49 protein-coding genes, 3 tRNA genes, 2 pseudogenes and 1 riboswitch (1 of these 55 only partly in view) are annotated in these 51,252 nt (G+C 38.9%); of the genes and pseudogenes, 26 read left to right on the forward strand and 28 right to left on the reverse strand.

What is annotated here, in order from left to right:
• The 16 genes and pseudogenes from D8793_RS02175 to D8793_RS02245 form a co-directional block, all read right to left on the reverse strand.
• Positions 1-134: the start of a thiamine-binding protein gene (locus D8793_RS02175; protein ID WP_045499954.1), read on the reverse strand. The gene continues 157 nt to the left of window position 1, outside the view; 134 of the gene's 291 nt are visible here — the first part of the coding sequence; the start codon lies at positions 132-134; its stop codon lies off the left edge, out of view.
• 220 nt (positions 135-354) lie between these two features.
• A riboswitch (TPP riboswitch) is annotated at positions 355-457 on the reverse strand.
• A gap of 84 nt (positions 458-541) precedes the next feature.
• Entirely contained in the window at positions 542-1,165 is a 624-nt protein-coding gene (locus tag D8793_RS02180; RefSeq protein WP_185761004.1) for an HAD family hydrolase, read from the reverse strand.
• 204 nt (positions 1,166-1,369) lie between these two features.
• Positions 1,370-1,642 carry a Veg family protein gene (locus tag D8793_RS02185; protein WP_005592064.1) on the reverse strand — a complete coding sequence of 91 codons (273 nt, stop codon included), beginning with the start codon at positions 1,640-1,642 and terminating at the stop codon, positions 1,370-1,372.
• 1 nt (position 1,643) lies between these two features.
• Positions 1,644-2,999, reverse strand: a complete 1,356-nt coding sequence (dnaB, locus tag D8793_RS02190) for a replicative DNA helicase (RefSeq protein ID WP_125370729.1) — start codon at positions 2,997-2,999, stop codon at positions 1,644-1,646.
• A 25-nt stretch (positions 3,000-3,024) separates the two neighbouring features.
• Complete coding sequence (rplI, locus tag D8793_RS02195; protein WP_005591407.1) at positions 3,025-3,477, reverse strand: 50S ribosomal protein L9; 453 nt, start codon at positions 3,475-3,477, stop codon at positions 3,025-3,027.
• A gap of 1 nt (position 3,478) precedes the next feature.
• A complete protein-coding gene (locus tag D8793_RS02200; protein WP_185761003.1) occupies positions 3,479-5,464 on the reverse strand; it encodes a DHH family phosphoesterase in 1,986 nt (661 codons plus the stop codon).
• Positions 5,465-5,751: 287 nt separating this feature from the next.
• A complete protein-coding gene (gene mnmG / locus D8793_RS02205) occupies positions 5,752-7,662 on the reverse strand; it encodes a tRNA uridine-5-carboxymethylaminomethyl(34) synthesis enzyme MnmG (RefSeq protein WP_125370728.1) in 1,911 nt (636 codons plus the stop codon).
• A 391-nt stretch (positions 7,663-8,053) separates the two neighbouring features.
• Positions 8,054-8,200, reverse strand: a complete 147-nt coding sequence (locus tag D8793_RS11845) for a hypothetical protein (protein ID WP_185761002.1) — start codon at positions 8,198-8,200, stop codon at positions 8,054-8,056.
• 15 nt (positions 8,201-8,215) lie between these two features.
• On the reverse strand, positions 8,216-9,109 hold the full coding sequence (locus D8793_RS02210) for an SDH family Clp fold serine proteinase (protein WP_125370727.1): 894 nt from the start codon (positions 9,107-9,109) through the stop codon (positions 8,216-8,218).
• Positions 9,110-9,168: 59 nt separating this feature from the next.
• Positions 9,169-9,357, reverse strand: coding sequence for a hypothetical protein (locus tag D8793_RS02215; protein WP_125370726.1), 189 nt, complete (start codon positions 9,355-9,357; stop codon positions 9,169-9,171).
• Between the two features lie 8 nt (positions 9,358-9,365).
• Positions 9,366-9,586, reverse strand: a pseudogene (locus D8793_RS02220) (NUDIX hydrolase); the annotation flags it as partial.
• 119 nt (positions 9,587-9,705) lie between these two features.
• Entirely contained in the window at positions 9,706-10,146 is a 441-nt protein-coding gene (locus D8793_RS02225; RefSeq protein WP_125370725.1) for an SseB family protein, read from the reverse strand.
• Between the two features lie 21 nt (positions 10,147-10,167).
• Complete coding sequence (gene mnmA, locus D8793_RS02230) at positions 10,168-11,289, reverse strand: tRNA 2-thiouridine(34) synthase MnmA (RefSeq protein ID WP_125370724.1); 1,122 nt, start codon at positions 11,287-11,289, stop codon at positions 10,168-10,170.
• A gap of 282 nt (positions 11,290-11,571) precedes the next feature.
• Positions 11,572-12,108 carry an aggregation-promoting factor gene (gene apf / locus D8793_RS02235; protein WP_125370723.1) on the reverse strand — a complete coding sequence of 179 codons (537 nt, stop codon included), beginning with the start codon at positions 12,106-12,108 and terminating at the stop codon, positions 11,572-11,574.
• A 144-nt stretch (positions 12,109-12,252) separates the two neighbouring features.
• A complete protein-coding gene (locus tag D8793_RS02240) occupies positions 12,253-14,847 on the reverse strand; it encodes a YfhO family protein (protein WP_125370722.1) in 2,595 nt (864 codons plus the stop codon).
• 75 nt (positions 14,848-14,922) lie between these two features.
• Positions 14,923-16,545 (reverse strand): ATP-binding cassette domain-containing protein, encoded by a 1,623-nt coding sequence (locus D8793_RS02245; protein WP_061909918.1) that lies wholly within the window; start codon positions 16,543-16,545, stop codon positions 14,923-14,925.
• Positions 16,546-16,784: 239 nt separating this feature from the next.
• On the opposite strand from D8793_RS02245, the gene trpS reads away from it, so the two are divergent.
• Both trpS and guaB read left to right on the forward strand, forming a co-directional pair.
• Positions 16,785-17,810, forward strand: a complete 1,026-nt coding sequence (trpS, locus tag D8793_RS02250; protein ID WP_062004568.1) for a tryptophan--tRNA ligase — start codon at positions 16,785-16,787, stop codon at positions 17,808-17,810.
• 165 nt (positions 17,811-17,975) lie between these two features.
• Positions 17,976-19,457 (forward strand): IMP dehydrogenase, encoded by a 1,482-nt coding sequence (gene guaB, locus D8793_RS02255; protein WP_005591397.1) that lies wholly within the window; start codon positions 17,976-17,978, stop codon positions 19,455-19,457.
• Positions 19,458-19,545: 88 nt separating this feature from the next.
• Here the strand turns inward: guaB and recF are convergent, their stop codons facing one another.
• Positions 19,546-20,658 (reverse strand): DNA replication/repair protein RecF, encoded by a 1,113-nt coding sequence (gene recF / locus D8793_RS02260; RefSeq protein ID WP_125370721.1) that lies wholly within the window; start codon positions 20,656-20,658, stop codon positions 19,546-19,548.
• Positions 20,659-20,661: 3 nt separating this feature from the next.
• On the reverse strand, positions 20,662-21,051 hold the full coding sequence (gene yaaA / locus D8793_RS02265; protein ID WP_061909924.1) for a S4 domain-containing protein YaaA: 390 nt from the start codon (positions 21,049-21,051) through the stop codon (positions 20,662-20,664).
• A 189-nt stretch (positions 21,052-21,240) separates the two neighbouring features.
• Between yaaA and yfmF the strand changes: the two genes are divergently transcribed.
• From yfmF to D8793_RS12080, 8 genes are all read left to right on the forward strand, one after another.
• Complete coding sequence (gene yfmF / locus D8793_RS02270; protein WP_312023592.1) at positions 21,241-22,488, forward strand: EF-P 5-aminopentanol modification-associated protein YfmF; 1,248 nt, start codon at positions 21,241-21,243, stop codon at positions 22,486-22,488.
• On the forward strand, positions 22,488-23,783 hold the full coding sequence (gene yfmH / locus D8793_RS02275) for an EF-P 5-aminopentanol modification-associated protein YfmH (protein WP_125370719.1): 1,296 nt from the start codon (positions 22,488-22,490) through the stop codon (positions 23,781-23,783). Before yfmF ends, yfmH begins: the two co-directional genes overlap by 1 nt.
• A gap of 58 nt (positions 23,784-23,841) precedes the next feature.
• Positions 23,842-24,657 (forward strand): cytoskeleton protein RodZ, encoded by an 816-nt coding sequence (gene rodZ, locus D8793_RS02280; RefSeq protein ID WP_125370718.1) that lies wholly within the window; start codon positions 23,842-23,844, stop codon positions 24,655-24,657.
• Between the two features lie 10 nt (positions 24,658-24,667).
• Entirely contained in the window at positions 24,668-25,207 is a 540-nt protein-coding gene (gene pgsA, locus D8793_RS02285; protein ID WP_125370924.1) for a CDP-diacylglycerol--glycerol-3-phosphate 3-phosphatidyltransferase, read from the forward strand.
• A 1-nt stretch (position 25,208) separates the two neighbouring features.
• Entirely contained in the window at positions 25,209-26,036 is an 828-nt protein-coding gene (locus tag D8793_RS02290; protein ID WP_185761001.1) for an energy-coupling factor ABC transporter ATP-binding protein, read from the forward strand.
• Positions 26,021-26,860, forward strand: a complete 840-nt coding sequence (locus D8793_RS02295) for an energy-coupling factor ABC transporter ATP-binding protein (RefSeq protein ID WP_062122859.1) — start codon at positions 26,021-26,023, stop codon at positions 26,858-26,860. Before D8793_RS02290 ends, D8793_RS02295 begins: the two co-directional genes overlap by 16 nt.
• A complete protein-coding gene (locus D8793_RS02300; RefSeq protein ID WP_125370716.1) occupies positions 26,853-27,647 on the forward strand; it encodes an energy-coupling factor transporter transmembrane component T family protein in 795 nt (264 codons plus the stop codon). The genes D8793_RS02295 and D8793_RS02300 overlap by 8 nt, the downstream gene beginning before the upstream one ends.
• A 186-nt stretch (positions 27,648-27,833) precedes the next feature.
• Positions 27,834-28,493: a LysM peptidoglycan-binding domain-containing protein gene (locus tag D8793_RS12080; RefSeq protein WP_125370715.1), complete on the forward strand. Its 660-nt coding sequence runs from the start codon at positions 27,834-27,836 to the stop codon at positions 28,491-28,493.
• Between the two features lie 55 nt (positions 28,494-28,548).
• On the opposite strand, the gene sdaAA is transcribed toward D8793_RS12080, so the two are convergent.
• From sdaAA to rlmH, 9 genes are all read right to left on the reverse strand, one after another.
• Positions 28,549-29,421 carry an L-serine ammonia-lyase, iron-sulfur-dependent, subunit alpha gene (sdaAA, locus tag D8793_RS02310; RefSeq protein WP_125370714.1) on the reverse strand — a complete coding sequence of 291 codons (873 nt, stop codon included), beginning with the start codon at positions 29,419-29,421 and terminating at the stop codon, positions 28,549-28,551.
• Between the two features lie 8 nt (positions 29,422-29,429).
• Entirely contained in the window at positions 29,430-30,101 is a 672-nt protein-coding gene (gene sdaAB, locus D8793_RS02315; RefSeq protein ID WP_045499905.1) for an L-serine ammonia-lyase, iron-sulfur-dependent subunit beta, read from the reverse strand.
• 132 nt (positions 30,102-30,233) lie between these two features.
• Positions 30,234-30,307: transfer RNA gene (locus D8793_RS02320), tRNA-Asn, on the reverse strand.
• A 5-nt stretch (positions 30,308-30,312) separates the two neighbouring features.
• Positions 30,313-30,384 (reverse strand) — tRNA-Glu (locus D8793_RS02325).
• Between the two features lie 62 nt (positions 30,385-30,446).
• Positions 30,447-31,190, reverse strand: coding sequence for a competence system response regulator transcription factor ComE (gene comE, locus D8793_RS02330; RefSeq protein WP_045499902.1), 744 nt, complete (start codon positions 31,188-31,190; stop codon positions 30,447-30,449).
• Complete coding sequence (locus D8793_RS02335) at positions 31,187-32,512, reverse strand: sensor histidine kinase (protein WP_045499899.1); 1,326 nt, start codon at positions 32,510-32,512, stop codon at positions 31,187-31,189. Before D8793_RS02335 ends, comE begins: the two co-directional genes overlap by 4 nt.
• 22 nt (positions 32,513-32,534) lie before the next feature.
• A complete protein-coding gene (locus D8793_RS02340) occupies positions 32,535-32,660 on the reverse strand; it encodes a ComC/BlpC family leader-containing pheromone/bacteriocin (RefSeq protein ID WP_045499896.1) in 126 nt (41 codons plus the stop codon).
• 176 nt (positions 32,661-32,836) lie between these two features.
• Positions 32,837-32,910 (reverse strand) — tRNA-Arg (locus D8793_RS02345).
• Between the two features lie 43 nt (positions 32,911-32,953).
• On the reverse strand, positions 32,954-33,433 hold the full coding sequence (gene rlmH, locus D8793_RS02350) for a 23S rRNA (pseudouridine(1915)-N(3))-methyltransferase RlmH (RefSeq protein WP_045499893.1): 480 nt from the start codon (positions 33,431-33,433) through the stop codon (positions 32,954-32,956).
• 202 nt (positions 33,434-33,635) lie between these two features.
• Between rlmH and htrA the strand changes: the two genes are divergently transcribed.
• From htrA to D8793_RS02375, 5 genes are all read left to right on the forward strand, one after another.
• Positions 33,636-34,814, forward strand: a complete 1,179-nt coding sequence (htrA, locus tag D8793_RS02355; RefSeq protein ID WP_125372363.1) for a serine protease HtrA — start codon at positions 33,636-33,638, stop codon at positions 34,812-34,814.
• Between the two features lie 62 nt (positions 34,815-34,876).
• The gene (locus tag D8793_RS02360) at positions 34,877-35,638 is read left to right on the forward strand and encodes a ParB/RepB/Spo0J family partition protein (RefSeq protein WP_125372364.1); all 762 of its coding nucleotides are present in this window, start codon (positions 34,877-34,879) and stop codon (positions 35,636-35,638) included.
• A gap of 212 nt (positions 35,639-35,850) precedes the next feature.
• Complete coding sequence (gene dnaA, locus D8793_RS02365) at positions 35,851-37,206, forward strand: chromosomal replication initiator protein DnaA (protein WP_125372365.1); 1,356 nt, start codon at positions 35,851-35,853, stop codon at positions 37,204-37,206.
• 157 nt (positions 37,207-37,363) lie between these two features.
• On the forward strand, positions 37,364-38,500 hold the full coding sequence (gene dnaN, locus D8793_RS02370) for a DNA polymerase III subunit beta (RefSeq protein ID WP_125372366.1): 1,137 nt from the start codon (positions 37,364-37,366) through the stop codon (positions 38,498-38,500).
• 161 nt (positions 38,501-38,661) lie between these two features.
• On the forward strand, positions 38,662-38,856 hold the full coding sequence (locus tag D8793_RS02375) for a DUF951 domain-containing protein (protein WP_125372367.1): 195 nt from the start codon (positions 38,662-38,664) through the stop codon (positions 38,854-38,856).
• A gap of 241 nt (positions 38,857-39,097) precedes the next feature.
• Here D8793_RS02375 and D8793_RS02385 read toward each other — a convergent pair whose 3' ends face one another.
• Positions 39,098-39,592 (reverse strand): DUF1307 domain-containing protein, encoded by a 495-nt coding sequence (locus D8793_RS02385; RefSeq protein WP_125372368.1) that lies wholly within the window; start codon positions 39,590-39,592, stop codon positions 39,098-39,100.
• A gap of 166 nt (positions 39,593-39,758) precedes the next feature.
• On the opposite strand from D8793_RS02385, the gene ychF reads away from it, so the two are divergent.
• The 11 genes and pseudogenes from ychF to D8793_RS12090 form a co-directional block, all read left to right on the forward strand.
• Positions 39,759-40,874, forward strand: coding sequence for a redox-regulated ATPase YchF (gene ychF, locus D8793_RS02390; RefSeq protein ID WP_125372369.1), 1,116 nt, complete (start codon positions 39,759-39,761; stop codon positions 40,872-40,874).
• Between the two features lie 72 nt (positions 40,875-40,946).
• Positions 40,947-41,516, forward strand: a complete 570-nt coding sequence (pth, locus tag D8793_RS02395; protein ID WP_125372370.1) for an aminoacyl-tRNA hydrolase — start codon at positions 40,947-40,949, stop codon at positions 41,514-41,516.
• Positions 41,509-45,003 carry a transcription-repair coupling factor gene (gene mfd, locus D8793_RS02400; RefSeq protein WP_125372371.1) on the forward strand — a complete coding sequence of 1,165 codons (3,495 nt, stop codon included), beginning with the start codon at positions 41,509-41,511 and terminating at the stop codon, positions 45,001-45,003. Before pth ends, mfd begins: the two co-directional genes overlap by 8 nt.
• Positions 45,004-45,091: 88 nt before the next feature.
• Entirely contained in the window at positions 45,092-45,358 is a 267-nt protein-coding gene (locus tag D8793_RS02405; protein ID WP_125372372.1) for an RNA-binding S4 domain-containing protein, read from the forward strand.
• Positions 45,351-45,719, forward strand: a complete 369-nt coding sequence (locus D8793_RS02410) for an FtsB family cell division protein (RefSeq protein ID WP_045499867.1) — start codon at positions 45,351-45,353, stop codon at positions 45,717-45,719. The genes D8793_RS02405 and D8793_RS02410 overlap by 8 nt, the downstream gene beginning before the upstream one ends.
• 2 nt (positions 45,720-45,721) lie before the next feature.
• On the forward strand, positions 45,722-45,850 hold the full coding sequence (locus tag D8793_RS12085) for an SP_0009 family protein (RefSeq protein WP_125372373.1): 129 nt from the start codon (positions 45,722-45,724) through the stop codon (positions 45,848-45,850).
• A complete protein-coding gene (locus D8793_RS02420; RefSeq protein ID WP_125372374.1) occupies positions 45,843-47,126 on the forward strand; it encodes a serine hydrolase in 1,284 nt (427 codons plus the stop codon). The genes D8793_RS12085 and D8793_RS02420 overlap by 8 nt, the downstream gene beginning before the upstream one ends.
• Positions 47,123-48,397: a tRNA lysidine(34) synthetase TilS gene (gene tilS / locus D8793_RS02425; RefSeq protein ID WP_125372375.1), complete on the forward strand. Its 1,275-nt coding sequence runs from the start codon at positions 47,123-47,125 to the stop codon at positions 48,395-48,397. The genes D8793_RS02420 and tilS overlap by 4 nt, the downstream gene beginning before the upstream one ends.
• A gap of 8 nt (positions 48,398-48,405) precedes the next feature.
• On the forward strand, positions 48,406-48,948 hold the full coding sequence (gene hpt, locus D8793_RS02430; protein WP_045499858.1) for a hypoxanthine phosphoribosyltransferase: 543 nt from the start codon (positions 48,406-48,408) through the stop codon (positions 48,946-48,948).
• A gap of 17 nt (positions 48,949-48,965) precedes the next feature.
• A complete protein-coding gene (ftsH, locus tag D8793_RS02435) occupies positions 48,966-50,933 on the forward strand; it encodes an ATP-dependent zinc metalloprotease FtsH (RefSeq protein ID WP_048765822.1) in 1,968 nt (655 codons plus the stop codon).
• Positions 50,934-51,148: 215 nt separating this feature from the next.
• A pseudogene (locus D8793_RS12090) lies at positions 51,149-51,252 on the forward strand (sigma-70 family RNA polymerase sigma factor); the annotation flags it as partial.

Raw genomic sequence — 51,252 nt, forward strand, 5'->3', positions numbered from 1 at the left:
AGAACGGTCTCAAAAGGCGTCACGACCATCTTCACTGGCTGTTTTTGCAAAAACTCAATTACTTCCTCTATGACTGCCAAACGATTCACATCATGTGACAAAGGAAGAATTTGTAAAGCGATACTGGCTTTCATCTCTTCACCTCCTTACTTTCATGCTTCATCTGAGAATAATGTATGCAGATAGGATTAAAATTCACAAGAAAATAACTTGGTTTTTAAACAAAAAGACAGCGAGCTCCCTTTATAAACACCTTGCTTTCCATACAAAAACACCTTCTCCAATATGGAAAAGGTGTTGCATGCATCAGTAAACTAACTTGGCGAATAACTCGCCGTTTTAGCAAAACCACAAGGTCTTTACAAATACATTTCCCTACGCTGGCATTACCCAGATCAGGTGCGGTCGAAGCTTACACTTCCTCTCAGACTGTACACAGACTCCCATATATAGGATTATGATAACGCAATCATCAGCAAATGTCAAGATTGGAGCTTGGACTCACTACTTTTCAACTACAAGTGAATCAAACGATCATCAATCAGGCAAACTCTCCTTTCGCAGCCAACAAAGACTCCATAGCCCTGATATTCTCTGACTCACTTGTGGATAAGATGGTTTCAAAACCCAGTTCAGCTGCCGTATCCAAGTTAGCTTGAATGTCATCACTAAAGACTGACTCTGTCGGATCAAGACTATACTTTTTTAGTAGCTTTTGATAAATCTCTAGCTCTGGCTTGACAACCCCGACTTCTGAGGAAAGGATATAGCCCGACAGCAGTGGAAAGATGGGCAGCAAACCAGCTTTTTCAATACGGTAAAAAATCTCGCAAGTAGTTGACAGGATGTAAATGCGATAACCTTGATTAGCCCATAGTCGAATCTTTTCCTGTAAACCACTGTAAACCTCTACAACCTCATACCAATTGTAGAAGATATTCTGAACAGCAGGATGGTAGGAGTCATCCAGCTGAGCTAGCACTTCGTCACAGGCTTCTTTCAAGCTCAACTCTCCCTTGTCTGTTTGATGCCAGACACCCGAATCAAAAATAGCCTGTCTAAGAATCTGTCGACGCTCTTTCTCAGGTTCGAAAGTGGTCAAAATTTTCTCAGAATTCCATTCAATCAAGACATTTCCTAAGTCAAAAACCAAATTTTTTATCATTTCTTTCACCAGCCCTTTCTCTATATGTAGGAGCTTTTGTAAGTTCTAGCTCATGCCATTGCAAATCCACCATTCGGCTGATCTTCACCATCCTTGGTATGGAATATTTAGGCTAAGAAAAATCCCAGAAATGAACTGTTCCTAAAAGTTGGGTTTTACCCAACTCTAGGAAGCAATACAAAGTTCTGGAATCACCTATTATTCTTAGTCAAAATAGCGAATTAAATTTTTCTCTGTCAAAATATCTGAGTAAGTATAGGACTCCACATAGGTGTTGGCAATTTCACCCGGCTGCCCCCCTTCATTTTCATACTCAACGATAAATAGAGAAGGATAAACTTCAATCAAACGACCTTGTTTACTTTTTTGGCGCTTACGGCCATTTTCCAAGGTCATCTCTACCATTTGCCCCTCGTGAGCCTTGATGTCCTCCTTGATTTTCTTCATTTTTGCTACATCTGTAAATGCATCACTCATACTATATATCCTCTCTTTTAGAAATACTTGAAAATTTATTATATTCTTTTTGGAAAATCAGCTCAACCGTACCACGCGCCCCGCTACGGTTTTTCTCAATAATGACTTCAACCTTGTTGTTAGGAATTCCTTCCTCTTCCTCACCGGCCCGTTCATAATAGTCGTCTCGGTAAAGAAAGGCTACGATATCCGCATCCTGCTCGATAGACCCAGACTCCCGAATATCAGACAGTACTGGGCGCTTGTCCTGCCGTTGCTCCACGCCACGCGAGAGCTGACTCAGCGCAATAACCGGCACCTTGAGCTCCTTCGCCAAAATCTTAAGCTGGCGGGAAATTTCCGAAACTTCCTGCTGGCGGTTTTCACGACCCGTTCCTGTAATCAGCTGCAGGTAGTCAATCAAAATCAGACCAAGATTCCCTGTCTCCTGAGACAACTTGCGAGCTCGCGAACGAATCTCCGTAATCCGAATCCCCGGCGTATCATCGATATAAATACTCGCATTAGCCAGATTCGCTGTCGCAATGGTATATTTCTGCCACTCTTCATCTGTCAATTGCCCTGTACGAATGGAATGAGAGTTAATCACTCCCTCTGAGGCCAGCATCCGGTCCACCAGACTCTCGGCCCCCATTTCTAGGGAGAAGATAGCCACTGTCTTATCCAGCTTGGTCCCGATATTCTGGGCGATATTGAGGGCAAAGGCCGTCTTTCCGACCGCAGGGCGAGCAGCTAGGATGATTAACTCTTCTTCGTGCAAGCCTGTCGTCATCTTATCCAACTCACGGTAACCCGTCGCAATCCCCGTAATATCAGTAGTTTGCTGAGAACGGGCTTCTAGATTAGCAAAGTTAAGATTTAGAATATCTTGAATATTTTTAAACCCACTGCGGCTGGCTGTTTCACTGACATCAATCAAGGCCTTTTCCGCACCCGCAATGATTTCCTCGGATGGTCTTTCCCCATCATAGGCTTGATTGATGGATTCTGTCAAGCGTGAAATCAAGCGGCGTAAGATTGCTTTTTCAGAAACGATCTTGGCATAGTACTCTGCATTGGCAGAAGTCGGCACAGAATTAACGACCTCCACCAGATAGCTCAAACCACCAATATTCTGCAAGTCTCCTTGGCTATCCAAAATATTGCGAACGGTGGTCGCATCGATAGCATCCCCACGATCCGCCAAGTCAATCATGGCCTTAAAAATCAGCCGATGGGCATATTTAAAGAAATCCCCAGGCTCAATATATTCACGGACAAAGACCAGTTTGCTCTCATCGATGAAAATGGCCCCTAGTACAGACTGTTCTGCTAAAATATCTTGAGGCTGAGCTCGCAACTCATCAATCTCTGCCATAGGTGAATCCTTCCTTTAATCCTTTTTACCCTTCCGTAACTCGCAGGCGAATCACACTTGTCACATCTTGGTAAATCTTTACAGGAACATCAATCAAACCAATCGAACGAATGGGAGAATCAACCTTGATATTCCGTTTGTCAATTTTTAGACCAAATTGCTTTTGTAGTTCATCAGCAATTTTTTTATTAGTAATCGAACCGAAAGTCCGTCCGTCTGGGCCGACCTTCTCTGTAAAAGCAACAACTGTTGCTTCTTCTTCTAACTTAGCCTTAATAGCTTGAGCTTCTGCCACCATCTCTGCGTGAGCCTTTTCCTGAGATTTTTGCTTTCCTCTCAACTCACCGATAGCTTGTGCATTGGCTTCCTTAGCCAGATTTTTCTTAATCAGGAAATTTTGAGCATAGCCAGTAGGCACTTCCTTGATTTCCCCTTTTTTCCCTTTTCCTTTTACATCCTCTAAAAAAATAACTTTCATTTTATTTCTCCTTTTCTATTGATTCCTCATTATCCATCACTTGATCCATAATCTCTTGATTTAGACGTTGAGTGACTTCAGCAACCGTTTGATCGCTAACTTGCGCTGCTGCCAGATTAAAGTGGCCGCCACCACCCATTTTCTCCATAATCCGCTGAACATTGATCTTACTGCGACTACGAGCTGAAATGGATACGTAACCCTCAGTATTCCTGCTGACCACAAATGTTGCTTCAATGCCCGACATGGCAAGCATGGTATCAGCTGCCTTACTAATGACGACTGTATCATAGCTAGCATTTTCAGCACCCGCTGCTACAATCACATTTGGCAAAAGCTTCTTACCTGTCAAAATCAGCTCATTGACTGCTCGATACTCTTCAAAATTCGTCGAAGAAATATCCTGAATGACCACACTATCACTGCCCCGAGCCCGCAAATAACTAGCTACATCAAAGGTTCGGCTCGTCACTCTGGAGGTGAAATTCTTGGTGTCTAGCATAATCCCAGCCATGAGTAAACTGGCTTGAATTTTATTCAGGCGATTCTTCTTGGAATTTTGAAACTGAATCAGCTCCGTTACCAATTCGCTGGCACTGCTAGCTCCACTTTCGATATAGGCGATGACTGCATTTTCAGGAAAATCCTCATCACGACGGTGATGATCCACCACAATCGTCTGACTAAATCGGTCAAACAATTCCCTTGAAAGCGTTAAGGCCAGCTTCGAGTGGTCCACCATTATCAAGAGTGAGCGACTGGTCACTCGGTTTACGGCTTCCGAGATCGGCAAAAGATAATCAGCGCCTTCTGACGTCAATTTTTGAATAGAGCGATAGATATCCGAGCCCATCTGTTGGTCATCATACACAACATAGGCTTTCTCAATGATATTGCTAGCAAAAAGCTGCATACCCACTGCGGAGCCTAAGGCATCCAAATCAAGATTGCGATGACCAACCACAAAAACCTGATCTACACTCTTGATTTTATCTGAAATAGCTACCATCATAGCCCTCGTACGCGTGCGTGTACGTTTGACAGATGCAGCCGTTCCACCACCAAAGTAAACTGGATTCTTGGTATCGTCATTCTCTTTGACAACCGCTTGGTCACCACCCCGGACCTCAGCTAAGTTAAGATTAAGGAGGGCAATCTTACCAATTTCATCATGCTTACCATCCCCATAAGAAAAGCCCATACTAAGCGTCAGAGGAAGTTTTCGATTCTTGGCTTCTGTCCGAAATTGATCAATGATCGAAAATTTACTATCCATCAGTTGTTCCAAAACCGTATAATCCGTGAAAAGATAATAACGATCCATTCCCACCCGACGGTAGAACATATGAAACTGCTCAGAAAACTCTGCTACAAAGTTAGCTACAAAGCTATTGATATGACTGATATCTGAATCTGATACAGCATCTTCTAAATCATCATAATTATCAACTGAGACAACACCGATAACCGGTCGAGTTGTAACTAGCCCAACTGTTGCTTCATACTCACTTGATGCATCAAAAAAGTACAGGACACTAGAAGCTGAATCAAAATAAACAGAATACTGATTATCTCCTACTGTTGCATAGCTACCCGATTTCGAAGCAGCAAGGTGGATAATTTCCTGCAGGAGATCACTATTTAGCTCCCCATCATCCGTTGTAAAAATCAATTCAGCATAAGGATTGAACCAGTCCACATCTCCACTATTTTCATTGATTTTAATCACACCAACTGGCATCTTATCCAACAAAGAAGCTAAACTTCCCTCTGCTTGATGATTGACATAGCGAATCTGCTCAAGCTCGTCCAATTCAGTCACTCTTTGCTGCTGTATAAATAGCCAAACCAAGAGCGCCAACACTGTAAAAAGAGACACCAGCATAGGCAAACTATCACCAAAAAGGCGTAGACAAATAGCTAATATGATAAAGGAAGTAAACCCCACTATCGCAAAGTGGCTCGGGGAAAAACGAATTCTTTTCATAAAAAAACCTCTTATTGCGCCATTTTACCATATTTTCTTAAAAAAAGCGAGTTTTCACTGCCTCTGGATACTTGTGAAGCAAGAAAGACTCAAATCCTAGATCTATTCTCAAACAAATATTCACAATCAATTTACAAGATGTGTAAATCTTGTAAATTTTATTAAACAAAAAGTTGACAGTAGTTGTAAATATTTCTCTATATAAAAGAGATTTTTTGTAAATATTTATTTACAAACGTGTAAATTATGCAAAAACGTACTATCAATAAAATAGTACGTTAATATGTCTACGATTTTGCTTTGTTTTTAGAAATGCTTCTAGACTTACCTTCCAAATAAACCATCAAAATAGAAATATCTGCTGGATTGACACCCGAAATACGGCTTGCCTGACCAATCGTTTCTGGATTGATTTTCTTAAACTTTTGTCGTGCTTCTGTCGCAATCGAATCAATATCATCCCAATCAATATTGGCTGGAATCCGCTTCTCTTCCATGCGTTTCATCTTCTCAACCTGATCAAGAGCTTTAGAAATATAGCCTTCGTACTTAATCTCTGTCTCAATTAGCTCGATAATCTTTTCATCCAATTCTTCTGCCGCTGGACCAATGAATTGAACCACATCTTGATAAGACACTTCCGGTCGCCGCATAAATTCTTTGGCTGTCACTGCATCCGTCAGAGGCTTAAAGCCAAGCTCTTCTACTTTAGCGTTGGTTTCCTTGACAGGTTTTAGTTTGATAGATTCCAAACGCTTCATTTCATTGTCAAACTGATTCTTTTTAATCTCGAAACGAGCCCAGCGCTCATCATCTACCAGACCAATTTCCCGTCCCATCTCTGTCAAACGCATATCGGCATTGTCATGTCGGAGAATCAAACGGTACTCCGCTCGGCTAGTCAAGAGGCGATAAGGTTCTACAGTCCCCTTGGTCACCAAATCATCAATCATGACTCCAATGTAACCATCACTACGCTTCAAGATCAACTCTGGCTTCCCTTGGATCTTCAAAGCCGCATTAATCCCAGCGATAATTCCTTGACCAGCAGCTTCTTCGTAACCAGAAGTCCCATTGGTCTGACCTGCTGTAAAGAGCCCTGAAATTTTCTTGGTTTCCAAGGTTGCTCGCAACTGGTGGGGCATAATCATATCATACTCAATGGCATAACCTGTCCGCATCATCTCAGCATTTTCTAGACCCTTGATAGAGTGAACCAAGTCCTTTTGTACATCTTCTGGCAGACTGGTTGACAGCCCCTGCACATAAACCTCTTCTGTATCACGTCCCTCAGGCTCTAAGAAAAGCTGGTGGCGTTCCTTGTCTGCAAAACGGACGATCTTATCCTCAATAGACGGACAATAACGTGGTCCTACTCCTTTAACGATACCTGAAAACATAGGAGCACGGTGCAGGTTCTTTTGGATAATTTCGTGACTTTCCGCATTGGTATAAGTCAACCAGCAAGGCACTTGATCTTTCACATAGTCTTCATCACGAGATGTGTAGGAGAAATGATTGGCTTTTTCATCACCTGGCTGAATTTCGGTCACATCATAATTGATAGATGAGGCCTTGACACGCGGAGGAGTTCCAGTTTTAAAACGACCAATTTCAAATCCTAGGTCACGCAGATTATCTGCCAATGGAATCGCCGCTAGGCTATGGTTAGGACCAGATGAATACTTGAGATCACCAATAATAATCTCTCCCCGCAAGGCTGTTCCAGTTGTAACAATGACAGCTTTAGCTGCATATTCCTGTTGCGTCGCTGTCTTAACCCCAATGACCTTACCATCTTCTACCAAGATTTCATTAATCATGGTTTGCCGCAGAGTCAGATTTTCTTGATTTTCAACAGTCTTCCGCATTTCTTTGGAATAAAGCTCTTTATCTGCCTGCGCCCGAAGAGCCCGAACTGCAGGTCCTTTACCAGTATTGAGCATTTTCATCTGGATATAGCTCTTGTCAATATTCTTGGCCATCTCTCCGCCCAAAGCATCTACTTCACGAACGACAATGCCTTTTGCAGACCCTCCAATAGATGGATTACAAGGCATAAAAGCCAGCATCTCAATATTGATAGTTGCTAGCAGAACTTTACATCCCATGCGACTGGCAGCCAGAGAAGCTTCTACCCCAGCGTGCCCCGCTCCAATCACGATAACATCATAACTTTCAGTAAAATTGTGTGTCATTTCTTTTTCCTTCATTTTTTCACCAAAAAAGGCCAAGTCTCTAGAAGTGCAGGACAAAAAAGCCTGCAACATCCATGAGCTTTGACCATCATAGGTATTGCTTATCTTATTTTAGCAAATTGAGCGAAATTGTCAATCTAAATGTACTATGATTGACGAATTGCTCTCTAACCTATCTCCCACTTCTTCAAGATATTCTCTGAGACCTTCATATCGCGGAAGTTAACTCTTCGCAAAATCATCCACCTTACATCAAATTACCAGTCCCTTAATCACTCAATTTCTTCAAAATTTTTTATAACCCAGCAATTATTTAGTAAAAAAAGAGTTCTTAGAAAATATTCTAAAAACTCTATATTAATACTAATAATCTCCTCGTATGATATTAAAATCAATAAGTAATTACTCTGATTTCTGAGCTAATTTTTCCAGATTTGGCAATTTCTTTGAGCTCTTTAATCTCTTTAATCCTAGCTATTTCTTTAGTATTTTGTAAGCTACTATATAATTTTTCAATTTGTTCCATTGTGTAAATCATGACTATCCTCCTTTATTAATTGTCCGACACCATGTAAGCGTTCGAGGAGCTTTCGATTATCTTAGACACTCTTGTATTTTGCAGAGTTACCATACAAGCATGGTGTAAACTCAATACTGCATTCTGAAATTCTTGATCATTCTCTAAAGGAGAGATCTTTAATCCCATTTCCTGGCCTGATTTTATATTAAAATGTCTAGCATGAACTTTAGAGTTTTCATGTTCATTTAAGTTTTTAACTATATTAGTAATCACATCTTTTTTGTCTTCCCCAATGAACATAACTTCTGTAAGCCATTTTTCAATAAGTTCAGCAGATAAAGCCACTGCATCCTGTGCAAACTTTACAAAAGCGGGCGGATACTTAGACAACAAGATATGCCAGTAATCTACATTTGGATTTGGTTGGCCTAACTCTGTATAAGCATCTTCAAATTCAGAAATGATATTATATGCAGGTAAACCCGAAATTTGCGGATCTACAGGTCCAATACTAGAATGCTTTCCCATCCAAATTTTTTTAGAGGCACATGAAATCATAGTTCCTGCAGACATAGCCATATGTGGTATAACAACTTCTATATCATCATTAAAAACTTCCCTGAGATATGAAACAATAGACTCGGCAGCATTAGGATCACCCCCAGGTGTATGCAAAAGTAGAGTTAGACCTTTCTCCCTATCCATACCTTTCATTACACTCATAAAGCCTTCCATATCGCTATCGTTTATATCAATAGAACTAACCCTGTTTTGAAGCCATCCAGAGTAATAGCAGATGACATTTCTATTTATTTGCTTTTCTAAGTGTTCAAAATATTTATGCCTAATAAGGTCATATCTAGAAGGGATATTAGTTGTTTCAGTCAAAATATCAGACCAATTACCACCATTAACTTCAAAATCCATAGCATTCCCTCCTTTATTGGAATATTGTAACACAATCACATTAATAAATCAATTGGGGACTAAGCCAAAGCTCTTCCAAAACACTTTTTCCCATTAAAAAATATCTCACCATGTATTCTCCCTTCAACAGGAATATCCCAACAAGTTAGATAAACCTTGGGATGTCCTCTTTTAATTTCCGAACGCTGAATGAGCAAATAATCACCGCCACTATGAACAAGTACATGGGCAATGAGCTTAACCATCATTTTCTCTCCTATTCCTCAAGATGGATGTGTCGCAGTTGACCGTCCCAATCTGGTAGGGCTGTTTTAAAAAAGGCTGGAACCAGCTGGAAATCCTCGAGTTTATCCAAGTTAATCCACTCACAGGGCTGCGTTTTCTCATCTTCCTGCATGGTCAATGGGGATCCTCAAGTAAGTCTACCAGATAATGAAACTCGATGTTGTGATAGGAAACACCGTCTTCTTCAAAACGACACAAAAACAGTCAAAACTCCAAAGAAGTGCAGGACAAAAAAGCCTGCAACATCCATGAGCTTTGACCATCATAGGTATTGCTTATCTTATTTTAGCAAATTATGTTGAATTGTCAATCTAAAGCAACTCAGATTGGCGAATCGCTTCAAAAGCTTCTTTATCAATCTCGACAGATTCAGAGAATGCGTCTAGAACAATCCCTCTTAATGGAAATCTCCCTCTGCCTTCAACTGCAAACAAACAATCTGTGACAGGCAGTTGCAACCAAGAAAAGCGATCATAGTATTCTTTTGGAATCTCTTGCTCGTTTGAGAAACAGGGATAGAAATAATCATCTCCCTTCTGCAGAATATCGGGTTTTAGGCGAACACCTTCTTGACCTTCACTTTCATCCATTAGATAAGCATTGAAGGGAACCCAAACTTTAGATTGCTTTAATACCTTAAATAATGCCTCTATAGATTCTGTCGTTTTCTCATGCAAATACTGCTTCTTGTAGTCAGAAAGAGTTTCAAGGCCGTCCTTCTCATCAGTCTTTTTCTTAAAAAATTGAAACATTCTCGTTCCTCTTGTAGTTACTTAAATGTACTGCAAGACTTGACCATTCTTATAAGCTCTGTCAATCAATCCTCCACCTAAACACTCTTCTCCATCATAGAAAACGACTGCTTGGCCTGGAGTAACCGCCCTTTGTGGTTGATCGAAGTTGACAACTGCCTTGTCACCCTTTACAGTAACTGTCACTTTGGAATCGGGCTGCCGATAACGGAACTTAGCTGTACATTCCATAGTAAACTCTTCTGGCATTTCTTTTGTAAAATGAACCTGACTAGCGTCAAGGCTAGTTGACATCAAATTGTCATGATAAAATCCTTGACCCACATAAAGGATATTTTGGCTAAGGTCTTTTCCGACCACAAACCAAGGTTCATTCTCACCACCCTGCTGACCACCAATTCCAAGACCACCCCGCTGGCCAATGGTATAATACATGAGTCCTGCGTGCTGACCCATATCTCGGCCATCCATTGTCATCATGCGACCAGGCTGGGCTGGTAAATATTGACTCAGAAATTCTTTAAAATTCTTCTCACCAATGAAGCAAATGCCAGTTGAGTCTTTTTTCTTAGCAGTGGCCAAGCCAGCTCTTTCAGCAATCGCTCTAACTTCTGGCTTTTCTAAATGACCCAGAGGAAACATAGTCTTCTGAAGTTGTTCCTGTGATAGTTGGCTTAGGAAGTAAGTCTGATCCTTATTGTTGTCCTTGCCACGCAGCATGTGAACCAAGCCATCTTGGTCTCTCTTCACCTGAGCATAGTGACCCGTTGCAACGTAATCAGCGCCCAGTGTCAAGGCATAGTCAAGGAAGGCTTTAAACTTGATTTCCTTGTTACACATGACATCTGGATTTGGAGTCCTACCAGCTCGGTATTCCGCCAAGAAGTATTCAAAAACACGTTCCCAGTACTCTTTCTCAAAGTTGACAGAGTAGTAAGGAATGCCAATCTGGTCTGCAACAGCTGCTACATCTTTGTAATCTTCTGTGGCTGTGCAGACACCAAATTCATCTGTGTCGTCCCAGTTTTTCATGAAGATGCCAATCACATCGTAACCTTGCTCTTTCAAGAGCAAGGCAGTTACTGATGAATCAACACCTCCGCTCATACCAACAACGACACGAATCTTAGAGTTATCACTCATTGTGTTCTCCCATCTTTTCGTTATTTCACGATTGAAGGTCGTGCTGTGCTTTCAACGATTGAAGGTCGCTTGAGCAAGGTCTATTATAGCATGATTTAGCAAGGAGAACAATGAATAACCTTTGCTCAATCTGATGATCTTTATAAGTTGTCAAGTAAATTTACAGTATTGTAAATACCTTGATGCAAAATATCATATTCCAAACAAAAATGTACTAATAATTATAAAAAAGGAACTAGAATGCAAATTCCAGTCCCTCTAAACATATTTCTAAATAAAGTTTTAATACCAGCCATTTGCTAACCAGAAATTTTTAGCAGCCGACCATGAGCCATAGCGACCTGCTACATAAGCATCCGCTGTCTTCTCTTGATTTTCTGGTGATAAATCTCCATTTAGATAGGCGATAGTCAACTGATAGCGACCATAGTATTGCCCATTTTGCGCTGTATAACTGCCGCTGGATTCTTTTTGAGCAATCCACTCCTTAGCCTCTGCATCCTCAGTACTCAAGCCAGAACTTGGGTTTACAGTAGATTGCTCAGCCTTATCTGATTTTTCAACAGTCACCTGCTCATATACATCATCGTCCAGTTCTAAAACCTGACCAACACTAATCAGATTGATATTGCTAATCTTGTTTTTTTGCGCAATATTGTCAACAGTCGTCTGATGAGAAGCAGCAATCGCGGACAAGGTATCACCTGACTTGACAGTATAACTTTCTGCATTGGCTACAATCGGAAGCAAAACAGCGGCTCCTGCCATCAAACTGAGCAAGCCTGCTTTCATCATTCTATTTTTAAAATACAAATTCATGTTTAGAATTCTCCTTTTCTGTGATATATCTATCCTAAAGCAAAAGTATTACAGAACTTTATTACTTTGATGAATTATATTACAGACTATTGAAGAACTTGTAAAAACAGACATATATTCTAAAGCTTTTTGATGATGTAAAGCCTATGCTGAACTATCTATATGTTTTTTGCTCCATTTAAATCGAACTCTATCATAGAAGAAAAATAAAACTATTCCTAAAATGAAAGCTGCAGTTCCTTCCTTTAATCCCCTTGGAACAAATGATAAAGTAACTCTACCTGCTCCTCTGTTCACATCAAGTTTCATAAAACCATTCTGCGCACGTTTTAACGGTACCTTCTTGCCATCTACACTAGCTGTCCACCCCTTATCATAAGGAATGGTGAAAAAGAGAGAACTATCTCTATCCGCATGATAATCAACCGTTACCGTATTGGATTTTGTCATCACAGAAACTTCTTGTTCTTTCAATTTACTTATGAGTTGCTGATATTTGTTTACATCCACAGAGAAGAACTCTGGTTGGTTAAAAGAAACAGTCCGATTCTCTGGGAAAGAAAATTGGATAGAAACCGTCTGTGCTTCCTTAAAGTAACCAATATTCAAAAATGGAAAAACATTATGAGTCGGGTAACGATTCGTGATTCCATTTACAGTGATATTGACATCGGTTTGATTATCGTTTGAAAAGTCAAGATCTGAAAGGTTGACATAAACTTGACTACCTGCAGGCACCTGAATTGTGTAAGTGACGCTAGCATAGCTTAACTGAGCATCATTTTCAATGCTTGCAGTTACTTTCCCTTCAGTTTCTTCCTCATTACCAACTATAGAAATCCGCTCATAATATTTATGCTTCAAACCTGATAATTGATTTAAAAAGGCTGTTTGATTGTCAAGCGTTAAATTTGTAAACTTGACATCTTTGTAAACATCATTGGTTAAGAAAGCCAAGCCCAAAGTATAATTGTTCTCATACAGTGTCATTGACCGCTCAGTCTTCTCTGCAGAAAAACCAAATTTCTGTGGGTCTCTTTCAGATAAGTTATATCTTACAGCAAAGATACTATCCATCAAAATAGTATTATTTTGATAGCGGAGATTGAGATTAGTTCCTGCCGATTTAAATCCTAATTTATCTAAAGTTGAGCTAGCTTGCGTATTTCTGACTGATGAAAATTGAGAAATTCCATTATAATTAAATTTCATACTGTCATTGCCAGTCTGAGGATCAAGCCTCTCTGTTCGAAAGAAATCTCTATTTTCCCTCTTACTATACTTGACAAGTTTGTCAATTTCATCCATCTTTTTCGAATAGGAAGAACGACTTGCAAAGACCCATTCTTTAGCAATACCATCGACCTGATAATAAGAGTTTAAGGTGAGCTCAAAAACCACAAAAAATAGTAAAGATAGTGTAAACATACTCTGCCTAACGTGACAACGAATAAAAGCAAAGCTGATTAACAGATAGGCAAAGAAAAACTCTAAAGTAAAAATGTAATTTTCAGGACCAAGAAAATCATAGCGTTTACTATAGTATAAAGTGGCTAGAAAACCAAAAGAAATGAGCAGGAAGCTAAGGAATACTTGCCACCATTTAACTTCCTCCAAACGATTGAGCGTTTCTGCAGCCATCAAAATGATAAGAAGAGAAAAAAGCCAAGAATAGCGATGTAAAAACATATTTGGCGCATGCATTCCCTGCCAGAGTAAATCCAAATACTGCAGTCGGAAGCTCACTATAAAAATGCCAATCAACAGAATGTAGGCAAGTTTCACGCGAAGCTTAATACTTTTTATCGTGAAAAACAAGATACTTAAAATGAGAGGAAATAGACCAACATAAATCATAGGAATAGAACCGTACTTAGTTGTGTCAAAACTTCCTATAAAATTTTTAGCAAAAATATCTAGATACCAACTTTTCTCAGTAAACAAGCCTTCAACCTTTGTCAAGGTCTCACCATGTGAACTCAGATCTAGATAAGTCGGCAAAATCATAATTAGACTAGTAAGCCCTGCTAATATTGACACGATCGCAAAATCAGGGAAAGACCGAATCCTGGCCTTAAAGTCCCAAGAGAGCTGAACGAGATACCAAAGAACTAAAAACAGAGCCATCATGTAACCAAAATAATAATTCTGGATAAAGAGAATTGACAAGCTTGCAAAGTATAAAACTCTCCCTTGTCCATTCATCAACTTGTGTAAACCAAAGATGATAAGGGGTACCAATATAAATACATCTAACCAAGTTTTAATTTCAAGTTGACTGACTGAGAAACTCATCAAAGAAAAGGAAGTTGACAGAATCAAGATTAGTGTGTCTGGAATTTTTTTAAATATCCCTTTAATACTGATACAAGTTGTCAAGCCAATCAAGCCAAACTTAATAAGAGTAAATAAGTAGACTGCATCTGGCATTGATTTTAAATCGAAAAAGTAGACAAAGGGGGAAAGGAAACTTCCTAGATAATAGCTGGAGAGAGCATAAAAATTTTGCCCTAATCCACTTGAAAATGTGTAAAAAAGACTATCCGTTCCATGAAGGATATTCCTCAATGTCGTATCAAATACGACATACTGATGGAAGCCGTCTCCAAGTAACGGCGCAGTATCGCTTCCCCAGTAAATACCTTGACTCAGATAAACGAAACACATAATGAGAAAAGGTAAGGTGAAGGAAGCTAAATAAAGCCAATTTTTATTAAAAAAATATCTGATTTTTTCCATGTTTCTTATAGAGAAAGAGGCCGAAACGTTGTTTCATGCCTCTGTAAACTTCTGTCAACTCATGTTGACAACTTATTAATCTTTCCAAAGTTCTTTGACTTTTGCCTGAACTTCTTGATTTTCCAAAAATTCATCATAAGTTTCGTCAATACGGTCAATCACACCATTTTTTGAGAGAACAATGATATGATTGGCCAAGGTTTGAATAAACTCATGGTCATGGCTAGCAAAGATGATCGACTCCTTAAAGTTCTTCAAACCATCATTAAGACTAGAAATAGATTCCAAATCCAAGTGATTAGTAGGATCGTCCAAAACCAAAACATTTGACTTGAGAAGCATCAGTTTAGACAACATAACCCGAACTTTTTCTCCACCTGACAAGACGTTGACAGGCTTGTTAACCTCATCGCCAGAGAAAAGCATCCGACCTAAGAAACCTCGAAGGAAGGTATTATCGTCTTCTTCTTTACTAGCAAATTGACGAAGCCAGTCAAGAATAGATTCACCACCAGCAAAGTCGCGAGAATTATCTTTTGGCAAATAAGAACGACTGGTTGTAACACCCCACTTGACAGTTCCTTCATAGTCGATATCTCCCATCAAGGCACGAATCAAGGCAGTTGTCTGGATATCATTTTGTCCAATCAAAGCTGTCTTATCACCAGGACGCAGGATAAAGCTGATGTTGTCAAGAATAGTCTCGCCGTCAATCTTGACAGAAAGATTTTCTACTGTCAAGAGATCGTTCCCGATTTCACGCTCCGCTTTAAAGCTGATAAATGGATATTTTCGACTTGACGGAACAATTTCTTCCAATTCAATCTTATCCAGCATCTTTTTACGAGATGTTGCCTGTTTAGACTTAGAAGCATTGGCAGAGAAGCGAGCCACAAACTCTTGCAATTGTTTGATTTTTTCTTCCGCCTTAGCATTTCGGTCAGCGAGCAACTTAGCTGCCAATTCACTTGATTCTTTCCAGAAATCATAGTTTCCGACATAAAGTTTGATCTTACCAAAATCAAGGTCAGCCATATGCGTACAAACTTTATTTAAGAAGTGACGGTCGTGGGATACGACAATAACTGTATTCTCAAAATCAATCAAGAAATCTTCCAACCAAGTGATAGACTGGATGTCCAAACCATTGGTCGGCTCGTCCAGAAGCAAGACATCTGGCTTGCCAAAAAGAGCCTTGGCAAGAAGGACCTTAACCTTGTCGCCATTCGACAATTCACTCATATTTTGATAATGCAAGTCTTCTGGAATATTGAGGTTTTGTAGCAATTGAGAAGCTTCACTTTCAGCTTCCCAGCCACCCAACTCAGCAAATTCTCCTTCCAGCTCAGCTGCTCGAACCCCATCCTCGTCAGAGAAGTCAGGCTTCATATAAATAGCATCTTTCTCTTTCATAATGCTGTAAAGGTGCTCGTTCCCCATGATAACTACATCAATGACCCGCTCATCCTCATAGTCAAAATGATTTTGACGCAAAACAGAAAGTCGCTCATCTGGACCCAAAGAAATATGGCCTGTTGTCGGCTCAATATCTCCAGCTAAAATTTTCAAGAAGGTGGACTTACCCGCACCATTCGCCCCAATCAGGCCATAAGTGTTTCCTTCTGTAAATTTAATATTTACTTCATCAAATAATTTTCGATCACTGAAACGCAGTGACACATCAGATACTGTAAGCAATGATTTTCTCCTATATATGTAGTCTCATCCATTTTACTAGAAAATTCTTCTTTTTTCAAATTATTATGGAATAAAAAACTATTTTAAGAGATAAAAATGCTCTCAACTTTGTAAACATGATGTAAATATATTGTCAAGCTGTTTATTTTAAACTATGATTCTTCTTTTTTTCTTCTAGATTCTTCCGAATTTTCTTTGAAAATGATATAATGAGAACAAGACTAATTGAGGAGCAAGCAATGACAAAACCCATTATTTTAACCGGAGACCGTCCGACTGGAAAATTACATATTGGTCATTATGTCGGAAGTCTACGTAACCGTGTTCTTTTACAAAATCAAGACAAGTATGAGATGTTTGTTTTTCTGGCGGATCAACAAGCTCTGACAGACCATGCAAAAGATCCACAAACAATTGTAGAATCCATTGGCAATGTAGCCTTAGACTATCTGGCAGCTGGACTGGATCCCAAAAAAGCAACTATTTTCATCCAGAGTCAAATTCCAGAGTTGGCAGAGCTGTCAATGTATTACATGAATTTGGTGTCTTTAGCTCGTTTAGAGCGTAATCCAACTGTTAAGACAGAAATTGCTCAGAAAGGATTTGGAGAAAGTATCCCAACTGGATTTTTGGTTTATCCTATCTCTCAAGCAGCTGACATTACAGCCTTTAAGGCCAATTATGTACCTGTCGGAAATGACCAAAAACCGATGATTGAGCAGACACGTGAAATTGTTCGTTCCTTCAATCATGCCTATGACTGTGAGGTTTTGGTGGAGCCAGAAGGCATCTATCCAGAAAATGAAGCGGCTGGGCGTTTACCAGGGCTTGATGGCAATGCTAAAATGTCAAAATCATTAAACAATGGGATTTATCTAGCGGATGACATGGATACACTCAAGAAAAAGGTCATGAGTATGTATACTGATCCCGACCACATCAAGGTTGAAGATCCAGGAAAAATCGAAGGTAATATGGTTTTCCATTATCTGGATGTTTTTGGTCGGCCAGAAGATGCTGCTGAAATTGCGGCTATGAAAGAACACTACCAACGCGGTGGTCTGGGTGATGTCAAAACTAAACGCTATCTCTTAGAGATTTTGGAGCGGGAATTAGGACCAATCAGAGAGCGTCGTCTCGAGTTTGCAAAAGACATGGGCCAAGTCTATGACATGCTGAAAGAAGGCAGTGAACGTGCTCGACAAGTTGCTGGACAAACCCTGTCAGAAGTCAAAAATGCAATGGGAATTAATTACTTTAAATAACGAACAATAATAGCAGATTACATCAAAAACCATCGTCTTTTACCTGAAAAAGAGATGGTTTTTAATTTTTGCATAATAATCATTGACAAATGCCTATAGAATGGTATGATATTAACAATAAAAAGACGAGCCCTGCTCAATATATAAGAAAAGAGGAAACTGTGGATGTCTAACTGGGACACTAAATTTTTGAAAAAAGGTTTTACCTTTGATGACGTATTGCTTATTCCAGCTGAAAGTCACGTGTTGCCAAATGATGCTGATTTAAGTACAAAACTTGCTGAGAATTTAAAATTAAATATCCCAATTATTACTGCGGCTATGGATACAGTTACCGAAAGTCAAATGGCGATCGCCATTGCCCGTGCCGGCGGTCTAGGTGTCATCCACAAAAATATGTCTATTGCACAGCAGGCTGATGAAGTTCGTAAGGTAAAACGTTCTGAAAATGGTGTCATTATCGATCCATTCTTCCTGACTCCTAATCATACGATTGCTGAAGCAGATGAATTGATGGGGCGCTACCGCATTAGTGGGGTTCCAGTGGTTGAAACGATGGAAAATCGTAAATTAGTCGGTATCTTGACTAACCGTGATTTACGCTTTATTTCAGATTATAATCAACCAATTTCCAACCACATGACCAGTGAAAATCTTGTTACAGCTCCAGTCGGAACTGATCTGGCAACTGCTGAAAGAATTCTGCAAGAACACCGGATTGAAAAACTACCTTTAGTAGATGAAAACGGTCGACTTTCTGGTCTTATCACCATTAAAGATATTGAAAAAGTGATTGAGTTCCCAAATGCGGCCAAAGATGAATTTGGTCGTCTGTTAGTTGCTGGTGCGGTAGGTGTCACTTCAGATACATTTGAACGTGCAGAGGCCCTCTTTGAAGCAGGAGCAGATGCCATTGTTATTGATACAGCCCATGGTCATTCAGCTGGCGTTTTGCGCAAGATTGCTGAGATTCGTGCTCATTTCCCTGATCGCACTTTGATTGCCGGAAATATTGCAACTGCTGAAGGTGCACGCGCCCTCTTTGATGCCGGTGTTGATGTAGTAAAAGTCGGAATTGGACCAGGATCTATCTGTACAACTCGTGTCATTGCTGGTGTTGGTGTCCCACAAGTCACAGCAATCTACGATGCAGCTGCAGTTGCGCGTGAATATGGAAAAACCATCATTGCTGATGGTGGAATTAAATATTCTGGAGATATTGTTAAGGCTTTGGCTGCAGGTGGAAATGCAGTCATGCTTGGTTCCATGTTTGCTGGAACAGACGAAGCGCCAGGTGAGACTGAAATTTTCCAAGGACGTAAATTTAAAACTTATCGTGGAATGGGCTCTATCGCAGCTATGAAGAAAGGTTCCAGCGATCGCTACTTCCAAGGTTCTGTTAATGAAGCTAATAAGCTAGTTCCAGAAGGAATCGAGGGTCGTGTAGCTTATAAAGGAGCGGCTGCAGATATCGTCTTCCAAATGTTGGGCGGTATCCGTTCTGGCATGGGATATGTCGGTGCAGCTAATCTGCAAGAACTTCATGAAAACGCTCAATTTATTGAGATGAGTGGTGCTGGTTTGAAAGAAAGTCACCCTCACGATGTACAAATCACAAATGAAGCTCCAAACTACTCTGTCCAATAGAATTATAAAGAAAAACAACCTTGTCAACTCCTTGACAAGGTTGTTTTTATAGTTTACAAAGTTGTAAACGGTATTTACAAATCATTGACTAATCTGTAAGGTTAACATTTTCTTCTTTCTTAATTACGCCCTGACTTATCTGAAAAATATTAATATCTTCTGGTAAATTGTGTAAGTGATCTAAGCTGGTTGTCGTGATGAAAGTCTGGATATTTTGAGAGATGGTTTCTAGCAATTTTAATTGACGCATATTGTCAAGTTCGCTCATTACATCGTCAAGCAATAATATAGGAGTATCTTTTGTAAGGCTTTCGATTAGTTTAATTTCAGCTAACTTGATAGATAGAACGACACTGCGGTGCTGGCCTTGGCTACCAAATCCAGCATCCATTTCATTGATGAAAAAGTTGATATCGTCTCGATGAGGTCCGACACCTGTATTCTTTTTGAAAAGGTCTCGTCTACGACTTTCTGATAAGGCTGCTCGAAAAGAAGCTTCCAAGTCTTCGAGATGTGAAAACGGAACAGAGGATAAATACTTGATTGTCAATTTCTCTTTTCCTTGAGAAATATCTCCATGACTTTCCTGAGCAAAACCTTCTAGCTTTTCAATAAAGTCTAAGCGATGTTGCATGACACGACAACCAAAATCAATCAATTGTTCATCTAAGACAGAGAGAAAGGTTTCATCTACCTTATCATTGGCCTTAAGATAGGCATTTCTTTGCTTGAGTACATGATTATAGTTAGACAAGTCAGAAAGATAGATGGGCTTGATTTGCCCAAGCTCAATATCAATAAATTTTCTGCGTAAAGCAGGGGCGCCTTTAATGAGCTGTAAATCTTCTGGAGCAAATAAGACAACGTTGACAACCCCTATATAATCTGATAGTTTCCCTTGTTTTAAATGATTTATTTTGGTGATTCTCCCCTTTGTTGTCAACTCGATGTCAAGTGGGATTTTACCCGTTGTTTTTTCAATGATTCCTGAAATTTGAAGATTTTTTTCTTGGAAATGAATCAAATCCTTATCGGTTCGGGTTCGGTGACTGCGAGTAAGGGCTAAAAAATAGATGGCTTCTAGAATATTGGTTTTCCCTTGTGCATTTTGTCCCAGAAAGATATTAAGGCCAGGATCAAAATCAACCTCTGCAGACTGGTAATTACGAAAATGTTTAATTTTCAGCGTTTTTAACCACATGGCTTAGGTTCCTGGAAAGCGAACAGGAGCTTTTTTATTTTTCTGCTCGAGCTTTCTTTTCTTTTGTTCTTTTTTTACTGGTTGAGATTTTTTTAAGTCCTTATTCATGGCTTTAACTAAGTCTGCCACTCTTTTTTTCTCTGCTTGCTCCTCTTGATGTTCAAGAATTTCCTCCTGACTTGGAGCAAGGAGGATGATCTCCAGTTCTTGGTCTGGGAGAGAGACGACATCTCCAATTCTAAGTTTTTTCCCTCGTCTATTTTCTAGTTCGCCGTTAAAAAAGACCTGATGATCTGCCAAAAAGGACTTGATTGCTCCGCCACTTTGAATAATACCGACTTCTTTTAAGAGAGCCTGTAGAGTAATAAATTCGTCAAATAATTTGTATTCCATATTTCACCTCAATCCTTGTCATTATATCATAATTTAAGCGGAAACTGTTCCGTGGTAGTCTCATTCAAGGACAAGTTTTACTAGAAAAATAGAAAACGCTTTAATCTCTAAAAATGCCGTTCCTTACAAAGCATTAAACGGCATTTCGTGTTATAATAGAAGTCTATATTATTCGGTATGAGGAGCGCAATGGAAATCATAAAAGGAGTACATCTTCACTTCATTCAGTCAGAAAAATTTAAAACCAATAAAATTAAAGTGCGATTTTCAGCTCCTATGTCTGAAAAAACAATAGCTGGGCGGGTTCTTACGGCCAGTATGCTGGAGACTTCAAATGCTCTTTATCCAACATCGCAAGCCTTTCGAGAAAAATTAGCGAATTTATACGGTGCTAATTACTCGACAAGCCTTTCACGACGGGGATTAGTGCATTATCTAGATATCAATCTTTCTTTCGTGCGGGATCAATTCTTGAGCCGAAAAAATATGTTGGCAGATGAAATACTAGATTTTTTGAAGGCTAGTCTCTTTTTTCCTCTGTCAAATGGACAGGCTTTTGATACCAAAACCTTTGAAATTGAAAAGAGAAATGTTTTAACAGACTTGGAAGCTGAAATTGAGAATCATTTCTACCATGCTCACAGAGAGTTAAATAATTTATTTTACGATTTACCAGAAATGCGGATTCCACGCGTGGCAACAATCGAGCTAGTAGAAAAAGAAACGGCTGAAACTAGTTTCGCTGCTTTTCAGCAAATGCTAAATCAGGATCAAATTGATTTTTTCTTCATCGGTGATTTCAATGAGATTGCTGTTCGTGAGAAAATCCAAGAATTCCAGTTTTCTGAGCGAGAACAGCCTTTACAGCTTAGCTACCAGCAAAACTATTCAAATATAACTAGAGAAAAGCTGGAGCAGCGAGATGTGCATCAGTCGATTGTTGAACTGGCCTACCATTTTTCTAGTCAATATGGGGATCGCAGCCATCTGCCCCTAATTGTTTTGAATGGCTTATTGGGAGGATTTGCTCATTCCAAACTCTTTGTCAATGTTCGGGAAAAAGAGAGCCTAGCCTACACTATTTCTAGTAGTTTTGATATTTTTTCTGGTTTGATGCGAATCTATGCTGGAATTGACCGAGCAAATCGGACAAAGACCATCGCTTTAATCAACCGCCAAATTCTAGATTTGAAGCGGGGACATTTCACAGATGAAGAACTTGAACAAACCAAGAATATGCTGAAAAATTCAATACTTCTGGCTCAGGATCGACAAAACACCTTGATTGAGCGTGCTTACATGTCCTCTGTTCTAGGGAAAAAATTTCTGTCACTAGAGGCTTGGCTGAAAGCATTAGAAAATGTCAGCAAGGCTGATCTTATAGAGGCAGTCCAGCAGTTGAAATTACAGGCGATTTACTTTATGGAAGGGAAATAATGCAGAATCCAGGTCTAGAAAAAATCAATTATATAGCCGTGGGAGAAAGCATCTATCGGGCGGTGCTAGCAAATGGATTGCAGGTTTACCTACTCCCTAAAAATGATTTTAATGAAACCTACGGCATCATCTCAACACATTTTGGCTCTGTTGATACTAAGGTTGTTTCACGTGAAACAAAGCAAGTTTTTCATTATCCAGCAGGGATTGCACATTTTTTGGAGCACAAACTATTCGAGCGTGAAAACGGTGAGGATTTGCTGCTGGAATTTACTAAATTTGGCGCAGAAAGTAATGCCTTTACAAGCTTTACACGGACTAGCTATCTGTTTTCTACGACAAACTGTGTAGCAGAAAATCTAAAGCTGTTGCAGGAACTCGTTTCCCAAGCTAATTTTTCAGAAGCATCTGTTCAGCGTGAGCAAGGAATTATCCAGCAAGAAATCGAAATGTACCAAGACGATCCAGATTATCGGCTCTTCTTTGGTGCTTTGAGTAATCTCTATCCTCAAACTCCACTAGCAGAAGATATCGCCGGAACGACAGAGTCAATCATGGATATTACTGTGGAAGATCTGACAGAGAACTTTGAGCTTTTCTACCGTCCGTCCAATATGACTTTATTTGTCATTGGTAATTTTGATTTAGAGGCCACTTTTGAAGACATCGTCAAAACACAAGAGACCTTATCTCCTAAATTATTAACTGAAACAATTGAAAAAGAGCCTCTCAGCTTACAGCCTGTGATTCCAACCGCTACTAGTCGGATGGAAGTTGCCAGTCCTAAGTTGGCAATCGGTATTCGTGGGAAAGATACGATACAGGATACGGAGCTTTATCGCTATAAAATTGCCCTGAAATTGCTTTTTGCCATGATGTTTGGTTGGACTTCCAAGCGTTTCCAGACCCTGTATGAAAACGGAAAAATTGACAATTCGCTCACTCTTGAAGTAGAAGTGGAAAAAGATTTCCACTTTGTCATCCTAACTATGGACACGCAGGAACCCGTAGGAATTTCTCATCAATTCCGCTCAGCCATTCGAAAGTTTGCTCAGGATCCAGATGTCACAGAAACACACCTAGATACGATTAAAAGTGAAATGTTTGGAGATTTGCTGCATGGTCTGAATTCTCTTGAATACATGGCAACCCAGTACGAACCGCATTTAACAGGGGAGAATCTTTTTGATTTACCTAAGATTTTACAGGATATCACTTTAAATGACGTCTTAAAAGTCGGACGTCGGTTTATCGACCAGTGTGATATGACAGATTTTACTATTTTCCCAAAATAGTTCCAAGTTTATTTCAAAATTTTGTTAGAATAATGTCTAAGAGAAAAGGACTATCCTTATGAGAAAAAAAACGATAGGAGAGGTACTCAGACTTGCTCGAGTAAACCAGAAACTTACTTTAGCAGATGTAGCCAAAAAAACAGATATAAAAACTGACTACCTAAAGGCTCTTGAAAACAATCAATACGAGAAATTTCCAAATGCCTTTTACGTCCGTAGCCTGCTGCGAAAATACGCTTGGGCTCTGGATTTAGACGAGCAGATTCTATTGGAGGCATACGACACAGATAATACTGTCGTTTATGACGAAATTGAATTAGCTGAAAACGAGGAATTTCGAAGTAGAAAATATAAAAATCGTTCTTTCTCGCTTCCGCTCTTTTATTTCCTAGTAGTTGCCCTGTCTATCATTATTTTTGTCACCTATTACGTTTGGCAATATGCCAATACAACTGCTCCGCAGTTTACCAGCTCCGATAGTTACAGCCTCGTCTCGAGCTCAAGTCTCGAAGATGGTTCAACTCCACCTGAGACCTCCACTACAGACTCTAGCTCAACAAAAGAAAAGCTGGAAGTCACTGGAGAAGGAAACTATTTGACTGCAAAGTATCGTGGCGAGTCGCAAACTACTCAGTTAACAATCTCAGCGAGCAACACCTCAAGCTGGATTAGTGTGACAAATACAGACTTGGCAGCTGGTACAACCCTTACTCCAACCCAATCAAGCCAAACAGTGACACTCTCTCCCAATACCACTTATACAATTACCTTAGGAGTTGTAAAAGGCGTCACTGTCACTGTCGGCAGTCAGAAAATAGACCTATCTACCTTGACCAGCGACAGTGCTATAATTACCCTTACAATTGAATCATAAAGGAAGAATGATGAAAAAAGAAAATATCCCTAACGCTTTAACCCTTGCCAGAATTGCCTTAATTCCAATCTTTATTTTGATTTTGACTTTTGGGCATTCGCCAGCCATGCATATCCTAGCTGGAATCATTTTCGCCCTTGCCAGTATCACAGACTACCTGGATGGCTATCTGGCTCGCAAGTGGCAGGTCGTGACCAATTTTGGAAAATTTGCCGATCCTATGGCCGATAAACTGCTGGTTATGTCCGCTTTTATCATGCTGATTGAAATGAAAATGGCTCCTGCTTGGGTAGTAGCTATCATCATTTGCCGAGAGCTGGCCGTAACTGGTCTGAGACTCCTCTTAGTAGAAACTGGCGGAACAGTTCTAGCGGCCGCTATGCCAGGCAAGATCAAGACTTTCACACAGATGTTTGCCATCCTCTTTCTTCTGCTCCATTGGACTTTAATCGGTCAGATTCTCCTTTACATAGCCCTGATTTTCACTATTTATTCTGGCTATGATTATTTCAAGGGCAGTGCCTATCTCTTTAAAGATACATTTAAATAATATGAAAAATATCATTGAAGTAAAAAATCTTAGTTATCGTTATGACCATAAGTCTGAAGATTATATTTTGAAAGATGTCTCGTTTCACGTGAAACAAGGAGAATGGATATCTATTGTCGGCCACAATGGCAGCGGAAAATCGACTACGGTTCGTTTGATTGACGGTCTTTTGGAGGCCGAGAGTGGCGATATTATCATTTCTGGGGATAAATTGACGGCTGATAATGTTTGGGAAAAACGTCGCCAAATCGGCATGGTCTTTCAGAACCCTGATAATCAGTTTGTTGGAGCAACTGTTGAGGATGACGTTGCATTTGGTCTGGAAAATCAAGGCATGGATTATCCGATGATGGTGAAACGCGTCCATGAAGCTCTGGAACTAGTCGGCATGCAGAATTTTAAAGAGAGAGAACCTGCTCGACTTTCTGGCGGACAGAAGCAAAGAGTCGCTATTGCTGGCGTAGTCGCGCTCCAGCCAGATATTATCATCTTGGATGAAGCAACCAGTATGTTAGACCCTGAAGGACGACTGGAATTGATTCGGACTGTCAAGGAAATTAAAGATAAGAATCATTTAACAGTTATCTCTATTACCCACGATTTGGACGAGATTTCGCTGAGTGACCGTGTCCTCGTTATGAAAAATGGTCGGGTTGAGTCAACTGCTACACCAAGAGAACTCTTTTCAAGACCTGATTTGGAAGACTTGGGCTTGGATCAACCCTTTGTCAACCAGGTCAAAGCTGCCATGATTCAAACTGGGCTAACTCTGCCAGAAACCTATTTAACCGAAAAAGAATTGCAGGAACAATTATGGGAATTACTCTAAATAAAGTCAGTTATACCTATCAGGCTGGAACTCCATTTGAGGGTCCAGCGCTTTTTGAAGTTGATTTGGAAATCAAAGATGGTAGCTATACGGCTTTGATTGGGCATACTGGTAGCGGAAAATCAACCATTTTACAGCTTTTGAATGGCTTGCTGACTCCTAGTGAGGGCAGCGTGCAAGTCAACAACGTTACCATTACTTCAAATTCCGTCAACAAGGACATTAAACAAGTTCGTAAACAGGTTGGTTTGGTGTTTCAGTTTGCTGAAAGTCAAGTTTTTGATGAGACTGTTTTGAAAGATGTGGCCTTTGGCCCACAAAATTTTGGTATCTCTAAGGAAGAAGCCGAGGCTTTAGCGCGTGAAAAATTAAGCCTTGTCGGCATTTCTGAAGAATTGTTTGGCCGCAGTCCTTTTGAACTTTCTGGCGGACAGATGAGAAGGGTCGCTATTGCTGGAATTCTAGCAATGGAGCCTGATATCTTGGTTTTAGATGAACCAACAGCTGGACTTGATCCAGCAGGACGCAAAGAATTGATGGAACTCTTTAAGAAACTGCATCAAGCTGGAATGACCATTGTTCTTGTAACCCATTTAATGGATGATGTAGCAAATTTTGCTGATACAGTCTATGTACTGGAGAAGGGCCGCGTCGTCAAAAGCGGTCAGCCTGCTCAGGTTTTTCAAGATGTCGATTTTATGGAAAAGATTCAGCTAGGGGTTCCTAAAATCACAAAATTTGCCCAAGAATTAGCTGAAAAAGGAATGAAATTTTCTCATTATCCAATTACGATTGAGGAATTTAAGGAGATGATACATGGATAAATTGATTTTAGGACGGTATATCCCAGGAAATTCAGTCATCCATCGATTGGATCCGCGCAGTAAATTGGTGGCCATGTTCTTCTTTATCTTATTAATTTTCTGGGCCAACAATCTCATCACTAATTTGCTGCTATTTGCTTTCGTTTTTACTCTGATTTTTCTCTCAAAAGTTCCTTTGACATTCTTTCTAAAAGGCATTCAATCAATGGTTTTCATTATTGCCTTTACCACCCTCTTCCAGCTCTTTCTGACGGGGGGAGACAAGGTACTTTTCCAGTTTGGTTTCATTAAAATTACGGAATTTGGTCTTTCTCAAGCGGGGATTATCTTTAGCCGTTTTGTTTTGATTATCTTCTTTTCAACCCTTCTGACTTTAACCACAACACCACTCAGCCTTTCAGATGCAGTAGAAGCTCTACTGAAACCACTCAAAGTCTTTAAAGTTCCTACGCATGAAATTGGTCTCATGCTGTCTATGAGCCTGCGTTTCGTACCAACTTTAATGGATGACACTACGAGAATTATGAATGCTCAGAGAGCTCGAGGAGTTGATTTTGGCGAAGGAACGATTGTTCAAAAGGTTAAATCAATCATTCCAATCTTAATTCCCTTATTTGCTTCTAGTTTCAAGCGGGCAGACGCCTTAGCTATCGCAATGGAAGCGCGTGGCTATAGTGGTGGTGAAGGAAGAAGCCGCTATCGAAAACTTTCTTGGAAAATGATTGATAACCTTGCTCTTCTCTCTATTTTCCTGATCGGTATCTTGCTCTTTATCTTTAAAAAATAAAGAATAGTATAAGTTTGATAGCAATATTTTTGTTAGAGATCTAATGAAATACACTAAAAATCCTTTTAAAATAATATTTTTATGTGTAAATCTCAATATTTTTGTAATATTCGTACTTAAAATGTAATCTTTTAGTAATATTTAATGTGTATGATAGTATTATAACTAAAGGAGAAAACTTTTAAAATGAGTATGAAAGTGAAAAAATTGACTCTAGCAGGAACGATTGCTACAGCAACACTATTTGCATCAACTATTGTTGCTAGTGCTGAATCTTATACAGTAAAAGCTGGAGATACCCTATCAGAAATCGCTGAAAGTAAAAAAACAACTGTTGAACGTTTGGTAGAATTAAACAAAATTTCAAATCCAGATTTTATCATGACTGGACAAGTTTTGGAATTAGGTGATTTGAAAGATATTGCAAAACAAACAACATCAGCACCTGCTGTTTCACCAGCGACACCAGCAGTCCCAGCTCCAGTAACTCCAGCTGCCCCAGTAGCTACGGAAACTCCAGTAACGACAGAAACTCCTGCAGTTACTGCAACTTCAGACTACTCTGCCTATTCATCAGACGTCGTACTCGCAAATGGTAATACTCCAGGTGCTGTAGGTTCTTACGCAGCTGCTCGTATGGCTGAAATGACAGGAGTGTCTGCATCTACATGGGAAAATATTATTGCTCGCGAATCTAACGGACAAGTCGATGCTTACAACCCATCAGGAGCAAGTGGTCTTTTCCAAACAATGCCAGGTTGGGGATCTACTGCAACTGTTGAAGATCAAATTCAAGCAGCTTACCGTGCTTACAGTGCACAAGGACTATCTGCTTGGGCTTACTAAAATAATAAAAAATGACTAGAATATCTAGTCATTTTTTCTTGCTCAAAGATACTATTTATTCTCCAAAAATTTCTTTTGAAAGTCTGTGGCCTGTAGGTGTTGTAGCTAGACCGCCTTCAGCTGTTTCTCTGAAAGCAGTAGGCAGACTTGACCCAACTTGATACATGGCATCAATGACTTCGTCAACAGGGATTTTAGACTCGATTCCTGAAAGAGCCATATCCGCTGCGATGAAAGCATAGCTGGCTCCCATAGCATTTCTTTTGACACAAGGCACTTCTACTAGACCAGCTACTGGGTCACAAATCAAGCCCAGCATATTTTTGATGACAAAACAGATAGCTTGACTCGCCTGAAAAGCAGAGCCACCAGCAGCCAAAACCAGGGCAGCTGCGCTCATAGCAGAAGCGGAGCCCACCTCAGCTTGACAGCCACCTTCTGCACCGGAAATAGAAGCGTTATTGGCAATAACCAAGCCAAAAGCACCAGCAGCCAGCAAAAAGTCTAATTGCTGTTCCTCTGTCAAATCTAGTTTTTCAATCGCTGATGTAAGTACGGCTGGTAAGCAACCAGCGCTACCGGCTGTTGGTGTAGCACAAACCAAGCCCATTTTAGCGTTGTGTTCATTGACAGCAATGGCATTTTTTGCAGCAGTCAACACAGTATAATCTGACAAGGCCTTCCCCGACTGGATATAGTGGTGCAATTTGGCTGCGTCTCCACCGGTCAATCCGCTGCGAGACTTGCTCTCGTCAAGCCCAAGAAGGACTGAGGCTTTCATCACCTCAAGATTTCGACTCATCAGACGTAAAACTTCGTCTCTTTCCCGACCCGTCAATTCATATTCGGTCGCAATCATTAATTCAGCAACATTGCCATTAAAATCTAAATCAGCCTGCTCAACCAATTCTTTTATTGAATAAAACATCTCTTCTCCTATTTAAAGAAATTGACATTATGGAGATGGGGGATTTTCCGAATCTCTTCAATAGCCTCTTCGCAACTACGACTATCTACCTCAATGATCATAATCGCTTTCTCACCCGCTTTTTCTCTAGTCACTGTCATTTGAGCAATATTGATATTGTAGCGGGACAGAGCCTCCGTTACATGGGCAATCATACCTGGAACATCTTGGTGGACGATGATAATGGTTGGCGTATTCATGCTGAGTGAGACTGAGAAACCATTTAACTCGGTCACCTGAATATTTCCACCGCCAATAGATACACCCGTTACACTGATGCTTTTATGAGCGTTTTTAACCGTGATTTTTGTCGTATTTGGATGGGGAGCATTGCTATCTTTCTGGATAGTCCAGACAATCTTGATACCGCGTTTATGGGCAATTTCAAGGCTGTTAGGAATTTCAGGATCATCCGTATCCATTCCTAAAATGCCTGCTACCAGAGCCAAATCTGTTCCATGCCCACGATAAGTCTTTGCAAAGGAATTAAAAAGCTGGAATTCAACCTCAGTTGGTGTATCATCAAAAATAGAGGATACGATCTTACCGATACGCACAGCTCCTGCAGTATGACTGCTGGAAGGGCCAATCATGACAGGACCGATAATGTCAAAAACAGATTGAAATTTTAATGATTTCATAAGAAACCTCTTGAACATATTTTCTAAAATTATTATATCAAACTTATCAAATTTCTGCCTGATATCATACAAAAAAAGAGGACAATTGTCCTCTTTTCATTATTGTTAATTCGCATACCTGAAACTCTTTTACTCCGCCAGTAGGACTCGAACCTACGACATCATGATTAACAGTCATGCGCTACTACCAACTGAGCTATGGCGGATAGTATAGTCCGTACGGGATTCGAACCCGTGTTACCGCCGTGAAAAGGCGGTGTCTTAACCCCTTGACCAACGGACCATCTATGTTCTTTTCAGAACATATTCTATTATATCAGGTTTTGAATCTTTGTCAACAGTTTTTTATTTATTTTTTAAAATTTCTTTTAAATGTTTTGTTCTTAGCCTAGAAACAGGGCAACGACGGCCTTCATAAAATATAATTTCCTTTGTTTTCTTATCATAATCGCAGATATTATCGATATTGACTAAGAAAGATTTATGGGAAGCAAAAAAACGTTGGGTTTTCTCATCCTGCTCTTGAACACTGGCAATTGTTCCATAAAATTCCTTTATAAAGTTTTTTCCGACCATCCGTAACTTATGGGAGGAGCTTGAGGTTTCGATATACAAAATATCATTAAATGGCACGCGCACATCATTGCCTCGATAGCTGTATTCAAAGTAATCAACCATATTGGTGTTTGTAATTAAGGTGTTTTTCGTATAAATGATACAATCTTTGATACGTTTTTTAAACGAATCATCGTTAATATCCTTATCAATAAAATCAAGAGCAGATACTTTATATTTAAAGGTCATGGTCGCAAACTCTGATTTTGAAGTTACAAAGACAATAATAGCATATGGATTATGATGACGAATAAAACGAGCGACCTCCAGTCCTTTGGTCTCTTCCCCTTTAATATCTATATCCAGAAAATAAATCTGATTGACATCTTCATTTTCGACGTAGTCCTTAAATTCCTGAATTTTTCCTGTGATTTTTACCTGGATATCGAGACCCATTTCTTCAGCAATCTCTGCTAAAGTTTTTTCCATGCGGACTTGGTGGGCTAAAGTATCTTCTAATGCTAAGATTCTCATAAACTATTCCTTCTTTTAATTGTTAATACTTGGGTGAAATCATACTTACTTATTTCTGTATCTAGCATGATATATTCATAATTCTCTAAAATTTCTTTCAGATTATTTAAACCTAGGCCTCTTCGATAACCTTTCGTTGAGAACTCTGGTTCATAAATTTCTTCTAAATCTAATTTTCTTTGCTTGCGGGAATTTTTTACAACAAAAATAATCTCCGTATCGAGTTGAACTAAAGTCACATGAATCATTTTTTCATAGCTTTCGATTGCGCCTTCAACAGCATTGTTTAGCAATATACTAGCCATTCTTACCACATCTAATAGCTTAATCGGTAATTTCTCAACAGGATCTTTGACTTCGAATGTCAAATCAATCTGGTGCTCACGCGCTTTGAATAAAGTCTCCGTCATAACGCTTCGGAGAGCTGAGTCACCAACATTGTTCAAATCAAAATAAGTGTATTTATCCGAGCGTAATTTTAAATTTGCATCAACTAAAACTTCTTGATATATTTTTTCAATTTCCTTGATATCTTGAGTATTGATGGCCGTCTGAAAGCTGGTCAGCATGCCAGCATAATCATGACGGAAACCACGAATTTCATTATAGAGAGAGACAATTTCATCTGTATACTGCTGCAGCTGCAACTGTTCCAATTCTCTTTGTCGAATCTCCTCTTCTTTTTCATACTTTTCCCGAATTGCCTTCAAATAGAAAAGAGTCGTCATAAAGATCAAGAAACAAATAGTCGCTAGCATACTGCTAAAACTATTAAAATGATCGTCTTCACTTAACCAATGCGAAACATTCAATATGAGAATCGTTAGAAAATAATAAATATTAGTCTTTTGAACTGTCTTTTTAAAGGAAGAGTCTTTAAAATCTCTCAGTTGAAATTCAAAATAATCAATGGATTTTAGCATAAACAAAACAGAGATACTATTTATCGTGATATAAAAGATAGCCCAATTACTTTTTACAAATTGATCCCCTGTAATAGATGAAATAATAACTGAAAAAAAGGTAGACGAAGCCTGAGTTGCTAAATAAAGGAAAAAAGATAAAAATAAAGAAAGATAATTAGGCAACTTTTCTTTCTTATAAAAATAAGCATAAAAAAGGAAAGGTTGCACCATTAAGATGATGTAATAGAGTAATAAATTAATCAGAGATGCTAAAGGAGCAATAATAACTGTAAAAATACAAAGACAAATAAAGTAAAATCTAGATTTTACTTTACTCTCTACTTTTTTATATATTTTTACAATTGCAAAAATTTCTATTAATTCACATATAAACCATAAAATGAAGTTTAATATCATTTTTATCTCCTAATTACTTCCTTTACTTAAAAATAATTCGAGGAAGGCCTATCTTTCTAAAATCTCCTCCAAGAACTTCTTTAAGTTCTTTTTCATTCAAGGCTGGGAATTGAGCGATTGTTTTAAAGTTTTTCTGAGTATTTTTCATAATAGATTCTCCTAAATATTTTTTCGTAAGTGTTACCTTACAAGATCTATTATAAATAAAATTTCAAATAATCTGTCATCTTTCCCTGAAATGTCATTTTTTATTCCTGAAATGTCGTTTTCTCAAAAATATAATAAAAAAACACGAAAGTTTTCGTGTCTGAGTAATGTATATTATGATCCCAGCAGGATTCGAACCTGCGACCGTTCGCTTAGAAGGCGAATGCTCTATCCAGCTGAGCTATGAGACCGATACCTTTTCATTCTATCAGAAAAATCTAGTATCGTCAAGATTTACTTATGGTAGGGACTTCCCTGTTGAATCATGAAAGCACGGTAAATCTGCTCTACCAAAACAAGGCGCATCAGTTGATGGGGCAGGGTCAATTTTCCAAAACTCATCAGTAGATTAGCTCTTTTTTTGACAGCAGGAGACAGCCCCAAGCTGCCACCAATTACAAAAGTAATATCAGAAAAGCCACGGACTGTGATGTCGTTCAAGATCGAACTAAACTCTTCTGAAGGAAATTGTTTTCCTTCAATAGCTAGAGCAACCACGAATTCTCGTTCAGAGATTTTTGCTAAGATCCGATTTCCCTCTTTTTCAAGGATTTGCTGATTTTCTACCTCACTGGCCTTATCTGGTGTTTTTTCGTCTGCTAATTCCACAATTTCTAACTTAGAAAATCGACTCAGACGTTTAGCATATTCAGCAATTCCATCCTTGAGATACTTTTCTTTTAATTTTCCAACGGTTACAAGCTTTATTTTCATATTTCCATTCTATCATATCCACATGGATTTCACATTTTATTCACATCAGTTTTTTATGGAAAACTGGTTGAATCTATGTATTTTCTAACCTCTATCAACATTTTTTATAAGTTTTCCACAACTTGTGGAAAACTTGTGGATTTTAAGTTATAATTAAGAATAGATTTCTATAATTTCATCAATTGTAATCAAGGAGGAAAATATGAAAAACGCTTCAAATTTCTTTAAAAAATCTTTTTTGCTTTTTATTGTTTTAGTTGTAGGATTTATTGGCGGAAGCCTAGGAAATTTAGCCACCGCATTTGTTAATAATAAAATGGCTAATCTTGGTTCTTCAAATTCAAAGACTACTGTATCAACGTCTTATAAAAACACAACCGACACCACAAAGGCTGTAAAAAAGGTGCAAAATGCAGTTGTATCAGTAATTACTTATACAGGTTCTAATCAAGAAGGAGTGATCAATAATGAATCGACCAGTGATCCTCAAGTAGCTAGTGAGGGATCAGGTGTTATTTATAAGAAGGAAGGAAAATATGCCTACCTTGTTACCAATACTCACGTGCTAAATGGAGCAAAAAATCCTGATATTCTACTAGCAGATGGTAGTAAGGTTCCTGGTGAAGTAGTGGGATCAGATGTTTATTCTGATATTTCTGTAGTAAGAATCAGCTCTGAAAAGGTCAAAGATGTAGCTGAATTTGGAGATTCCAACTCCCTGACAGTAGGAGAAACTGCTATTGCTATCGGAAGCCCTCTCGGAACAGAATACGCTAACTCTGTTACACAAGGAATCATCTCTAGTTTGGGTAGAAATGTAACCTTGCAATCTGAAGACGGCCAAAATATTTCGACGACTGCCTTGCAAACAGATGCTGCTATCAACCCTGGTAACTCTGGTGGCCCACTCATCAATATCCAAGGGCAAGTTATTGGTATTACGTCCAGCAAAATCTCTCACAATGGTCAAACTGCTGTAGAAGGCATGGGCTTTGCAATTCCATCAAACGATGTTGTCAATATTATCAAGCAACTAGAGAAAAATGGAACAGTGACTCGTCCTGCTCTGGGTATCCAAATGCTCGATTTATCTAATATCGCCACTTCTGACTTAGCAAAATTACGTCTGCCTTCATCTGTAAAATCAGGTATCCTTGTCCGCTCTGTACAAGAAGGAATGCCTGCTGAAAATAAACTTCAGAAATACGACGTCATCACAAAAGTTGACGATAAGGATGTCGAGTCAACCAGTGATTTACAATCTGCTCTCTACAGACACTCTCTAGGAGATGAGTTAAAAGTGACTTACTTTAGAGATGGTAAAGAAGCTACTACAACCATCAAATTGACAAAATCAACCCAGGACTTAAGTAACAACTAAGCCTTTACATAATTGTCAACACACCTTTACACGATCGTAAAGGTGTGTTATGCTATATACAAATGGAAAATTATCAATACATACCACTAAAAGACATTCGAACAAATCCTTATCAGCCTAGAAAAAGCTTTTCTCAAGAGAAAATAAATGAATTGGCAGCTTCTATTAAAGAGAATGGAATTATCCAGCCCATTATTTTGAGAAAATCTTCCTTATTTGGTTACGAAATTTTAGCAGGTGAAAGACGATTCAGAGCTGCTAAGATTGCTGGCTTAGAAAACATTCCTGCCCTTATTAAAGACCTATCTGACGATGACATGATGAAGCAGGCCATCATCGAGAATTTGCAAAGGGAGGACCTCAATCCGATCGAAGAAGCGGAATCCTATCAGCATCTGATTGAGAAAGGTCTGACCCATGAAGAAATTGCAAGAATTATGGGAAAATCTCGGCCTTACATCAGTAATCTTGTCCGCTTGTTACAGCTACCAGATTTTATGCTGGACGCTGTCAAAGAGGAAATGATTTCGCAAGGGCATGCTCGTCTCCTCATCCCACTAAAAAAGGAAGAACAAGTCTTTTGGCTGGACAAAATCATTCAAGATAATTTATCCGTTCGTGCTCTCGAACTTTCATTACAAAAGACCAAGAAGTCAAAGACTAGGAAGAACAAAGAGATTTTTGCCCATTCAGAAGAAGAAAAATTAAAAAAAATCCTTGGACTCAATGTCTCCATTCAATTAAAAAATCCTTCAAAAGGAAAGATCATTATTCCTTTTGAAAACGAGGAAGAGTATCAAAGAATTATAAACAGCCTGAAATAGGGCTGTTATTTTCTTTTGTCAAACTAACAGACTTTTCCACCTTTAAAAGTAGCTTAAAATGTTGAAAAATAAGGATTTTACATGTAATTCACAAACTGTGGATAAGTTTTATAAACATTGTTAATTTTTCTCCACAAGTTGTGGAAAACTTAACCTTTTTATGTTAAAATGGGAGTCGACATAGAGAATAATTTTTTGAAAAGGAGGAGGCAATGACCAAAGAGCAAGAATTTTGGCGAAGAATTTTAGAACTTTCAGCTGCTCAACTAAAACAGACAACCTATGATTTTTTTGTTGCAGAAGCAAAATTGATAGCCATTGAAAATAACCAGGCCACTATCTTTCTGGATAGCCCAGTCAAACAGTTATTTTGGGAACAAAACTTAGTAGGCGTTATTCTTACAGCTGGCTTTGAAATTTTCAACGATCAAATCACGGCCAAATACGTCTTTGAAGAAGCAGGACATGACAGTATTTCTAAATATCAGCTGGAAGAAGTTCCTGAAAAAACTCCATTTCGGCCAAGTTTGCCGCCAATTGATACTGGATTAAAAGCTAAATATACATTTGATAATTTTGTACAAGGGGACGGAAATATCTGGGCTAAAGCAGCAGCCTTGGCTGTGTCTGAAAATCTAGCAACTACCTATAATCCACTATTTATCTATGGCGGACCAGGTCTAGGAAAAACCCACTTACTGAATGCTATTGGCAATCAAATTTTAGAAAATATTCCTGATGCGCGTGTAAAGTATATTCCAGCGGAAACCTTTATCAATGACTTTCTGGAGCATCTGAGGCTCGGCGACATGGATAATTTCAAAAAGATCTATCGGAGCTTGGATTTGCTCTTGATTGATGATATCCAGTCTCTTGGCGGAAAAAAAGTCTCTACCCAGGAAGAATTCTTCAATACGTTTAACGCCCTGCACGGAGATAACAAGCAGATTGTGCTGACCAGCGACCGCAGTCCAGATCATCTTGATAATTTGGAAGAACGCTTGGTCACGCGCTTCAAATGGGGCCTCACTCAAAATATTACACCACCTGATTTTGAAACGCGGATTGCCATCCTCCGAAACAAAATCGAAAATCTGGACTATATTTTCCCTAATGATACATTGGAGTACCTCGCCGGACAATTTGACTCGAATGTCCGTGACCTAGAAGGGGCGCTCAATGATATTACGCTCATTGCAAGAGTCCGCAATCTCAAGGAAATTACGATTGACATTGCTGCCGAAGCCATTCGAGCTCGCAAGCAGGATTCTAGTCAGGTAACAGTCATTCCGATTGAAAAAATCCAATCTGAGGTCGGCAATTTCTATGGCGTCAGTGTCAAGGAAATGAAGGGAAGTCGTCGAGTCCAAAATATCGTTTTAGCTAGACAGGTAGCCATGTATCTAGCCCGCGAACTAACAGACAATAGCCTACCAAAAATCGGGCGAGAATTTGGCGGCAAAGACCATACAACAGTCATTCACGCGCATGGAAAAATCAAAAATCGACTCGAAACTGACGATAGCTTGCGACTTGAAATCGAAAATATCAAAAACAAGATAAAATAAGGGTGTGGAAAAGATTGAACGAATCTAAAGTTTTTTCCACAGGTTGTGAACAAGTCTTAAAACTTGATTTTAGATACTTTGCTCCATTTTTCCACAGCTTCCACAAGAACTACTATTACTATTAACTTCATAATCATAAATAATAAAAGGAGTCCCTATGATTCACTTCTCTATTAATAAAAATTTATTCCTACAAGCTTTGAATACAACTAAAAGAGCTATCAGTACCAAAAACGCTATTCCAATTTTATCAACAGTTAAAATTGATGTAACGAAAGAAGGCATTACCTTGATTGGTTCCAATGGTCAAATTTCCATTGAAAACTTCATTTCAGTGCAAAATGAAAATGCTGGGCTCTTGATTACTTCACCAGGTTCTATCCTCCTTGAAGCAAATTTCTTTATCAATGTCATTTCTAGCTTGCCAGATATCGTGCTTGATTTCAAAGAAATTGAGCAAAAACAAATCGTCCTTACCAGCGGCAAGTCAGAAATTACACTAAAAGGAAAAGATGCAGATCAATATCCACGTATCCAAGAAGTCTCTACTAGCAATCCTTTGTTTCTAGAAACAAAAGTCCTTAAAAATATCATCAATGAGACAGCTTTTGCTGCTAGCACGCAAGAAAGCCGTCCTATTTTGACGGGTGTTCATTTTGTTTTGACAGATAACCAATCCCTCAAAACAGTTGCGACAGACTCTCACCGGATGAGCCAAAAGAAAATTACTTTGGACAAGAAGGGTGACGACTTTGACGTGGTGATACCTAGCCGTTCTCTGCGTGAATTTACGGCTGTTTTCACAGATGAAATTGAAGCAGTAGAAGTTTTCTTTGCAAATAATCAACTTCTCTTTAGAAGTGAAAATATCAGCTTCTATACACGCCTACTGGAAGGAAACTATCCTGACACAGACCGCCTGATTCCTACAGAATTTTCAAGCGTTGTGACCTTTAATACCAATAATTTACGTCATGCCATGGAACGGTCTCGTCTTCTGTCCAATGCGACTCAAAACGGAACAGTGAAACTAGAAATTGTGAAAGGCATTGTCAGCGCTCATGTCCATTCACCAGAAGTTGGGCGCGTGAATGAAGAAATTGATACAGAAAGTGTGTCAGGAGAAGATTTGACCATCAGCTTTAATCCTACCTACCTGATCGAAGCGCTAAAGGCAGTCGATAGTGAGAAGGTGACCATTAGCTTTATTTCAGCTGTTCGGCCTTTCACCTTGGTGCCAAGCGAAGATGCTGAAAACTTTATCCAGCTGATTACGCCAGTCCGTACCAATTAGAAGATAAGATTTAAGACAAGGCTGATTCGATCCGCCTTGTCTTATTTTGATCATTTACAAGCCAGCTGACTCTAAACTTGTGGTATAATACAGCTAGGGTTGAGAGAAGCGCCAATCTGTATTTCTAAGATAATAAAAAAAGATTGTCAAAAGGAGAGAAGATGTACGAACTTGGAACTTTTGTAGAAATGAAAAAGCCTCATGCCTGTACCATTAAGTCGACGGGCAAGAAGGCTAATTGTTGGGAAGTCGTCCGCATGGGAGCAGATATCAAGATTCGCTGCAGCAACTGCGAACACGTTGTCATGATGAGCAGATATGATTTTGAAAGAAAAATGAAGAAGGTCATTGAATAGTCCATATTTTAGACTTAGCTTGATTTTGAATGAGCTACCTCATCAACAAAGAACGAGAGTGGGACAGAAATCGGTAATTCGTTAGAATTCGATTTCGTCGTCCCACCTCCGCACAGTTGAGTAGGGCTGTAAAAGCTGATGAAATCAGCGTAATAGAGCCCACTCAACCACTGCGTCTTGCTCGACAATCCAAAGACAATTTAGAGGCTAGGACTTTTGTCCCAGCCTCGTTTTTCTGCTTTTATTTAAGTTCTTCAAATTTGCCGTCTTTGACTTCTTTATAACCAGAAGCTTCAAGAGATTTTACCGTTTCTTTATAACTGATATAATTAGCTTTTTGGTCTCCATCTGTTTGGATAAGTTGCTTGCTTTTCAGTTCTGAAATATCTGCCTTGCTAAAATCCATCGTCATCTTTTGCGTCAAATGATCGTCTTTATACTCGATTTTATTAGTAAGTCCTTTAATATTTTCCAGCGTTTGCATGTAGCCTCCAATTTGTTCTTTGGCGGTATCTTTTGTCAATCCGATGGGCTCATAATAGAAAACATTGCTGGTTTCATTGTTCAGTAAATCATCGCCCTTGTACTCAAGAGTGATCCGACTGTCTTGCTTGGTCTTTTGGTCAATCAACTGAAAATAGGCTTTTTTAGGACTGCTACTGCAGGCAGCTAAAAAAAGTAAAGTAAACATGGTCAAGAAAGAAAGAACAAAAGTTTTCATTGTCATTTTTTTCATGGCTAACTCCTTTTATCAAAATATTAACTATATTATATCATTTTTTACAGAAAATATTTTTTATTTCTATCCCGAAAGCAGGAAATTTTTCATTCAAATCCGCTGTTTAGGATAAGGATTTATGGTATAATGGTTTGGATTGAAAAGATGAATGGAGAAGATACGAATGGCTTTAACAGCAGGGATTGTGGGACTGCCTAATGTTGGCAAGTCAACTTTATTTAATGCAATTACAAAAGTAGGGGCAGAAGCTGCTAACTACCCTTTTGCGACCATTGATCCAAATGTCGGTCGGGTAGAGGTGCCAGATGCTCGTTTGGACAAACTAACAGAATTGATTAAACCTCAAAAGAAGGTTCCTACTACATTTGAGTTTACAGATATTGCAGGTATTGTAAAGGGAGCTTCAAAAGGAGAAGGTCTGGGAAATAAATTCTTGGCCAATATCCGTGAAGTGGATGCTATCGTCCATGTAGTCCGTGCCTTTGATGATGAAAATGTCATGCGGGAACAGGGCCGTGAGTCTGACTTCGTCGACCCTATGGCTGATATTGAGACCATTAATCTGGAGCTCATTTTGGCCGATCTGGAAAGCATTAATAAACGCTATGCGCGTGTTGAGAAAATGGCCCGTACTCAGAAAGACAAAGACTCAGTTGCAGAATTTAATGTTTTGCAGAAAATCAAGCCTGTTCTGGAAGATGGTCTGTCGGCTCGGACAGTTGAGTTTACAGAAGAAGAGCAAAAAATCGTCAAAGGTCTCTTTCTTTTAACGACTAAGCCAGTACTTTATGTGGCCAATGTAGGTGAAGATGAAGTGGCAGATCCAGACAATATTGACTATGTGAAGCAGATTCGTGCATTTGCAGCTACAGAAAATGCTGAAGTTGTTGTCATCTCAGCGCGTGCCGAGGAAGAAATTTCTGAACTGGATGATGAAGACAAGGCAGAATTTTTGGAAGCTATTGGCTTGACAGAGTCAGGTGTAGACAAATTGACACGAGCAGCCTATCATTTGTTGGGACTTGGAACCTACTTTACCGCTGGTGAAAAGGAAGTCCGGGCTTGGACCTTTAAGCGTGGTATGAAAGCTCCTCAAGCAGCTGGCATCATTCACTCAGACTTTGAGAAAGGTTTCATCCGTGCAGTGACGATGTCTTATGATGATTTGGTAAAATATGGATCTGAAAAGGCTGTAAAAGAAGCTGGACGCTTGCGTGAAGAAGGAAAAGAATATATCGTTCAAGATGGCGATATTATGGAATTCCGCTTTAACGTGTAAATTAAGTGTAAATTTAAAATACATAGGTTGGAAAGAAATTTCCAGCCCTTTTGGCTTTTATAAAGGAGTAAAATGACAAAATTAATTGTTGGATTGGGAAATCCAGGAGATAAATATTTCGAAACCAAACATAATGTAGGTTTTATGTTAGTTGACAAGATGTGTAAAGAATTAAATCTAAAGTTTACATCAGATAAGATTTTTCAAGCAGAGATTACTTCAACTTTCTTGAATGGAGAAAAAGTCTATTTTGTAAAACCAACTACGTTTATGAATGAAAGTGGGAAAGCAGTCCATGCCTTGCTCACTTACTATGGCTTGGATATAGATGACTTACTCGTTATCTATGATGATTTGGATATGGAAGTTGGGAAAATTCGTCTTCGTACCAAAGGTTCAGCTGGCGGACACAATGGTATTAAGTCTATCATTAAACATATTGGAACACAGGAATTCAAGCGAGTGAAAATTGGCATTGGAAGACCTAAAAATAATATGTCAGTTATTCATCATGTGTTAGGAAAATTTGATGAGGAAGATTATATCAGTATTTTAAACACATTAGAAAAAGTTGACAGTGCTGTAAATTATTATTTACAAACTGAGAATTTTGAGCAGACCATGCAACAATACAATGGATAAGACAATGACACTACTTGATCTATTTGGTCGAAACCGACAAATTGTAGACTGGAAGAAACAATTGCAAAAGAAGACCCGTCAGTTAGTGATGGGACTTTCAGCTTCAACAAAGGCTTTAGCGATTGCCAGTAGTTTAGAAGAGCAGGATAAAATCCTAGTCATCACTTCTAGTCAAAATGAAGCAGAGCGGCTGGCTAGTGATTTGCTTTCTTTGTTGGGAGAAGAAAAGGTTTATACTTTCCTGGCAGATGATACCCCTTTGGCTGAGTTTGTTTTTTCATCGCAAGAAAAAATCTTTGCCAGATTAGAAGCCATGAAATTTTTATCAGACAAAGAGAAGAATGGGATTCTGATCATCAATGTTGCAGCCAGTCGTTTATTATTGCCCCAGCCTAATATTTTTAAACAATCTGAGCTTATTCTTTCTGTTACTGAAGAATACAACCTTGACAACCTAGTCAAGTCTTTGTCAAGTAATGGTTATAAAAAGGTTTCTCAGGTTCTCAGTCAAGGAGAGTACAGTCTGAGAGGGGATATTCTAGATATTTTTGAACGCTCGGCTCAATATCCTTATCGGATAGAATTTTTTGGCGATGAGATTGATGGTATAAGGATTTTCAATCCTGAAAATCAACTTTCTCTTGAAAATGTGGAACAGATTTTGATAGAGCCTGTTACAGATCTTCTATTAACAGAAGAAGATTATGCAAGAGGACAGAAAAATCTTGAAGCGTCCCTTTCTACGGTTGTTGATCCTTCTTTAAAATCCTATTTAGAAGAAGTATTAAGCTCTGTTAGAGAGCAATCTCATCATGCAGATATTCGTAAATTTCTTTCCTTTTTCTATCAGAAAGAATGGACCATTTTAGACTATTTGCCAACGCACACTCCTATATTTTTTGATGATTTTCAAAAGATAATGGACAAGCATGCACAGTTTGAATTAGAAGTTGCGAATATCTTGACAGATGATTTACAAAACAGTAAAGCACTGTCAAATCAACAATACTTTGCAAATAACTATCAGGACTATCGTAAATATAAACCTGCTACGTTTTTTTCCAACTTCCACAAAGGATTGGGAAATCTAAAATTTGATACACTTTATCAATTCAATCAATATCCAATGCAGGAATTTTTTAGTCAGTTTCCTCTTTTGAAAGAAGAAATCAATCGCTTTAGGAAATCGGACTATACGGTAATCTTGCAGGCAAATTCGTCCTCAAGTTTACATAAAACTTTACAGGATTATGAGATTCATTTAGATTACATCAAGGACAAAGACATCCATGAAAAAGCTGTCCAGCTCATAGAAGGAAATCTCGTTCAAGGATTTAATTTTGTAGATGAAAAAATCGTTTTGATTACTGAACATGAGATGATTCAGAAAAAAATCAAACGTAGGATTCGTCGTCAAAATATTTCTAATGCTGAAAGGCTGAAAGACTATAATGAGCTGGAAAAAGGCGATTATGTGGTTCATAATATCCACGGTATTGGTCGCTATTTAGGAATTGAAACGATTGAAGTTTCAGGAGTTCATCGGGATTATTTGACGATTCAGTATCAGAATGCGGATCGTATCTCTATTCCAGTGGATCAAATTAACCTTCTATCTAAATATGTAGCTAGCGATGGAAAAGCACCTAAAATTAACAAGCTAAATGATGGGCGTTTCCAAAAAACGAAGCAAAAAGTACAACACCAGGTTGAAGACATTGCCGATGACCTTATTAAATTATATGCAGAGCGTAGTCAATTAAAAGGTTTCCAATTTTCTAGTGACGACCAGCATCAAGTAGAGTTTGATAATGCCTTTCCATATGTGGAAACAGATGACCAGCTCAGAAGCATTCAGGAAATCAAGAAGGATATGGAGAGCGACCGTCCAATGGATCGACTCTTGGTTGGCGATGTTGGTTTTGGGAAGACAGAGGTGGCTATGAGGGCTGCTTTTAAGGCTGTCAACGATCATAAGCAGGTGGCAATCTTGGTTCCGACCACTGTTTTAGCTCAGCAACACTACACAAACTTTAAAGAACGTTTCAATGATTTTGCCGTGAATGTCGATGTTCTCAGTCGTTTTAGAAGCAAAGGGGAGCAAAAAGAGACTCTGGAAAAATTGGAAAAAGGGCAGATTGATATTATTATCGGTACTCATCGCCTTCTATCAGCAGATGTAAAATTCTCCGATTTGGGGCTATTGGTGATAGATGAAGAGCAGCGCTTCGGTGTCAAGCATAAGGAAAAGTTAAAGGAACTAAAAAAGAAGGTTGATGTGCTGACCTTGACGGCTACCCCTATTCCAAGAACCCTTCATATGTCGATGCTAGGGATTCGAGATTTATCGGTCATTGAAACACCACCGACAAATCGTTATCCAGTCCAAACTTATGTTTTAGAGAATAATAGGACGGTTATTCGGGATGCGGTTTTACGTGAAATAGACCGAGGCGGACAAGTTTACTATCTTTACAATAAAGTTGACACCATTGAGCAAAAAGTTTCAGAATTAAAAGAGTTGATTCCAGAGGCTTCAATTGGTTACGTTCATGGACAGATGACAGAGGTGCGTTTAGAAAATACCCTCTTAGACTTTGTTAATGGCGAATACGATATTTTAGTCACAACAACGATCATCGAAACTGGTGTTGATATTCCAAATGCAAATACTCTCTTTATCGAAAATGCTGATCATATGGGTCTGTCAACCTTGTATCAACTTCGTGGTCGGGTTGGCCGCAGCAATCGAATCGCTTATGCTTATCTTATGTATCGGCCAGATAAAACCCTGACTGAAGTTTCAGAAAAAAGACTAGAAGCCATTAAAGGATTTACTGAGTTAGGATCTGGATTCAAGATTGCGATGAGGGATTTGTCTATCCGCGGAGCAGGAAATATTTTAGGAAGTTCTCAGTCAGGTTTCATTGATTCTGTAGGATTTGAAATGTATTCTCAGCTTTTAGAAGAAGCCATTGCCAAGAAGCAAGGTAAGGAAACCAAGCGTCAAAAAAGCAACGCTGAAATCAATCTTCAAATTGATGCCTATCTTCCAAGTGATTATATTTCTGATGAGCGTCAGAAAATCGAGGTTTACAAGAGAATTCGTGAAATTGACAATCGTGTAAACTATGAACATCTGCAAGATGAATTGATCGATCGCTTTGGAGAATATCCGGACGTAGTGGCTTACCTACTAGAGATTGGTTTAGTTAAATCCTATCTTGATCAAGCCTTTGTGGCACTTGTTGAGCGGAAGAAAGAATCTGTCATCATTCGTTTTGAAAAAATTTCTCAGCAAATCTATCTGACCCAAGATTATTTTGAAGCCTTGTCAGCGACAAATCTAAAGGCTCGAATTGGTGAGCAACAAGGCTTGATTGAAGTCGTTTTTGATGTTCGGAATAAAAAAGATTTCGAGATTTTGGAAAACTTGCTGAACTTTGGTGAGAAACTGGTAGAAATCAAGAATCGAAAAGCTGAATAAACATTACAATTCGGTAAAATTTCAGCTTTTTAGCTTTGTTTCTTTCAAAAGAATGATAGAATATTAAGAGAAAATCGAGGAAAAGACTATGAGATTAGACAAATATTTAAAGGTATCACGTATTATCAAGCGACGCCCTGTAGCTAAAGAGGTAGCAGATAAAGGTCGTATCAAGGTAAATGGAATCCTGGCAAAAAGTTCGACAGATTTGAAAGTCAATGATCAAATTGAAGTTCGTTTTGGCAATAAGCTGTTAACAGTGCGGGTGCTAGAAATGAAAGACAGCACCAAAAAAGAAGATGCTGCTAAAATGTATGAAATTATCAGTGAGGCAAGGATTGAAGAAAATGTCTAGAAATATTGTTCAAATAAATAATCGCTTTATCCAAGATGAAAATCAGCGTCGTAGATACCTCGATGAGGAGCGTCGGAAACGAAATCGTTTTATGGGATGGGTTCTAATTTTAGTCATGCTACTTTTTATTCTTCCAGCCTATAATTTATATCAAAGTTACGAAACTTTACTTAATCGCCGTGCTCAATATGCACAACTACAAAAAAAATATGAAAAATTAGGTGAAGAAAAGAGCTATCAGTCTGATATTGCAACCAAGTTGAAAGATGACAGCTATGCTGCCAAATATGCTCGTGCCAAGTATTCTTTTTCAAAAGAAGGAGAATACATTTACACAACACCAGATTTATTACCACAATAGTCATGGAAAATTTACTTCAAAATATAGAGAAATTTTTATCTTTTTCGGATGAAAAACTAGCAGAATTATCCGAAAAGAATCAAGCTTTAAAACTTCAAGAAACAAAAAAGGAAAGGGGAGGTCATGCGTAAGTTACTTTTGCTGATATTTTTACTGCCAGCCTTATGGAGCAGTCAAACAGCAATCAGTACTGAAAAGGAACTTGTTTTAGACGAAGAAGAAAAGTATCAGCTTACAGGTACAGCTTATGGCCGTTACCATACGAGTATCCCTACAAATCCTAATGTTTATGAAGAAACGCCTATTTTTACAGATGCTACTTTGACTAAGGTAGCTGGGAAACTTCTGCCGGATCAGCCACTACAACTGACAGAGTTGCACGTGAATGAAGCTGGGATTCCTATCTTTAAATTAAAGAATGGCCAGTTTGTAATTGCAGATAAGAATAGCATCTATGAGGACACGGTTCAGTCTATCACAGATGTCAAACAGGACAAATGGCTGGCTCCTAACTATGTGCTCTACGATACTATCCCGATCAATTCTTCTAAAAAGATTGCAGCTAAACTACCTGCTTATAGCAAAGTAAAGGTAGTACAAATTGCTCAAACAGCTAAGGGAGAATACGCTAAAATTGAAGGTCAAGGTTGGGTTTCTGTTGATTTTCTTTCCCAAGAAGATAATCGAATGGAAAAGGTTCAGGAGCTTTTAAATTCTAAGTACAAAAGAGCTGACTTTTCTATTTATGTAAAACAGCTAGAAACGGGCAAAGAAGCAGGCATTAATCCAGATCAACAAATGTACTCAGCCAGTGTGACGAAAATTCCTTATCTTTACTATGCCCAGGAGCAATTAAACAATCATAGCCTTTCCTTGGATAAAAAGTTAAAATATACAGCGGCTGTCAATGATTTTGCAGGTGCCTATGACCCTGAGGGAAGCGGTAGTATTTCCAAATCAGCAAATGATAAGGAATATTCTGTGCAGGACTTAATCAATGGAGTAGCAAAAGAGTCGGATAATGTGGCCCACAATATCCTCGCCTATTATACAAGCAATCAATCTGATAGCCAATTTCAAAATACTATTGAAAAAATTGCGGGTAAAAAGTGGGATGTGGAGAGCAGACAAGCCTCGGCTCGAATGGCAGGAAATGTTATGGAAGCCATTTATAAACAAAATGGCATGATTATCGATGCTTTATCTCAGACAAATTATGATAATCAGCGAATTTCTAAAAATATCAATGTAAAAGTTGCCCATAAAATTGGTGATGCTTATGACTTCAAGCATGATGTCGCTATTGTGTATACGGATTCGCCATTTATCATTGCTATTCTTACGAATAATTCGGATTACGATACAATTTCTAAAATCGCGGATGATGTGTACGGAGTTCTGAAATGATCGATCAGAAGTTTCGCAAACAAATGCAGGAAAAGCGGTATTTTCAAAATCATCAGAAAGTGCTGGTAGCAGTTTCTGGTGGCTTGGATTCGATGACCTTGTTCCATCTTTTGTACCAGAACAGGGAAGAATTAGAGATTGAGCTGGGGATAGTGCATGTCAACCACAAGCAACGTCCAGAGTCAAATATGGAAGAAAAAGAGCTGTCAAATTTTGCCCAGCAACTTGGTGTGAAATTTTTCAGCTCAAATTTTTCAGGTGATTTTTCTGAGGAAAAAGCTCGGCAATTTCGCTATCGTTTTTTTGAAGAAATCATGTTGGCAGAAGGCTACACGGCCTTGGTAACGGCTCACCATGCTGATGATCAGGCCGAGACGGTGTTTATGAGGTTAATAAGAGGAGCAAGGCTACGCCACTTGTCTGGAATGACCGAGGTTCAACCCTTTGCAAATGGCGAATTAATCCGACCTCTGCTTCATTTTCATAAGCAAGATTTCCCTGATATTTTGCATTTTGAAGATAAGAGCAATCTTCAAAATGACTATCTCAGAAATCGTATTCGCAATCTTTATCTTCCAAGTCTTGAAAAAGAAAATCCACGCTTTAAGGATTCACTGATTTCTTTGGGGAAAGAAGTTGAGAACTTACAGACAGCTCTGTCTCATATGACGCAGGGATTGGACATTACAAATCTTGAAGTGTTTGAGCGGCAAATTCCAGAAGTGCAAAATTTTCTCCTGCAGGAATATTTAAAGAAATTTCCTTCATTAAATATAAATAAAAAGCAATTTGAAGAAATCTTAGGAATCTTACGAACCAAGGCTAATTACATCCACCCTTTAAAGGATGGATATGAGTTGGTGAAAGATTATAAGCATTTTGAAATCAGAAAAATCAGTCGTAAGTCTGATTTGAAAGTGGACTCAATTCTGTTAGAATGTGGTAATCAACTTCAATTTGGGGACTATCAATTCTCATTTGGCACTCCTTTGGAGGGTGAAAATGTTCAAGCGATTGCAGTTTCACGTGAAACACCACTTCTTTTACGTCACAGGAAAATAGGTGATTGTCTTCGTTTGAAAGGACATCACAAAAAACTTCGTCGACTATTCATTGATCAAAAAATTCCATTTGAAGAACGCGAAAAAGCGATTATTGTGGAGCAAAATCAGCAGATCTTGGCAATTGTAAATATCGCTATCAGTGATTTGAGTAAGGAATTAAAAAGTGATATAATGAGTACTGTACTTTATATTCAGAAAATTAGATAGGTAAAATTATGCTAGAACAAGATATTAAAAAAGTATTGGTTTCTCATGAGGAAATCGTAGCAGCGGCAAAAAAATTGGGGCAACAGCTGACCGTAGATTATCAAGGTAAAAAGCCTATTTTTGTAGGAATTTTGAAGGGTTCGGTTCCTTTTATGGCCGAATTAATCAAACACGTGGATACAGATATCGAATTAGATTTTATGCTGGTGTCTAGTTACCATGGCGGTACAACTAGTAGTGGCGTGATTAATATTATCAAAGATATTGATCAAGATATTACGGGTCGTGATATTCTTTTTGTCGAAGATATTATCGATACTGGCCAAACTTTGAAGAATTTGTGTAACTTGTTCAAAGAAAGAAATGCAGCATCTGTAAAAATTGCTACGTTGTTGGATAAGCCAGAAGGACGCATTGTTGACATTGAGGCAGACTATACTTGCTTTACAATTCCAAATGAATTTGTAGTAGGTTACGGACTAGATTATGATGAGTATTATCGCAATCTTCCTTATGTAGGTGTTTTGAAAGAAGAAGTTTATACAAAATAAAGGTTTACTAGATATAAATGAAAAATAAACAAAATAATGGTTTTATAAAAAATCCTTTTCTCTATATTCTAATTATTGTAGTCCTTGTTACAGGTTTTCAGTATTTCTTTACAGGAAGTGCGACAGGTCGTAGCCAGCAAATCAACTACAGCCAATTAGTAAAAGAAATCCAAAATAATAATGTTACAGAGATGAGCTACCAGCCAAATGGTAGTATTATCGAGGTATCAGGTACTTACAAAAAACCTAAAGAATCAAAAGATACGACAGGAATCCTGTTTTTCAGTCCGGAAATCTCAAAAGTTAGCAGATTTACTAGTGTTGTTTTGCCATCAGATACAACAGTTTCTGATTTGCAAAAGCTAGCTGCTGAGCATGAGACAGAAGTAACTATTAAGCGTGAAAGCTCCAGTGGAATGTGGATTAATCTTTTGATTTCCTTGGTTCCATTTATCATCATCGCCTTCATCTTTATGTCTATGATGAATCAAGGCGGTGGCGGTGCTCGTGGTGCTATGAATTTTGGACGCAACAAAGCTCGTGCGGCCAATAAAGAAGATATCAAAGTACGCTTCTCAGATGTCGCTGGTGCAGAAGAGGAAAAACAAGAACTTGTTGAAGTTGTTGAATTCCTGAAAGATCCAAAACGTTATACTAAGCTGGGTGCTCGTATTCCAGCAGGTGTCCTTCTTGAGGGTCCTCCGGGGACTGGTAAGACCTTGCTTGCCAAGGCAGTTGCTGGTGAAGCAGGTGTTCCTTTCTTCAGCATCTCAGGTTCTGACTTTGTTGAAATGTTCGTTGGTGTCGGAGCAAGCCGTGTTCGTTCTCTATTTGAAGATGCGAAAAAAGCGGCTCCTGCTATTATCTTCATCGATGAAATTGATGCCGTCGGTCGTCAGCGTGGTGTTGGACTTGGCGGTGGTAACGATGAGCGGGAGCAAACTCTTAATCAGCTCTTGATTGAAATGGATGGTTTTGAAGGCAATGAAGGAATCATTATCATTGCGGCTACTAACCGTTCGGATGTTCTTGACCCAGCTCTTCTACGTCCAGGTCGTTTTGACAGAAAAGTTTTAGTTGGTCGTCCTGATGTGAAAGGTCGGGAAGCTATTCTTCGCGTTCATGCTAAGAATAAACCGCTGGCTAAGAACGTTGATTTGAAACTAGTTGCTCAGCAGACGCCTGGCTTTGTTGGTGCTGATTTGGAAAATGTCTTGAATGAAGCAGCTCTAGTTGCAGCTCGTCGTAACAAAAAAGTCATCGATGCAGATGATATTGATGAAGCTGAAGACAGAGTGATTGCAGGACCGTCTAAAAAAGATAAAACTGTTTCAGAGCGTGATCGTCAGATTGTCGCTTACCATGAAGCGGGGCATACGATTGTTGGACTTGTTTTGTCCAATGCGCGTGTCGTACACAAGGTAACCATTGTGCCTCGTGGTCGTGCTGGCGGATATATGATTGCCCTGCCTAAAGAAGACCAAATGCTTCTGTCTAAAGAAGATATGAAAGAGCAATTGGCTGGTCTCATGGGTGGTCGTGTAGCTGAAGAGATTATCTTTAATGTCCAAACTACAGGAGCTTCCAATGACTTTGAACAAGCTACACAAATGGCGCGTGCAATGGTCACTGAGTACGGTATGAGTGAAAAACTTGGCCCAGTCCAATACGAAGGTAACCATGCTATGTTTGGTGCACAAAGTCCTCAAAAATCAATTTCAGAGCAAACAGCCTATGAGATTGATGAGGAAGTTCGTTCATTACTAAATGAAGCACGAAACAAAGCAGCTGAGATTATTCAAGCAAATCGTGAAACCCATAAATTGATTGCAGAAGCATTACTTAAATATGAAACGCTTGATAGCACCCAAATTAAATCTCTCTATGAAACAGGTCATATGCCAGAAGAGTCTGAAAAAGACTTGGAACGAGAAGCACATGCCCTTTCCTATGATGAAATAAAATCCAAAATGGAAGAAAATTAAGAGATGCTTTTCTTAATTAAATAGCTTGATTACCAATTGTGTAATCAAGCTATTTTTTATTCTTTAAAGCCTAATATGTCTTAAAAAGTCCCTGAGATGTCATAGATATTTTTGTTAGGTACCAGTTGGGGTATAAAATAGACAGGATAGGGACAGGAGGCCTGAGGGAAGATTTTTTCTTGTAGAATCATATTATCAAAGAAAAAGGAGATAACATGAACTTCAAGGAACGCTATGAGAAAGTGCAGTGGATCGTCCGGCGCTGTGCACGAGATTATTATGTACATTTATGGGAGAGTAGTGACTGGGAACAAGAGGG

Origin of the sequence: Streptococcus cristatus, assembly GCF_003943465.1 — a bacterium.
Taxonomy (GTDB): domain Bacteria; phylum Bacillota; class Bacilli; order Lactobacillales; family Streptococcaceae; genus Streptococcus; species Streptococcus cristatus_C.

Excerpts from the sequence above, each read along its gene's own strand:
- D8793_RS02225 (WP_125370725.1), bottom strand. The coding sequence starts at position 10,146 with ATGTTTCAATTTTTTAAGAAAAAGACTGATGAGAAGGACGGCCTTGAA.
- sdaAA (WP_125370714.1), bottom strand. The coding sequence starts at position 29,421 with ATGTTTTATTCAATAAAAGAATTGGTTGAGCAGGCTGATTTAGATTTT.
- D8793_RS02375 (WP_125372367.1), top strand. The coding sequence starts at position 38,662 with ATGTACGAACTTGGAACTTTTGTAGAAATGAAAAAGCCTCATGCCTGT.
- ychF (WP_125372369.1), top strand. The coding sequence starts at position 39,759 with ATGGCTTTAACAGCAGGGATTGTGGGACTGCCTAATGTTGGCAAGTCA.
- D8793_RS02200 (WP_185761003.1), bottom strand. The coding sequence starts at position 5,464 with ATGAAAAGAATTCGTTTTTCCCCGAGCCACTTTGCGATAGTGGGGTTT.
- yaaA (WP_061909924.1), bottom strand. The coding sequence starts at position 21,051 with ATGGAATACAAATTATTTGACGAATTTATTACTCTACAGGCTCTCTTA.
- D8793_RS02385 (WP_125372368.1), bottom strand. The coding sequence starts at position 39,592 with ATGAAAAAAATGACAATGAAAACTTTTGTTCTTTCTTTCTTGACCATG.
- apf (WP_125370723.1), bottom strand. The coding sequence starts at position 12,108 with ATGAATTTGTATTTTAAAAATAGAATGATGAAAGCAGGCTTGCTCAGT.
- ftsH (WP_048765822.1), top strand. The coding sequence starts at position 48,966 with ATGAAAAATAAACAAAATAATGGTTTTATAAAAAATCCTTTTCTCTAT.
- mnmA (WP_125370724.1), bottom strand. The coding sequence starts at position 11,289 with ATGAGTGATAACTCTAAGATTCGTGTCGTTGTTGGTATGAGCGGAGGT.
- D8793_RS02290 (WP_185761001.1), top strand. The coding sequence starts at position 25,209 with ATGAAAAATATCATTGAAGTAAAAAATCTTAGTTATCGTTATGACCAT.
- trpS (WP_062004568.1), top strand. The coding sequence starts at position 16,785 with ATGACAAAACCCATTATTTTAACCGGAGACCGTCCGACTGGAAAATTA.
- guaB (WP_005591397.1), top strand. The coding sequence starts at position 17,976 with ATGTCTAACTGGGACACTAAATTTTTGAAAAAAGGTTTTACCTTTGAT.
- D8793_RS12080 (WP_125370715.1), top strand. The coding sequence starts at position 27,834 with ATGAGTATGAAAGTGAAAAAATTGACTCTAGCAGGAACGATTGCTACA.
- mnmG (WP_125370728.1), bottom strand. The coding sequence starts at position 7,662 with ATGACACACAATTTTACTGAAAGTTATGATGTTATCGTGATTGGAGCG.
- rlmH (WP_045499893.1), bottom strand. The coding sequence starts at position 33,433 with ATGAAAATAAAGCTTGTAACCGTTGGAAAATTAAAAGAAAAGTATCTC.
- htrA (WP_125372363.1), top strand. The coding sequence starts at position 33,636 with ATGAAAAACGCTTCAAATTTCTTTAAAAAATCTTTTTTGCTTTTTATT.
- D8793_RS12085 (WP_125372373.1), top strand. The coding sequence starts at position 45,722 with ATGGAAAATTTACTTCAAAATATAGAGAAATTTTTATCTTTTTCGGAT.
- dnaB (WP_125370729.1), bottom strand. The coding sequence starts at position 2,999 with ATGGCAGAGATTGATGAGTTGCGAGCTCAGCCTCAAGATATTTTAGCA.
- D8793_RS02360 (WP_125372364.1), top strand. The coding sequence starts at position 34,877 with ATGGAAAATTATCAATACATACCACTAAAAGACATTCGAACAAATCCT.
- D8793_RS02420 (WP_125372374.1), top strand. The coding sequence starts at position 45,843 with ATGCGTAAGTTACTTTTGCTGATATTTTTACTGCCAGCCTTATGGAGC.
- D8793_RS02210 (WP_125370727.1), bottom strand. The coding sequence starts at position 9,109 with ATGGATTTTGAAGTTAATGGTGGTAATTGGTCTGATATTTTGACTGAA.
- D8793_RS02240 (WP_125370722.1), bottom strand. The coding sequence starts at position 14,847 with ATGGAAAAAATCAGATATTTTTTTAATAAAAATTGGCTTTATTTAGCT.
- D8793_RS02300 (WP_125370716.1), top strand. The coding sequence starts at position 26,853 with ATGGATAAATTGATTTTAGGACGGTATATCCCAGGAAATTCAGTCATC.
- D8793_RS02180 (WP_185761004.1), bottom strand. The coding sequence starts at position 1,165 with ATGATAAAAAATTTGGTTTTTGACTTAGGAAATGTCTTGATTGAATGG.
- rplI (WP_005591407.1), bottom strand. The coding sequence starts at position 3,477 with ATGAAAGTTATTTTTTTAGAGGATGTAAAAGGAAAAGGGAAAAAAGGG.
- D8793_RS02405 (WP_125372372.1), top strand. The coding sequence starts at position 45,092 with ATGAGATTAGACAAATATTTAAAGGTATCACGTATTATCAAGCGACGC.
- D8793_RS02215 (WP_125370726.1), bottom strand. The coding sequence starts at position 9,357 with ATGATGGTTAAGCTCATTGCCCATGTACTTGTTCATAGTGGCGGTGAT.
- D8793_RS02335 (WP_045499899.1), bottom strand. The coding sequence starts at position 32,512 with ATGATATTAAACTTCATTTTATGGTTTATATGTGAATTAATAGAAATT.
- D8793_RS11845 (WP_185761002.1), bottom strand. The coding sequence starts at position 8,200 with ATGATTTACACAATGGAACAAATTGAAAAATTATATAGTAGCTTACAA.
- pgsA (WP_125370924.1), top strand. The coding sequence starts at position 24,668 with ATGAAAAAAGAAAATATCCCTAACGCTTTAACCCTTGCCAGAATTGCC.
- D8793_RS02340 (WP_045499896.1), bottom strand. The coding sequence starts at position 32,660 with ATGAAAAATACTCAGAAAAACTTTAAAACAATCGCTCAATTCCCAGCC.
- yfmF (WP_312023592.1), top strand. The coding sequence starts at position 21,241 with ATGGAAATCATAAAAGGAGTACATCTTCACTTCATTCAGTCAGAAAAA.
- mfd (WP_125372371.1), top strand. The coding sequence starts at position 41,509 with ATGGATAAGACAATGACACTACTTGATCTATTTGGTCGAAACCGACAA.
- rodZ (WP_125370718.1), top strand. The coding sequence starts at position 23,842 with ATGAGAAAAAAAACGATAGGAGAGGTACTCAGACTTGCTCGAGTAAAC.
- D8793_RS02410 (WP_045499867.1), top strand. The coding sequence starts at position 45,351 with ATGTCTAGAAATATTGTTCAAATAAATAATCGCTTTATCCAAGATGAA.
- comE (WP_045499902.1), bottom strand. The coding sequence starts at position 31,190 with ATGAGAATCTTAGCATTAGAAGATACTTTAGCCCACCAAGTCCGCATG.
- recF (WP_125370721.1), bottom strand. The coding sequence starts at position 20,658 with ATGTGGTTAAAAACGCTGAAAATTAAACATTTTCGTAATTACCAGTCT.
- pth (WP_125372370.1), top strand. The coding sequence starts at position 40,947 with ATGACAAAATTAATTGTTGGATTGGGAAATCCAGGAGATAAATATTTC.
- tilS (WP_125372375.1), top strand. The coding sequence starts at position 47,123 with ATGATCGATCAGAAGTTTCGCAAACAAATGCAGGAAAAGCGGTATTTT.
- yfmH (WP_125370719.1), top strand. The coding sequence starts at position 22,488 with ATGCAGAATCCAGGTCTAGAAAAAATCAATTATATAGCCGTGGGAGAA.
- dnaN (WP_125372366.1), top strand. The coding sequence starts at position 37,364 with ATGATTCACTTCTCTATTAATAAAAATTTATTCCTACAAGCTTTGAAT.
- dnaA (WP_125372365.1), top strand. The coding sequence starts at position 35,851 with ATGACCAAAGAGCAAGAATTTTGGCGAAGAATTTTAGAACTTTCAGCT.
- D8793_RS02185 (WP_005592064.1), bottom strand. The coding sequence starts at position 1,642 with ATGAGTGATGCATTTACAGATGTAGCAAAAATGAAGAAAATCAAGGAG.
- sdaAB (WP_045499905.1), bottom strand. The coding sequence starts at position 30,101 with ATGAAATCATTAAAATTTCAATCTGTTTTTGACATTATCGGTCCTGTC.
- D8793_RS02295 (WP_062122859.1), top strand. The coding sequence starts at position 26,021 with ATGGGAATTACTCTAAATAAAGTCAGTTATACCTATCAGGCTGGAACT.
- hpt (WP_045499858.1), top strand. The coding sequence starts at position 48,406 with ATGCTAGAACAAGATATTAAAAAAGTATTGGTTTCTCATGAGGAAATC.